We start from the raw sequence: 40,603 nt of genomic DNA on the forward strand, positions 1-40,603 counted from the left end.
GCCCGGTCCCATTCCGAACCCGGAAGCTAAGCCTGCCAGCGCCGATGGTACTGCACTCGACAGGGTGTGGGAGAGTAGGACACCGCCGGAACATCTTTCACCGAAGGCCCTCGACAAGTGTCGAGGGCCTTCGGCATTTCCCCCACACGACAACACGTCACGACAATCTCTCGGGGAAGTGGCAGAGTACGTGGAGCGCGGGTACCGACAATGGATGACGGTGGCAGATTTCCGTCGACGCGCGACAACGGAGGTACGAATGGTCGTCACCGCGACGCAGGCTGACCGGATGCCGATCGATCGCGGCGCCTCGACGCGGTCCCGGTGGTGGCAGCCGCGATTGCCCGCAACGGCCGGATACTTGGCTGGTCTGGTCATTGTCTCAGCGGTCTTCTCGGTGCTGAGTGACTCCGCTCAGACCAGGATGGTTCGCGACGCCAGCACCAACCTGCACAACCTACTGAACGGCCGGGTCGGGACGCTGCTGTCCAGTGCGTTCGTGATCGGAGATGTCACGGCGGCGTGGGTCATCATCCCTCTGCTGGCCTGTCTGCTCGCGCTTGCCGAATTGCGCTTCGGCGCCTTGCGCTTGGTGCGCGTCTTCCTAGCCGGCCACATCGGGGCCACGCTGCTCGTCGCGGCAGGCTTGTGGGTGGCGGTGGAAGCCGGGTGGGTGCCCGCGAGTATCGGCTCGGTCGAAGATGTCGGCGTCAGCTACGGGGCGATGGCGTTGGTCGGTGCATTGGTCGCGGCTGTGCCGCGCCGCTGGCGCATCCTCTGGGCGACTGTGTGGTTCACCGTCGCCGCGGAGGGGGTGCTGATCGGTCAGACCTTCACTCACGTCGGTCATCTGGTGGCGTTCACCATCGGGTCGGTCGTCGGATTCGTCATGATCCGCCGGGTATCGACGGCGGTGCGCCGGCTCACCCGGGGCGAATCCGTGTTGTTTGTGGTGAGCGCGGTTCTCGCGGCCATTCTGCTGATGGGCTGACGGAAGTCGCGGTCGGGCACTCGCCTACAGTGCTTGGGTGCGCCTAGTGATTGCTCGCTGTCAGGTCGACTACGTAGGGCGACTCACCGCCCATCTTCCGATGGCCCGTCGGTTGTTGCTGATGAAAGCGGACGGCTCGGTCCTCGTTCACTCCGACGGCGGCTCGTACAAGCCGTTGAACTGGATGAGCCCGCCGTGCCGACTCGAGGAGCGCAATGGTGACGCGCAGCTACCGGACGGAGCGAAGGCGCTCTGGGTCGTCACCAACAAGGCGGGGGAAGAACTCCGCATCACCGTGGAGGACATCGAGCATGACTCCTCGCACGAACTGGGGATCGACCCCGGCCTGGTGAAAGACGGGGTGGAGGCTCATCTTCAAGAACTTCTCGCCGAGCACGTGCAGACTCTCGGTGCGGGCTACACGTTGATTCGGCGCGAGTACATGACTGCGATCGGCCCGGTGGACCTGCTGTGCCGGGACGCGCAGGGCGGTACGGTCGCGGTGGAAATCAAGCGCCGTGGCGAGATCGACGGCGTCGAACAGCTCACCCGCTACCTGGAACTGCTCAACCGAGACCCGCTGTTGACTCCCGTCGCGGGGGTCTTCGCCGCCCAGCAGATCAAGCCGCAGGCGCGCACACTGGCTGAGGATCGTGGCATCCGTTGCCTCACACTCGATTACGACGCTCTGCGGGGCACGGAGAGCAACGAATTCCGCCTCTTCTGAATAAACGGGTTTCGCTCCTGTCTGTCAAGTCTGGGTGTGCGGAAGGCTCCTTGCTTACGGCGTCGACGAGGTCGAGGTGGATCGTGACGCTGCCGGGTGATTTGGTGCGTGCCCGGGTTCCCTCGCGCGCGAGGTGGACCATTAGCGGGGGCGTAATAGGCTGGTCGCATGCCTCGTCGGAAGCCGCGTCCGGATCGCCATGCCGATCGGTCGCAGTTGAGCAGCACACCGATCGGGGGCCTCTTCGGGCGGACCGAGCCGGGGCCGGGCGGCGAGACATATGTGGTCCGCGCCATCCCCGGCGCCCGCGCGATCAAGATCTATCGGTGCCCCGGCTGCGATCACGAGATCGCGCCCGGCGTCGCGCACATCGTGGCCTGGCCTTCCGATGGTGGCGAGGACGACCGCAGGCATTGGCACCGTGGCTGCTGGACTGGTCGACAGACACGCGGGATCACCCGGCGCTGGTCCTGACCGGCCGTTGAATATCGTTCTGGTCGTGCAGGTCCGGAAAATTAGGAAGGCCGCCCCGGGCGGGGCGGCCTTCGGTGAATTCGGTTCAGATACTGCTAGTCGCCGGGGGCGTGACGTCAGTTGCTGATGTCGGCGTTCTCGCGCTCTTCCGCTTCGAACTCGTCATCCTCGGTGCTGACCTCGGGGATCGCCTTCTGCCGCGAGCCGGTGACCGACTTGGTGCCGCCGCCGATCGACTTGCGCTGATCCGGGACGCCATCGAGCAGTTCGCTTTCCCGGTTGACCGCGGCGAGCATCGCGGGCACCGAGTCGAGCTGACCGCGGATACCCAGCAGCTGGGCGAGCACGCGACCGCGCAGCACGCGCATCTCCTCGGCCAGTTCTTTCGCGTGCGCGATCTTGCGCTCAGAGGTCTGCGTCGCAGAGGTGATGAGGCGGTTGGCCTCGTCGGTCGCGTCCTTGATCCGCTGTGCGGCCTCGGCGCGGCTGGTGGCTTCCAGCTCTTCCATGGCACGGGTGAGCTTGGTGCGGCGCTCGGCCATGGTGGCCTCGAAGTCCTGCTGGGTGGCCTTGCGCTTGGCGTCGGCTTCCTTGCCGATGCGGTCGGCCTCGGCCTGGGCGGCCTCGATGATCTTGGCGGACTCGGTGCGTGCGTTCGCGAGGGTCTGCTCGAATTCGATTTCGAGCGCTTCGCGCTTCTCCTTGGTCTCGGCCAGCAGCGACTCGTACTTGCCACGCATTTCGGTGGCCTGCTGCTCGGCGATCGACACCATCTCTGCTGCCTCGGCCTGCGCCAGGGCACGTACTTCGGACGCCTCGTCGGAGGCGAGCCGCAGCATACGAGAAATGCGGTCGGACATCCCTTCCGCGGTGGTCGGCGGCACCGAGAGTCGGTCGACCTCCTTGCGGAGCTCGTCGATCTCGTCCCGCGCGTCTTCCAACTGGCTTGCGAGGTTACGTGCTTGTGCTGCAGCGGCATCGCGGTCGGTGGCGGTGACTCTCAATTCCGCGTCGAAGCGGTCGAAGTAGTTACGCACCTCGTCTTGCGCATAACCCTTGCGCACAACGGTGAAGGGCAGTGCAACGAAGCGATTGCGATCGGACTCGGGTGACGACATGGCACACAAACTACAGCCTTAGTCCACCCGATGGTGACTCGACTGCGAATGTCATTCCAACGAGTTTTCCCGACTTGACGTCGATACTAGTGCGTAACATGCGCGCTCGGCTCGACCAACTCGATCAGCACACCACCAGCATCCTTCGGGTGGATAAAATTGATGCGGGAATCGGCTGTTCCCCGCCGTGGAGCCTCGTACAGCAAACGCAACCCCTTGGCGCGCAGGTAGGCGCAGACCGCGTCGATGTCGGTCACGCGGTAGGCCAGTTGTTGTAGCCCCGGCCCGCTACGGTCGATGAACTTCGCGATGGTGGATTCCGCGTCGAGCGGGGCCAGCAACTGGATGGCGGTGGCTCGGTCCGGTGCACCGGGCAGCGAAAGCATCGCCTCATGGATCCCCTGGGCCTCGTTGATCTCGCGATGCGTTTCGATCATGCCGAGGTGTTCGGCGTACCAGGCCGCAGCGATATCCAGATCGGGCACCGCGATGCCGACGTGGTCGACCGCGGTCACGTAGTCCGCGGGGATGAAAGAAGACTGGTCCATACCGTTGCTCACACCTCGAACGTAGCGCTACCTGGCCGGAGTGGTGGGGGCTGTACCCGCTACCGTTGAGTACATCACCGGTCGCAGCGCGCGTGCGAAGGCTGCGCAGGTGTCGCAGGTCCGATCTACGAATGCGAGGCTCGTCGTGACCACTTCCGTGATCGTCTCCGGTGCACGTACCCCGGTCGGTCGGCTGCTCGGCGGTCTGAAGGACTTCAGCGGATCCGCCCTGGGCGGATTGGCCATCAAGGCGGCGCTGGCAAAGGGCGGCGTCGCACCCGAGCAGGTCGATTACGTGACCATGGGACAGGTACTGACCGCGGGTGCGGGACAGATCCCGGCACGCCAGGCGGCCGCGGCGGCGGGCATCCCGATGGATGTGCCCGCGCTGACCGTCAACAAGGTGTGCCTGTCGGGCATCAACGCGATCGCCCTCGCCGACCAGTTGATCCGGGCCGGCGAGTACGAGATCGTCGTCGCCGGCGGCCAGGAGTCGATGAGCCAGGCGCCGCATCTGCTCGACAAGAGCAGAGAGGGCTTCAAGTACGGCGATGTGACGCTGCGCGACCACATGGCTTTCGACGGTCTGCACGACATTTTCACCGACCAGCCGATGGGTGCGCTCACCGAGCAGCGCAACGCGACCGACCGAATCAGCCGGGAAGACCAGGACGCGTTCGCGGCGGCCTCGCACCAGCGTGCGGCGGCGGCGTGGAAAAACGGTGTCTTCGACGACGAGGTGGTCCCGGTCGCGGTGCCGCAGCGCAAGGGGGATCCGGTGCTGGTGACCACCGACGAGGGCATTCGGGCCGACACCACTCCCGAGTCGCTGGCCAAGCTGCGCCCCGCGTTCCGCGCGGACGGCACGATCACCGCGGGCACCGCCTCGCAGATCTCCGACGGCGCCGCCGCGGTCGTGGTGATGAGTAAGGCGAAGGCCGAATCGCTCGGCCTGAGTTGGCTCGCCGAGATCGGCGCCGCGGGTGTAGTGGCCGGCCCGGATTCGACGTTGCAGGATCAGCCCGCCAATGCGATCGCCAAAGCCTGCGCGCGCGAGGGTATCGCGCCCGCCGACTTGGATCTGGTGGAGATCAACGAGGCGTTCGCGGCGGTCGGTATCGCCTCCACGCGCAAGCTGGGAATCGACCCGGCGAAGGTGAACGTCAACGGGGGCGCCATCGCCATCGGCCACCCGCTGGGTATGTCCGGTGCGCGCATCCTGCTGCACCTGGCTCTGGAACTGAAGCGACGCGGCGGCGGCGTCGGCGCGGCCGCGCTGTGCGGTGGCGGTGGTCAGGGTGACGCGCTGATCGTCCGCGTCTGACCGTGGGCAGCCGGCATCCCCTGCCGCCCGCTCAACTGCTTGAACTGCAGACACCCCACCCGATGCCCGCCCATTGACGCAACCACATCGGCCCCACACACGTTTCCGGGCGTAGCTGTTCAGGGCACTACGCGCTCCGCCGTGGGTGGGGAAATTCGCTGTGTGTAGTGGTTGTGGTCACTACAACTACGACGGATCGACCCCGCACATCATCATCAGCTCGTGGTCACCCCCTTTTTCGTGTCAGCGAGACCAAGCATTGCTTGAAGGCACTGCCGAACCCCCACTCATCCCCTCCAGCTCAACCCCCACTTCCGAGCGAAGCGAGACCGAGCATTGCTCGGACGCGAGCCACACAGGGGCCGCGAACACGCAGCGCCGCAGGCGCTGCCAAACAAACACTGTGATCCGTTCAACTACGACGGTGCGTAGTGCGTCCGGCAGAATGGTGCGCATGGGCAATGTCTTCGACCTGAGCACGGTCGCCAAGCGGTTCCGTTTCGTCGCCGTGCTCGAGGCGATCTCCTGGGTCTTCCTGATCGTCGGCATGGTGTTCAAACGGCTTCCGGAGCCGGTGCTGTGGCCGGTGAAGGTGTTCGGCATGACGCACGGGATCATTTTCGTGCTGTTCGTGATCGCCGCGATCGTCGCGGCACGCGAGCTGGGCTGGAGTGCCAAGACCACCGTTCTCGCGCTGCTGTCCAGCATTCCACCGTTCTTCACGGCGCTCTTCGAGGTCTGGGCGGTACGCACCGGCCAGTTGGGCGAGCTGAGTGCCGCCACGCCCGTCGACTCCGGAGCACCCGCGTCCGTCACGTCGTGACAAACTGGAACCTGTGACTCGACCAGCCGCACGCCGTCCTTCGCCCGCAGCCGCCGCCGCTATGTCCGGCGCGGTGGATTTGTCCAGTCTGAAGCAGCCCGCCGGGGGTGCCGGCGGTGCGGCAGCCGGCGATTACGCGGTGAACGAGGTCGATTTCGAGACGAAGGTGTTGCGCCGCTCGACGCAGGTTCCGGTGGTCGTCGTGCTGTACTCGCAGCGCAGCCCCGGCAGCATCGAGTTGGTCCGGACGCTGGAACGTCTGGTCGCCGCCGACGGCGGCGCCTGGGAGCTGGCAACCGTCGAGGCCGAGGCCAATATGCGGATCGCGCAGGCGCTGCGGGTGCAGGGCATCCCCACGGTGATCGCGATCGCCGGCGGCCAGCCGCTGGCCGACTTCGAGGGCGCCCAGCCGGAGCCGCAGGTGCGGCAGTGGTTGAAGGCCGTTGTCGACGCGGTCGCGGGCAAGCTCGAGGGCGGCGCGGCGGAGCCGCAGCCCGCCGAGGACCCACGCTTCACGGCGGCCGAGGACGCACTGGAGCAGGGTGATTTCGCGGGCGCCGAGGCGGCATACGAAGCCATTCTTGCCGCCGAGCCGACGAACGAAGAAGCCAAAGGCGCGCTGCGTCAGCTCCGGTTTCTCGCCCGCGCGCAGCAGATTCCGGACTCCGCTGTCGCCACCGCGGATGCCGACTCGACCAACGTCGAGGCCGCGCTCGACGCCGCCGACCTCGAACTGTTCCAGCAGCGACCCGAAGCGGCGTTCGACCGGCTGATCGGTGTCATCAAGCGCACCGCGGGCGACGAACGCACCACGGCGCGCACTCGGCTGCTCGAGCTGTTCGAGCTGTTCGATCAGGCGGAACCGTTCGTCGTTGCCGCGCGCCGCAAGCTGGCCGCCGCACTGTACTGAGTTCGACTGGAGTCCGACGCTGATCGGCGCGGTGCCCTACTGCGTCGGCACGCTCTCGTCGGGGTGAGTGGTTCGCTCGGGTCAGGCGGGACGCAGCCAGACCGCGCTGTTCGGTGCGAGTGTCACCAGGGCCGACGCCGGACGATCGTGCCATGGGTCGTCGGTGGCCACGACCGCACCGAGGTTGCCGAGACCGGATCCGCCGTAGGGGACCGCGTCGGTGTTCAGGATCTCGATCCAGCGGCCCGGCTGCGGAAGGCCGACCCGATAGGTTCCGTGCAGCACGCCGGAGAAGTTGTAGACGCACGCGACCACGGAACCGTCCGAGCCGTAGCGCAGGAACGCCAGGACATTGTTCGCGCGATCGTCCGCCTCGATCCAGGCGTAACCGCCCGGCGCGGTGTCCTGGCTCCACAGCGCGGGATAGGCGCGGTAGACCGCGTTGAGGTCGGTCACCAGCGCCGCGATGCCTTGGTGCAGGGGGTTGTCCAGTTCGTGCCAGTCCAGCCCTCGATCGTGTGACCATTCGCGAAACTGGCCGAAGTCCTGGCCCATGAACAGCAGTTGCTTGCCGGGATGGGCCCACATGTAGGCCAGCAGCGCCCGCACCCCACCGGCCTTGGCGAAATCGTCCCCGGGCATCCTGGTCCACAGCGTGCCTTTGCCGTGCACGACCTCGTCGTGGCTGATCGGCAGGACGTAGTTCTCGCTCCAGGCGTACACCAGCGAGAAGGTGATCTCGTTGTGGTGCCAGCTGCGGTGAATCGGGTCGCGGCCGAGGAACCCGAGGGTGTCGTGCATCCACCCCATGTTCCACTTCATGGTGAAGCCGAGCCCGCCGACGTCGGTGCCGCGTGTGACCCCGGGCCAGGTGGTGGACTCCTCGGCGATGGTCACCACGCCGGGGTGGTGGCGGTGCACGGCGTCGTTCAGGTCCTGCAAGAAGTCGACTGCCTCGAGGTTTTCGCGGCCGCCTCGCGCGTTGGGTTCCCACTCGCCCTCGCCGCGTGAGTAATCCAGGTAGAGCATGGAAGCGACCGCGTCGACCCGCAGGCCATCGATATGGAACTCCTCGATCCAGTAGCGCGCGTTGGCAACGAGGAAGTTGCGCACTTCGGGTCTGCCGTAGTCGAAAACGTAAGTGCCCCAGTCCAATTGCTCACCACGGCGTGGATCGGCATGCTCGTAGAGCGGGGTGCCGTCGAAACGAGCCAGCGCCCATTCGTCCCGTGGAAAATGCGCCGGAACCCAGTCCAGCAGCACGCTGATGTCCGCCGCGTGCATACGATCGATGAAGGCGCGGAAGTCGTCCGGGGAGCCGAAACGTGCCGTCGGCGCATAATACGACGTGACCTGATAGCCCCAGGAACCGCCGAACGGATGCTCGGCGATGGGGAGCAGTTCGATGTGGGTGAAACCGGCGGCCTGCACGTATTCGGCCAGCTGGTCGGCCATTTCGCGATAGCAGAGGCTGGGCCGCCAGGAGCCGAGATGTACCTCGTAGACGCTCATCGGCGCACGGGTCGGATCGGTGGCCGCGCGCCGGTCCAGCCAGGCGTGGTCGTGCCAGACGTAGTGGCTCTCGCTGACCACCGACGCCGTCGCCGGGGGCAGTTCGGTCGCGAAGGCCAGCGGGTCGGCATGGTCGACGGCACGCCCGTCGGCACCGTGCACGCGGTACTTGTATGTGGCGCCGGGGCCGACGCCGGGGACGAAGACTTCCCAGACGCCGGATGATCCGAGCACGCGCATCGGCGCGGTGTTGCCGCTCCAGCCGTCGAAATCGCCGATCACGGTGACGCCACGCGCATTCGGCGCCCATACCGCGAACGACGTGCCCTCGACCTCGCCGTCGAGCGTGGTGTAGCGACGCGGGTGCGCGCCGAGTACCTCCCACAGTCGTTCGTGGCGGCCCTCGCCGAGCAGATGGAGGTCGAGTTCACCCACGGTGGGTAGGAAGCGGTATCCGTCCGCGCCGAGTACGGTCTGGCCGCCCGGATAGGTGGTGACTATCCGGTAGTCCATCAGATCCGGGTACGGCACCACCGCTGCGAACACGCCGTGCCCCAGCGACTGCAACGGATGGTCGACCCCGCCGATACGCACGGCCACCGCTTCGGCGTGCGGGCGCAGCACCCGGACGGCGGTGCCGTCGTGATGTGGGTGTGCGCCCAGCACGGTGTGCGGGTCGGTATGAACGCCCGCGGCCAGCAGCAGCAGATCGCGCCGCTTCATCGCAGCGTCCTACGAAAGGCCAGTTCGGTGCGGGCCTGTTGCGAAACCGGAGGCAAGGTGAGAATGTGCGCGACCGCGCGGGCGGGATCGAGCCGCACATAATTCGTCTGGGCCCAATGGTATTCCTCGCCGCTGACCTCGTCGTACACCACCGGATGGTCGTGCCACTCACGGCCGATGGCGGGCAGGTCGAGCGAGAGCATGCCCCATTCGGCGCCGAACGGGTTCAGATTCACCACGACCAGCACGGCGTCGCCGCCGGCCGGGTCGACCTTGGAGTACGCGAGCAGCGCGTCGTTGTCCACGTGATGGAAGTGCAGGCAACGCAACTGTTGCAGGGCGGGGTGCGCGCGACGGATCTCGTTGAGCCGGGTAATCCACGGCTCCAGCGACTCTCCCCGCGTGAGCGCCTCGGCGAACGCACGCGGGCGCAGCTCATATTTCTCCGAGTCGAGATATTCTTCGCTGCCCGGTCGCACCGCTTGGTGCTCGAACAGCTCGAACCCGGAGTAGACGCCCCAGCTCGGCGCCAGGGTGGCGGCAAGCGCCGCACGCAGGGCGAACATCCCGGGTCCACCGTGCTGGAGGCTCTCGTGCAAGATGTCCGGGGTGTTGACGAAGAGATTCGGGCGGGCTTCGTCGGCCTTCGCGGCCAGCTCGTTGCCGAACTCGGTCAATTCCCACTTCGCCACGCGCCAGGTGAAATACGTATAGGACTGGCTGAATCCGCGACGGGCCAGCCCATAGAGCCGAGCCGGGCGGGTGAACGCCTCGGACAGGAAGATCACGTCGGGATCGGTGCGGCGCACGGTGGTGATCAGCCACTCCCAGAAGTCGGCCGGCTTGGTGTGCGGGTTGTCGACCCGGAAGATCTTGACGCCGAGATCGATCCAGTGCCGGACGACGCGCAGCACCTCGGCGTAGAGGCCGTCGGGGTCATTGTCGAAGTTGACCGGGTAGATGTCCTGGTATTTCTTCGGCGGGTTCTCGGCGTAGGCGATGGTGTCGTCCGGGAGGGTAGTGAACCACGCGGGGTGCGCTCGCACCCATGGATGGTCGGGCGCGCACTGCAGCGCGAGGTCGAGTGCCACTTCGAGGCCGAGCCGCGCTGCCGCCGAGACGAACTCGACGAAATCGGACTCGGTGCCGAGATCGGGGTGCACGGCGTCGTGACCGCCACGTTCCGAGCCGATCGCCCACGGCGAGCCGACGTCGCCCGGCTCGGCGGTGATCGCGTTGTTGCGGCCCTTGCGATTCACCTCGCCGATCGGGTGGATGGGCGGCAGATACACCACGTCGAATCCCATGGCGGCGATCCGGGGCAGTTCCTTGGCCGCGGTCGCGAAGGTGCCATGGATCGGCGTGCCGGTGGCGTCGCGGCCGCCGGTCGAGCGTGGAAAGAACTCGTACCACGACCCGCACAGCGCGCGGTGTCGCTCGACCTGCACGGTGTGCTGCGGGCCGCGCGTGACCAGGTCGCGCAGCGGAGTGGTCCGGAGGATCTCGGCGATCTCGTCGGTGAAGGCCGGAGCTACACGCGCGGGCAGCTGCTCGGCACTGCGCAGGGCTGCCGCGACCGCGCGCAGCCGCTCGAACTGCTTCTTCGGCACTGCCTGTGCCGCACGGTCGAACAGCCGGGCGCCCAGTTCCAGATCATTGGCCAGGTCGGCGGCACTTTGCCCGACGGCCAGCTTGGCTTCCACCGACGAACGCCACGTGGTGAGCGGGTCGCTCCAGCCTTCGATGCGGTAGGTCCAGGCGCCGGGGACATTCGGCGTAAATGTCGCGTTGAATACGTCGGGCTCGTGGTCCGGCACCATCCTGACCCGGACCGGTCTGGATCCGCCGGGCGCACGGACGACCAGCGTGGCTGCCACGGCATCGTGGCCCTCTCGCCACACCACGGTGCGCACCGGGAAAACCTCACCGATCACGGCCTTGGCAGGCCGACCGCCTGCGATGGACGGGGCAGTGTCATCGATAGCGATGCGGCCGGTCACGGGACCAACCTACCGGCAGGCGGGCGCACGGACCGGATCAGTGCGTAGACCAGGCGGATTACCGCACGGTTCGAATATGCCCCGCGCACTACCCGGCCGCGATGTCCGGGAGTGCGACAGCCGTGCCGGTGCGGCCGGCCTCGGCGCGCGGGACACCCATTCGACGTGGAAGACAGACCCGTATCTCAGCGTGCGTCGATGGCGAGCCCGAGGCCGAGGGCGACCAGGATCGCGCCGAGCGCGCGTTCGAGCCGCTGCCGGACGCCGGTCCTGCGCAGCCAGGCGCCCGCGCGGTCGGCGGCCAGGACGACGCCGACGCACCACGAGGTGTCGACGACGAGCTGGATGAGCGCAAGGATCACGACCGTCGGGAGCACCGGTCCGCTGGACGGAAGGAACTGCGGCAGGATGGTCAACCCGAAGACCGCCGCTTTCGGGTTGGCGGCGATCGACACCAGCGACGCGCGGAAGGCGGCGCGGGGTGTCCGTCCGGACGGCAACATCTTCGTCATCGTGCTACCGAACTCGTCGTCCTTTCGCGCACTCCGCCACGACTGGATGCCGAGCCAGATCAACACCAGTGCTCCGACGACGTGCACCGCGGCATACATGACTCGGTTGGCGATGAGCAGCACCGAAAGCCCGGCCCCGCCCGCGAGCGTCCAGCCGAGCACGCCGATCTCGTTGCCCACCACCGCCGCCAGTCCCGCTGTGCGGCCGTCACGAACGGAGCGCTGAAGAAAAAGGGCGGTTGCCGGACCGGGGAGCGCCGCAAGAATCAGACAGGCCAGAAGGAATTGCGGAAGAACGTGAACCCAGTGCGGCATCAGCTGATGCTGCCAGTTCTGTCCGGTACTTGCCAAAGATTTTCTGGCGTCTCGGGTGGGGCCGAAGTGACCCGCTGATCTATCGGACGTCGTGCTGGTGTTACGGGTCGGGGATCGGTCACCCGGCGGCGAGTTCGGTAGGGTTCGCCGGGTGAAGGCATTGCGTCGTTTCACCGTCCGTGCCCATCTGCCCGAGCGTGTGGCGGCCCTGGGTGAACTCGCTACGAATCTGCGCTGGTCGTGGCATCCGCCGACGCAGGACCTGTTCGCCGAGCTGGATCCGCGGCGGTGGCGGGACATGGGCCACGACCCGGTCCGGATGCTGGGTGAGGTGTCCGCTTCCCGGCTGGATGAGCTGGCCGCCGACGCCGACTTCGTCCGCCGCGTCGACGCCGCTGCCGCGGACCTGCGCGCCTACCTGGCGGCGCCGGGCTGGTTCCAGCGCCGCACGGGGGAGGGGGACGTTCGCGGGATCGCCTACTTCTCGATGGAGTTCGGCGTCACCGAGGTGCTACCGAACTACTCGGGTGGTCTCGGCATTCTGGCGGGCGACCACCTCAAAGCCGCCTCCGATCTGGGGCTGCCGCTGATCGGTGTCGGATTGCTGTACCGCTCCGGTTATTTTCGCCAGACGCTGTCCGCGGACGGATGGCAGACCGAGCGCTACCCGGCGTTGGACCCGCAGGGCCTTCCGCTGCGTGCGCTCACCTCCGACGGTTCGCCGGTGCTCATCCACGTGGCCGTGCCCGACAACAGGGTGCTGCGGGCCCGGGTATGGATCGCGCAGGTCGGCCGGGTTCCGCTGCTGTTGCTCGACTCGGATATCGCCGAGAATGATCCGGAACTGCGCGCGGTCACCGACCGGCTCTACGGCGGAGATCAGGAGCATCGGATTCGGCAGGAGATCCTGGCGGGTGTCGGTGGTGTGCGCGCGGTCCGCGCGTACACGGCGGCGGCCGGACTGCCCGATCCCGACGTCTTTCATATGAACGAAGGTCACGCCGGTTTCCTCGGTGTCGAGCGGATCCGTGAATTCGTCTCTGCGGGCGAGGATTTCGATTCCGCGCTGGCCGCGGTTCGGGCGGGCACCGTGTTCACCACCCACACCCCGGTACCCGCCGGCATCGATCGGTTCCCGATGCCGATGGTGCGCCGCTATTTCGGCGGTGCACACGGCGAATCCGAATCCGCGCTGCTGCCCGGCCTCTCCGTGGACCGGATCGTGGCGCTCGGTCGCGAGGCCGATCCCTCCGTCTTCAATATGGCGCACATGGGGCTGCGTCTCGCGCAGCGAGCCAACGGTGTCTCGACATTGCACGGCGAGGTGAGCCGGGCCATGTTCGCCTCGCTGTGGCCGGGATTCGACGCCGCCGAGGTGCCGATCGGGTCGGTCACAAACGGCGTGCACGCCCCGACGTGGGCCGCGCGCGAATGGGTCGACAAAGCACGCGAGCACATCGGCACGGAGTTGATCGAGGAAGGGCGCGGGTGGGAACGGCTGCGCGATATCGACCTGGGTGAGCTGTGGTCGACGCGGAATATGTTGCGCGCCGACCTGGTTGCCGAAGTTCGCCGCCGGGTGCGCGCGTCCTGGCTGGAGCGCGGCGCCGCGGAGGCCGAACTCGGCTGGGTGAACAGTGTTTTCGATCCGGACGTACTGACCGTCGGATTCGCGCGCCGGGTGCCGACCTACAAGCGCCTGACCCTCATGCTGCGTGATCCGCAGCGGCTGCGGGCGCGGCTGCTGGATCCGCAGCGCCCGATGCAGCTGGTCGTCGCGGGCAAGAGTCACCCCGCCGATGACGGCGGCAAGGCACTCATCCAACAGGTCGTTCGCTTCGCCGACGATCCCGAGGTGCGGCACCGGATCGTGTTCCTGCCCGACTACGACATGTCGATGGCCCGCTCGCTGTACTGGGGTTGCGACGTCTGGCTGAACAATCCGCTGCGCCCGCTGGAGGCGTGCGGTACCTCCGGCATGAAGTCCGCGCTCAACGGCGGTCTCAACCTGTCGATCCGGGATGGCTGGTGGGACGAGATGTACGACGGTGAGAACGGCTGGGCCATCCCGACCGCCGATGGCGTTCGGGATGAGCAACGCCGCGACGACCTGGAGGCCGCCGCGCTCTACGACCTGTTCGAGCGCGCCGTGGCACCGCGCTTCTACGATCGTGACCCGTCCGGGATGCCGGTGCGCTGGGTCGAGATGGTCCGCCATACCCTGCAGACCTTGGGTCCGAAAGTACTGGCCTCCCGGATGGTCCGCGACTACGCGGTGGAGTACTACGCGCCGGCCGCCGCAGCCCATCGGCGCGCGACCGGCGCTGATTTCGCCGGCGCACGCGCCATCGCCGAGTATCGCCGCCGGGCGGAGGCGGCGTGGCCGTCGGTCAAGGTGATCCAGGTGGACAGCGCGGGCCTGCCGGATACGCCGGTGCTCGGGGCGCGGCTGTCGCTGACCGCGCGGATCGAACTCGGCGGCTTGGGTGTCTCGGATGTCTCCGTGCAGGCGGTGCTCGGCCGGGTGTCCGCGGACGATGAGTTGTCCGATGTCAGCACGATCCCGATGACGCACAGCGGTTCCGATGCCGGTGTCGAACTGTTCACCGTCGACACTCCGGTTCCGCTGTCCGGCGCCGTCGGCTACACGGTGCGTATCCTCCCGCACAACGACCTGCTGGCCTGCGACGCCGAACTCGGTCTGGTGTCCGCGCCGCACGCGTAGTTTCCGCCTCCCCAGCACTTCGGCATCGTGCGGCACGGGGCCGGGCTTGTGCGGTCTCCATCCCGGGCATGGCCCCCGGAGAGTCTCGGGTCGGTGAAACGTCGGCTACCGTGCCCTGGCACCCTCGTATCGTTTTCGACTGGAGATAGCCATGGCCACCGATGTTCTGAACCGGACCCGAGGACGCCTCGACGGGTACTTCGGCGTCCGATCGACCGGGTCGACCATCAGGCGTGAACTCATGGCGGGGACGGTCACATTTCTGGCTATGTCCTATGTGCTGGCGGTGAACCCCGCGGTACTCGGCGACCAGGGCGCGCTGGGTGACAAGGGCATTCCCATGCAGGCAGTATTCACCGCGACGGCTGTCGCCGCGGTGTTCGGCAGTCTGGTCATGGGCTTGTGGGCGAACTACCCGATCGCGCTCGCACCGGGTATGGGACTCAACGCGTTCTTCGCGTATTCGGTGGTGCTCGGCATGGGGATTCCGTGGCAGGTGGCGTTGTCGGGCACCTTCCTGTCAGGTCTCGTCTTCTTCGTTCTCGCGGTCACGAAGGTTCGCGAACGCATCCTCGACGCCATCCCGATGCAGTTGAAGCTGGCCGTCGGGGCGGGCATCGGGTTGTTCGTCGCATTCCTCGGTCTGAAGAACGCGGGCATCGTCGTGAACAGCGATGCGACGCTGGTCGCGCTCGGTGACTTCACCAAGGGCACGACATTGCTCGCGCTGTTCGGACTAGTGGTGACCGTGATATTCCTCGTGCGGGGCTGGCACGGAGCGGTGCTCTACGGCATCGTGCTGACCGCGCTCGTCGGCATCGTCAGCGGCCTGGTCGAGCTGCCCACGGGGGTGGTCTCCGCGCCCAAAGGGCTCGAGCACACCTTCGGCCAGGCGATCATCCACCTGCCGGACGCGTTCACCGGTCAGCTGGCTGTCGTGGTGCTGACCATGCTGTTCGTCGATTTCTTCGACGCCTCCGGCACGTTGATCGGTGTCGCGAACCAAGCCGGGCTGCTGGACAAGAAGGGCAAGTTGCCGCGTGCGGCGAGTGCGCTGGCGGCGGATTCGGTGGGCACTATGGCGGGCGCCGTCGTCGGCACGTCGACCACCACCGCGTACGTCGAATCGACGGCGGGCGTCTCGGCGGGCGGGCGCACCGGCCTGACCGCGGTCACCACTGCGGGCTGGTTTCTGGTCGCGATGTTCTGCTACCCGGTCTTCGCGGTGGTGGCGGGCTCCGGCGAGGTGACCGCTCCCGCGTTGATCGTGGTAGGCATCCTGATGGCTCGCGCGCTCGGTCAGATCGACTGGAATCGGCTGGAGTATTCGGTCCCCGCGTTCGTCACCATCGTGATGATGCCGCTGACCTATTCCATCGCCAACGGGCTCGCCATGGGCATGCTCCTCTACCCGGTCGTCATGGTGGCCAGGGGGCGGATCAAGGATGTGCACCCGGCCATGTGGGCACTGATGCTGGTTTTCCTCGCCTATTTCTTCGTCCTCGCGGAGTGACGCGCCAGCGCGCCTGAACCATCTCGCCGTCTCGTACGTGGAATATGACGAGAGAATCGGAAATTCTCTCGCTCGTCGATAAATCGGACCGCAGTCTGATTTGTCGCGACGTGATGACCGTGTCAGGGAACTCGACTTCGCAGGGATGAGGACCACCATGACGACGAAATCCATATCGGAACACGCTACGAACGACAAACTGGATGACATCTCGACCGATACCGGACTCTTGCTCCTGCGCGTCGTCTTCGGCGGTCTGCTTGCCGCGCACGGCTCGCAAAAACTTTTCGGGTGGTTCAGCGGGCCGGGCTGGCGAGCCAACGCCGATGGCTTCCAGGAGATGGGCTACAACCCGGGGAAGCTGTTCGGGACGATCGCGGGCTTGAGCGAGTGCACCGGTGGTGTGCTGCTGCTGCTCGGTCTGCTGACGCCACTGGCGTCCGCGATCGTGATCGGCACGATGATCAACGCGATGAACGCGTCGTGGAGTGGGGGGCTGCTGACCGGCAAGGGTTATGAGTCCGCGCTGCTGTTCGCGGTGGCTGCCGCAGCGATCGCGTTCACCGGCCCGGGCAAGTTCTCGTTGGACGCGGGAAACCCGTGGCAGCGTCAGGGATTCGTCTGGGGTGTCGGTGCGGTTGCCCTCGCGGTGGTGGCAGGCGTGCTCGCCCTGATCTTGAAGTGGGTGCTCTGAGTCGGTGGCACCGCCAGGTCCCGGCGGCCTGCGATCGCCGGAGTGACCCCACCGCAGGCTCGGCCTCTTCACAGCGACCGAGCCTGCGGCTTTTCGACCGGTGTCCGAACTCGACGGCTCAGGCCCCGGCCTCACCGAGCAGACTGCCACTCGGCTCCGACATGTCAAGCGTCGCCGTCATCCCGACACCCCGGTGCGGGATGCACGTCGACCCAGGTGAGCTGGAGTAACCTCGGCGATGCCTCGGTCTCCCTCGAGGAGTGCCACGGCCACTTCGGCCCCGGCCTGCACCGGGGCCGAAGTGCTGTGGCCGGGTTGTGCGCCGGGCGAACCTACGCGGCGCAGAACTCGTTGCCTTCCGGGTCTTGCATGATCCACCAGTGCCCAGCGGGTCCTTTGTCGATCTCGCGGACGCGGGTCGCTCCCAGCCCTTCCAGTCGGGCGACGAGGGCATCGAGGTCGCCGTGCTCGCGGTGTACATCGAGGTGCAGTCGGTTCTTGCCCGACTTGTCCTCGGGGACATCCTGGAAGAGTAGTCGTCTCCCATGGCCGACACCGCTGGTCTGGTCGAACGGATCGTCGGGATGACGGATCGCGGCGTAGCCACGGAAGGTCTTGCGGCCGTTGTGCTCGACGACCGCATCCTCGCCGAGCCGGCCGGCAGCCAATAGTTGCTCGATGAGAGCGCTGGGGTCTTCCAGCTCGTACTCCAAGGCGGCGACCCAGAAGTCGGCGAGAGTGGCGGCGTTTCTGCTGTCGATGACCAGCTTCCAGTTCAATGCCATCCGAAATCCTTCCGGGCTTGTTGTCCTGCCGGTGGTCGTCTCGACCGTGTCACTTCACCTACCGGGGCGAGCTGATGCTCCGCGACCATGATTACAGCGACCACCGACATGTCGGGCTTGATGCGAGCAGAATCGCGAACCCCGCTTCGGCGCGCGGTTATGGCGATCCGGAGGCGCCGCGTATAATGCCGCTGACCGTTGCAACCGGAACGGCGCGGGCCTGGAATATTGTCCCGGTCGACGCGGTGGCTGAACAGGTAGGTGATGGGGGCGTGGCGCCGACGCTCGAGTGTGTGGCCCCCGCGCCTCATGCAGGGGTAGGCGCGGGGACCGCCGATACATTCGATGTGGGAATTGGGGCGCCACCGAAGTATCAGGAATCAATCTACTTCCGTATGGAAATTTCTTCCGTCGGTGTGTTCGGTTTCACAGTGCGGCAGCCGTGAGCCGTCGGAGTGCTTCGACAACGACATCCGGGTCGGTGGTTTCCCAGTAGGGCGGCAGCGACGCGCGGAGATATCCACCGTAACGGGCGGTGGCGAGGCGTGAATCGAGAATGGCGACGACACCACGATCGTCCACGCTGCGCAGCAGGCGTCCGGTGCCTTGCGCGAGCAGCAGCGCCGCGTGATTGGCCGCCACGGTCATGAACCCGTTTCCGCCGCGCAGCTCGACCGCGCGCTGACGGGCCGCGAGCAGCGGGTCGTCCGGGCGAGGGAACGGGATGCGGTCGAGGATGACCAGGCTCAGCGAAGGGCCGGGCACGTCGACACCCTGCCACAGCGACAGTGTGCCGAACAGCGACGTCTCTGGATCGTCGGCGAATTTGGCGACCAGCGCGCCGGTCGCGTCGTCACCCTGGCACAGCACGGGGGTGTCCAGTCGCTCGCGCAGCGCATCGGCGGCGGCCCGCGCGGCGCGCATCGAGGAGAACAAGCCGAGCGTGCGCCCGCCCGCTGCCCCGATCAGCCGCTCGATCTCGTCCAGGTAGGCGGGCGCGAGCCCGTCACGCCCCGGCGCGGGCAGGTGTTTGGCGACGTAGAGGATGCCGGACTTGGCGTGGTCGAACGGTGAGCCGACGTCGAGCGAACTCCAGCGGACGGTGTCGGCGTCCGACGGCGCTTCGGCGCCGTTCGCGGTGGCCGCGTCGGTGCGGTTGCCCGACTGGGCGGGCAGGCCCCAGGTGGTCGCGAGTCCGTCGAACGAGCCGCCGATCTGCAAGGTGGCCGAGGTCAGCACGACCGTGGCGGTCCCGAAGAGTCGGCCGCGCAGCAGCCCGCCCACCGACAGCGGCGCCATGCGCAGCGAGCGGCGCACCACACCGCGCGTCTCGTCGGCTGCCAGCCAGATGACATCGCGACGAGTGGCAGGGTCGGGCTCGTCGAACGCGGTCAGGGCCCGGACCGCGCCGTCGTGTATTTCGTCGATCGCGGATAGTGCCAGATTTCGGGCCGCCGCGTTCTCGGGATCGCCCTGCGCGGTGGCGCCACCCTGGGGAGCGAGCGCGGTGCGCGCGTTCCACGCGGCGTCGCGAATCAGGGCCAGCACCGGCGCCACCCCGCCGGGCAGGGTGTCCCATCGGGCGGCGGGCAGGTTGTCCAGTATGTCGTGCCACGCCTCCGCGGCGCCTTCCAGGCGGTCCACCTCTTGCTCGTCGACAAGCTTGGCGCAGCGGCGAGCGGCCGCGCTGATCGCGGCAGCGGCGAGCTCGGCGGTGGCGACGCCGGTGACCCGGTCGACCAGCTCGTGTGCCTCATCGATGACCACCACATCGTGCTCGGGGAGCACCTGGATGCCGCTGATCGCATCGATCGCGAGCAGCGCGTGATTGGTCACGACGACGTCGGACTGCGCCGACTCGGCCCTGGCGCGCTCGGCGAAACAGTCCTGACCGAACGGGCAGCGCGACTTGCCGAGGCATTCCCGTGACGACACGCTGACCTGCCGCCATGCGCGATCACTTACTCCCGGGGCAAGCTCGTCCCGGTCACCGGTCTGGGTGTCGGATGCCCATTCGTTGAGCCGCTGCACCTCGCGTCCGAGGCGCGAGATCGCGAACGCGTCGAACAGCTCTGCTTCGGCGGGCTCGTCCGGGATCGCACTGTTGATCTTGTTCAAGCATAGATAGTTGTTGCGTCCCTTGAGGATCGCGTACTGCGGCGTCCGCCCGAGGGGCTTGCTCAGCGCCTGGGCGAGCCGAGGTAGATCCCGGTCCACCAGTTGGCGTTGCAACGCGATCGTCGCCGTCGACACGACCACTGTGCGTCCGGTGCGGACCGCGTGACGCAAACTCGGCACCAGGTACGCCAGCGACTTGCCGGTGCCCGTCCCGGCCTGCACGGCGAGATGTTCCTTAGTGTCGATCGCATGGTCCACCGCCGCGGCCATGGTCAGCTGTCCGACCCGCTCCTTGCCGCCGAGCGCCTGCACGGCGGTAGCCAAAAGGTCGGAGACGGGCGGCAGTTCGGGCACGCGAGCAGCCTACTTGGTGCCCCCGACACGGCAGGGCGGTCGGCGAGACCGGACGGTCCTATCCGTTGATGCCTCCTTCGAGATCGATGCCCGCGGTGCGCATCCGATCGAGTGCGGCGCGGGTGGTGTCCGGCGCGACCCCGGCGGTGAGATCGAGCAGGACCCGGGTCTCGAAGCCCTCGATCCGCGCATCGAGGGCGGTGGCCCGCACGCAGTGGTCGGTGGCGATGCCGACGATGTCGACGGCGCGGATGCCGTGGTTGTGCAGCCAGTCGGCGAGCCCGGTGCCGTCCTCGGCGGCGCCCTCGAACCCGGAGTAGGCCGCGCAATACGCGCCTTTGGCGAAGATCTGTTGGATGGGCCCGGTGGTCAGCGCGGGGTGGAACTCGGCGCCGCGCGTACCGACCCGGCAGTGCGGCGGCCAGGTGTCGAGGTAGTCGGGTTCGTCGGAGAAGTGCGCACCGGGGTCGATGTGGTAGTCGCGCGTCGCGACGACCGCGCTGTACTCCGTGGCGGCGAGGTGTTCGCTGATCCGTGCGGCCACCGCGGCGCCGCCGGTGACGGCGAGCGACCCGCCCTCGCAGAAATCGTTCTGGACGTCGACGATGATCAGGGCTCGGGTCATGGTGACCTCCCGCAGGTGAACTGTATGGCCCTTCTCGATTCTGCCGCCAGGTCGAACGACCGGTTCGCGCGACGCGCGGTGAATCCGGTGCCGCTCGGGATCTGGCGCCGCATCGCCGTTCGTCGGCGCGGACGTCAGGCGAAAGTGGTCGCGATCGCGGGCTCGCCCGCCGAGAGTTTCAGGCCCTCCCACGGCAGGCTGATCAGACCACTCGCGACCAGGTCGCGGCTGTCGGCCAGGGTGGGCAGCCCGGTCACCTGCTCGCCGCCGCGGATCAACGGAACGAGCAGCTCGCGCGATTCGAGGCCGTTCACCGCCGGTTCCGGTCCGGCCGCCGGGTACACGATCTCCTCGACGATCGTGCCGGTGCCGCGGGCCAGCCGAATCGCCTTCTTCGTGCCACCGCGGGACTGCTTGTGCGTGCTGCGCTTGGCGACCGCCACCCCCTCCACTTCGACCAGTTTGTAGACCATTCCCGCCGTCGGCGCGCCCGACCCGGTGACCAGCGCGGTGCCCACCCCGTAGACATCGACCGGTTCGGCGCGCAGCGCGGCGATCGCGTACTCGTCGAGATCGCCGGAGACCACGATGCGGGTCATGGTGGCGCCCAACGCGTCCAGTTGATCGCGCACCTGCCTGGCCAGCACGCCGAGATCGCCGGAGTCGATCCGCACGCCGCCCAACTCCGGGCCCGCCACCTCGATCGCGGTGGCCACGCCCTTGGTGATGTCGAAGGTGTCCACCAGCAGTGTCGTCCCGATCCCCAGCGCCTCGACCTGGCTGCGGAACGCGGCGGCCTCATGTGCGCCATCGGCGCCGCTGTGCAGCAAGGTGAAGGCGTGCGCGCTGGTGCCCGCGCCGGGGACCCCGTAGCGGCGTACCGCCTCGAGATTCGAGGTGGCGTCGAAACCGGCCAGGTACGCGGCCCTGGCGCTGGCGGGCGCGGCGAGCTCATGGGTGCGCCGCGAGCCCATCTCGATCATTCTGCGACCACCGGCCGCACTCACCATGCGCGCCGCCGCGGAGGCGATGGCGCTGTCGTGGTTGAGGATGGACAGGATCAATGTCTCCAGGACCACGCATTCGGCGAAACTGCCGCGCACCGAGACGATCGGGGAGCCGGGAAAGTAGAGTTCGCCTTCCGCATAGCCATCGATGTCACCGGTGAATCGGTACTCGTGCAACCAGTCGAGCGTCCGTCGATCCGAGAACGACGCGATGACGGCCAACTCGGCTTCGCCGAAACGGTACTGCCGCACTGCGTCCAACAGCCGGCCGATGCCCCCGACCACACCGTAACGCCGCCCGTTTGGCAAACGTCTAGCAAATACCTCGAAGGTGCACCGTCGATGTGCTGAACCGTCGCCGAGCGCCGCGGCGAGCATGGTCAGTTCGTACTGGTCGGTCAGCAGCGCTGTGCTGGTGACGCCGTCGTGCAGGTCCACGTCGCCACTGTAGACACGACGGTCGGATCGCAGTGGCGGGCATCGAGCTGGTGAATCGTGGAATGCGTGAATCAAGGCTGTGTGGGTGTTGTTTATTCGGAGTCGAGTCGTACCCTTGACCTTATGGCCTTGTGCAACATAGTCCGAGGTGACGTCGTCGTGGGCGCTGCGAGCGTGACGTTGTCGGCGGCACAGGCGAGCCCGGAGGCGATCGAATACACCGAGATACTGGAGGCGGAGGACCGCCCCTGGGTGACCGTTGTGTGGGACGACCCCGTCAACCTCATGCACTATGTCGCCTACATTTTCCAAAAGCTGTTCGGCTACAGCAAAGCCAAGGCGACCGAGTTGATGCTGAAGGTGCACAACGAGGGCAAGGCGGTTGTCTCCTCGGGTTCGCGCGACAAGATGGAACACGATGTCCAGCGTCTGCACGCCGCGGGACTCTGGGCCACCATGCAGCGGGATGGCTGACCGGGACGACTACCCTGACGCCGTGCGTAAGTGGAGCAGGAAGAACTCGCTGAGCGGTCTCAAACTGCGGTCCGAAATGGACGCACGGGAGGCCAACGTGCTGCGGTCCTTGGTCGGCGCGGTCACCGGGCTGTTGACCGAACGTGCCGCGTCCGCCCCCGAAGACGATCTCACCGCGCTGACCGGTCTGCGCTCGGGCAACACATCGCCGCCGGATGATCCGCGGTTACGCAGACTCCTGCCCGACTTCCACCGCAGCGAGCCGGGGTCGCCGGACGCCGACCGCGCCGATCTCAACAGCGCGTTGCGCGGCTTGCACGAGCCGGACATCATCGACGCCAAACTGGCGGCGGGGTCGGTCGTGTTGGACACCGTGCCGACCTCCGGCGGCAGGATCGCGCTCACCCCGGAGCAGGCCGACGCATGGCTGGCCGCGCTCACCGACGTACGACTCGCGCTCGGCACGGTGCTGGACATCGACGCCGACACGCCCGACCACCTGGACCCGGACGACCCGCGTGCTCCGCACCTGGACGTCTATCACTGGCTGACCTGGATGCAGGACTCGCTGCTGCAAGCGCTGGCGCCCTGATCCGCAACGACAATCGCCGGCGCGGGCACGTTCCGCGGCGCCTGCGCGACAGTGAGGAGCGGTCATCGTGAATGCCGTGGCTGGGCAACGTAATTCGCTGACCGACGTACCAGGGCTGTTGGTCGGCCACCACCATGCGCTCGACCCCGCGGCCACGCTCGGCGCCGGCGCGGCGACCGGATGCACGGTCGTGCGCGCACCGGGCGGGGCGGTCGCGGCGGTCGACGTGCGCGGCGGCGGCCCCGGCACGCGGGAGACCGACCTGCTCGATCCGCGCAACACCGTCCGTCAGGTCGACGCGATCGTGCTGACCGGAGGTAGCGCCTACGGCCTCGCTGCCGCCGACGGAGTGATGCGCTGGCTGGAGGAGCACGGCGCCGGCATCGCGATGGACCCGGCCGACGCGAGCCGGGTGGTGCCGATCGTCCCCGCCGCGGTGATCTTCGATCTTCCGGTCGGCGCGTGGGACATTCGGCCCACCGCCGAGTTCGGGTATCAGGCGGCAGCGGCTGCCGGGGAGGACTTCGCGCGCGGGTCGGTCGGCGCGGGCGTCGGCGCACGCGCGGGATCGATCAAAGGCGGTGTGGGCACGGCGAGTGTCGTGCTTGCCGAGGGCGCCGCGGCCGGGATCACCGTCGCGGCATTGATCGTGGCCAATCCGGTTGGTTCGGTCTTCGATCCGCGCACGGGGTTGCCCTGGGGAAGCGGCACCGACGGTCCCGACTATTTCGGACTGCGCCCGCCGACCCCCGAGCAGGTGGCGGCGGCCGGCGCGCTCCCGGTGAAAGGCACGGTGCTCAACACCACCATCGGTGTCGTGGCCACGGACGCGGCGCTCGACCCCGCGGGGTGCCAGCGGATGGCTGCCACCGCCCACGACGGCTTGGCCAGGGCGATCCGCCCCGCGCATTCCCCACTCGACGGCGACACGCTCTTCGCGCTCGCCACCGGGACGGCCGAGTCGGCCGCCACCGTCGCGCTCCCGCCCGCCTTCCCTCCGGACCTGCTTGTGCTCGACGAGGTCTGCACGGCGGCCGCGGTCTGTGTCGAACGCGCCATCGTCGACGCGATCCGCTCGGCCCACGCGGTCGCGGGCATCCCGGCCTATCACGACCTGTTCCCGGGCTGACCCGGTCGCACCTCTCGGCGCTCGAAACCCGAGTGGCCGCGCCTGAATGCCGGAACCGGGGACCGGCCTCGGGTGCCCGGGGAATAGCCGAATATTCTGGCTCGTTGTCGACTGCGTCGGGTCGGCGTTGCGGAAGGGTGATCGAGAAGTGCTGGTGATCAGAGTCGACCTCGTGGAGGCGATGGTGGCGCACGCACGGGCCGATCATCCGGACGAGGCGTGCGGCATCATCGCCGGCCCGGAGAACTCGGACCGTCCGGAGCGCTTCATCGCCATGGTGAACGCGGAGCGCTCGCCCACCTTCTACCGCTTCGACTCCGGTGAGCAGTTGAAGGTATGGCGCGAGATGGACGACGCCGACGAGACCCCGGTGGTGATCTACCACTCGCACACCGCGACAGAGGCGTACCCGAGCCGGACCGACGTGTCCTACGCATCCGAGCCCTTCGCGCACTACGTGCTGATCTCGACTCGCGATCCCGAGCAGCACGAGTTGCGCAGCTACCGGATCGTCGACGGCGAGGTCACCGAGGAGCCGGTGCAGATCGTCGACACGTACCAGAACCAGACCGCTGCCTTTTCCTGAACCGAGGAGTCCCCATGTCGATAACCGTCTCCATCCCGACCATCATGCGTGGTCTCACCGGGGGTGAGAAGCGCGTACAGGCCGAGGGCGCCACGCTGGCCGCGCTGATCGACGATCTCGAGGCCAATCATCCCGGCCTCGCCGAGCGCCTGCTCAAGGACGGGAAGCTGAATCGCTACGTGAATATCTACGTCGACGACGAGGACGTGCGCTTCGCCGGCGGTCTGTCGGCCGAGGTGCCGAAGGAGGCCAGCGTCACCATCCTCCCCGCCGTCGCGGGAGGCTGACCGTTCCCGTGGCGCGCTACGAATCGCTGATCGCGACCCTCGGCAATACCCCTCTGGTGGGCCTGCGCACGCTGTCCCCGCAGTGGGACGGTGACGATCACGTGCGTCTGTGGGCGAAGCTGGAGGACCGCAACCCCACCGGCTCGATCAAGGATCGCCCGGCACTGCGCATGATCGAGCAAGCGGAGGCCGATGGTCTACTCCGACCCGGCTGTACGATCCTGGAGCCCACCAGCGGCAACACCGGCATTTCGCTGGCCATGGCGGCCAAGCTCAAGGGTTACCGCCTGGTCTGTGTGATGCCGGAGAACACCTCGGTGGAGCGGCGACAACTGCTGACCATGTTCGGGGCGCGGATCATCGATTCACCGGCCGCGGGTGGCTCCAATCAGGCGGTCGCGCAGGCCAAGCAGATTGCCGCGGAGAACCCGGACTGGGTGATGCTCTATCAGTACGGCAACCCCGCGAACGCGCTCGCGCACTACGAGACCACCGGCCCCGAGATTCTGGCGGATCTGCCGGAGATCACCCATTTCGTCGCGGGGCTCGGTACCACCGGCACGCTGATGGGTACCGGCCGTTTCCTGCGCGAGAAGGTGCCTGCCATCGAGATCGTCGCCGCCGAGCCGCGGTACGGCGAGCTGGTCTATGGGCTGCGCAACATCGATGAGGGCTTCATCCCTGAGCTGTACGACGAGACCGTGTTGACCTCCCGTTTCTCGGTCGGCCCGTACGACGCGGTCAAACGTACCCGCGAACTCGTGCTCGAAGAGGGCATCTTCGCGGGCATCTCCACCGGCGCCATCCTGCATGCCGCGCTGGGTGTCGCCCGCAAGGCGGCGAAAGCGGGTACCCGCGCCGACATTGCGTTCGTGGTCGCGGACGGTGGCTGGAAGTACCTGTCGACCGGCGCATACGACGGCACCCTGGAAGAGGCGGAAGAACGACTCGACGGCCAACTCTGGGCCTGATTTCCAGACCTGCCGGTACCCTCGGAGCAGCGGAGTCGCGCCCCCGCTTGACCAGGAGGTGTCGGTGACCGGAAGTGCGGGACTCGGGCCGCCGTCCGATCCGAACCGAATCGCGGCGCTCAAACGGCTCTGGCTGCGGGCCGGGGGATTGATCGTCGGATTCGTCGGGCTGCTCTACAGCATCGAGGGGGTCGAGACCGTCACCGGCCATGATCTGGACTCCGCGGGTATCGAGCCGCGCCGGGCCGATGGACTGTCCGGCATCCTGTTCGCCCCGGTGCTGCACGGCGGCTGGGACCACCTGATCGGCAATACGCTGCCGGTGCTGGTGCTCGGCTTTCTCGCATTGCTGGCCGGCATCGGCCGCGGCCTGGCCGCGACCGCGATCGTCTGGATCGTGGCGGGCGCCGGCACCTGGCTCACCGGCGCGGCGGGCTCGACGCATCTGGGCGCCTCGTCGCTGGTTTTCGGTTGGCTGACTTTTCTCCTCTCGCGCGGCTGGTTCGGACGTAACCTCGGGCAGATCGCGCTCGGTGTCGTCGTGCTGGTCCTCTATGGTTCGCTGCTGTGGGGAGTTCTGCCTGGGCAGCCCGGAATCTCTTGGCAGGGCCATCTTTTCGGGGCGGTGGGTGGACTGTTCGCCGGCTGGGTACTCTCTGGTGATGAACGTCGACGTCGCCGTGCAGATCGGGCCGGAGTCAGTGTGTGACCGCGGTGCGCGTTCGGCCCACCAGGAAACGCGGGGGACGCTTTCTTGAGCGGGAATTCAGCGTGGCAGCATGAGGGAATGCGCCTTACCGTGCTCGGGTGCTCGGGCAGTGTGTCCGGACCGGACTCGCCAGCGTCGGGCTATTTGCTGACCGGCCCCGACATGACGCCGACGGTCATCGACTTCGGCCCGGGCGTGCTCGGCGCGCTGCAGCGCTTTGCCGATCCCGGTGAGGTGGATATCTTCCTGACCCATCTGCATGCGGACCATTGCCTGGATCTGCCCGGTCTCTTGGTCTGGCGGCGGTATCACCCGACACCGCCGGAGGGAAAAGCGACCGTGTACGGCCCGTCGGACACCTCGCTGCGGATCGGAAACGCCTCCGCCGAGGTCGGTGGCGAATGCGACGACTGGTCCGACGTGATCGACATGCGGCCGTGGGCCGCGGGGGAGGCCATTGGATTCGGGCCCGGCCACACCGTGACGCCGCGCCGGATGTTCCACCCGCCGGAGTCCTACGGTCTACGGATCGAGACCGCGGGCGGGCGAACTTTCGTCTACACCGGCGACACCGCACTGTGCCCGGAGGTCTTCGAACTCGCGCGGGGCGCCGACATCCTGATGGCCGAGGCCTCGTGGACCCACGACCCAGCCAATCGACCACCCGGTATTCACCTTTCGGGCACCGAGGCGGGCCAACTCGCCGCCGAGGCCGAGGTGCAGGAATTGCTGCTCACCCACATCCCGCCGTGGACCTCACGAGAGGATGTCATCGCCGAAGCCAAGGCCCAGTTCTCCGGCCCTGTCCACGCGGTCGCACCAGGCGAAACGTTCGATCTCTGACCAACCCGCCCCATATCTCCCGCGCCGATGCCTGCTGTCGGCACGACGAGCGCGAGCGGATTCACCAGTGCCTTCGACCTGACCGATCGTGCGCTCGCATTGGTTCTGCGCAATGACGCCTTCCCGACACAAAGGTCCAGCAACCGCGCATAGCAACCGCGAGGCTGGGACCCAGCCACCTCCGCGCGAGTCTAACGAGCGCCGTTCGCGGCCCGTCTCGCGTCCTAGTGGTCGCAGCGCATACGACGAAGTCGCGAGTCGCGACCACTCGGACGCGAGACACACAGGGGCCGCGAACACGCCGCGCCGCGGGCGCGGCACATTCAACCCAGTAGGCTGTCGCCGTGTCGAGACGAGCCGATGGCAGGGCGGACGATGAACTCCGCGACGTACGGATCACCCGTGGATTCACCACGCATCCAGCCGGTTCGGTGCTGGTCGAGTTCGGCCAGACGCGGGTGATGTGCACTGCCAGCGTCACCGAGGGCGTGCCCCCGTGGCGCCGCGATTCCGGGCTCGGCTGGCTGACCGCGGAATACGCGATGCTGCCCGCCGCGACGCATACCCGCAGCGGCCGCGAGTCGGTGAAGGGCAAGGTCGGCGGGCGGACCCAGGAGATCAGCCGCCTGGTCGGCCGGTCGCTGCGCGCGTGTATCGACTTGGCGGCCATCGGTGAGAACACGATCGCTGTCGACTGCGACGTATTGCAGGCCGATGGCGGAACCAGAACAGCCGCCATCACCGGCGCGTATGTCGCGCTGGCCGACGCGGTGACCTATCTCGGTGCTGCGGGTGGCTTGGCCGACCCGCAGCCGATCTCCTGTGCGATCGCCGCGGTGAGTGTCGGCGTTGTCGACGGCCGGGTGCGCTTGGACCTGCCTTATGAGGAGGATTCGCGGGCGGAGGTCGACATGAATGTGGTCGCCACAGACACCGGCACTCTGGTCGAGATCCAAGGTACCGGCGAGGGCGCCACGTTCCCGCGTTCGACGCTGGACAAGTTGCTCGACTCCGCGCTCGCGGGTTGCGAGCAGTTGTTCGTCGTACAGCGAGAGGCGCTGGCGCTGCCGTATCCGGGTGTGCTCCCGGAGCCTTCCGAGCCGAAGAAGAAGTGATGACCCGCATTCTGGTCGCCAGCCGCAATGCCAAGAAGTTGAACGAGTTGCGCCGCATTTTGCACGATGCCGGTGTCGCCGGTATCGAGATCGTCGGGCTGGATGACGTTCCCGCTTACGACGAGGCGCCCGAGACCGGGGCGACGTTCGAGGAGAACGCGCTCGCCAAGGCCGCGGATGGCGCCGCGGCCACCGGATTGGCCTGTGTCGCTGATGATTCCGGCCTCGAGGTGGACGCGCTGAACGGAATGCCGGGTGTGCTGTCGGCGCGCTGGTCGGGCCGGCACGGCGAGGACGCCGCGAACAACGCGCTACTGCTGGCGCAGCTCGGCGACGTTCCGGAGCAGCGGCGCGGCGCGCGGTTCGTCTCGGCGTGCGCGCTGGTGGTGCCGGGCGGTGCGGTCACTGTGGTGCGCGGCGAATGGCCGGGTTCGATCGGTCGGAAGCCGGTGGGCGATGGCGGTTTCGGCTACGACCCGCTGTTCATCCCGAATGGTGGCGACGTCACCGCGGCGCAGTTGACGTCCGCGGAGAAGGACGCGGCATCGCATCGCGGGCGGGCGCTGGCGCAGTTGCTACCGGTGCTGGCCGGGCTCGCCGAGGCCTGACGCGGAGCCGATCAGACGCCGAAGTCCTGCTTGACCTTCCTCGCATTGACGTGTTCGACGAAGAACGACAGCAGCGGGATCGTACCCGCGAGCAGGGTGCCGACGGTGCGTAGCACCGGCCAGCGGACCTTGACCGCGAGGTCGGCGGTGACCAGCAGGTAGACGAAATACACCCAGCCGTGCACTACGGCGATCCAGCTGGGGGTGTGCACGCCGAAGCCGTACTTGGCGATCATTTCGCCGGTGAGCAGCAGCAGCCAGAGACCGGTGATCCAGGCCAGGGCGCGGTAGCGCAGCAGGGCCGAGGCGATCTTGCCGGTGTTCGGCGTGGGCGCGGGTGCCTGTGTGGGCGTGACGGCGGTCTCGGTGGAATTCTCGCTGGTGGTCAACCGGCGCTCCTCTCGCGTGTGTGCAGGCCCGCTGCGCGGACCTGCTTATCGATGTCGTTGGCGTGCAGCGTCGCGAGGTAGCGGTTGTACTCGGCGAGCACGGGGTCTTCGTCCTGAACGGCCTTGGGGCGCTCGGGCAGGAGACCCGCCGGGATCTCCCTCGGTGTCACGGGTTTCGTGGCACGCCTGCGTTCGGCAGGCTCGTGCTCGACGGTGTCCGCAGTGTCGGGGGGCTCGTCGGTGTGTTCGGTCTCGCGTTCGAGCCGGACGAACCGGAAGTAGGCGAAGACGGCGAACCCCGCGAACAGCGGCCACTGCAGCGCATATCCGAGGTTCTGGCCGGTGCCGCTGGAGGACTCGAACCGTTCCCACTGCCACCAGGCCAGCGCCAGGCACGCCAGCGCGACCACGATCACCAGCACGATGAGGGCCGGGCGATTGTGTGTCGAGCGGGGGTGCGGAGCGGACACGGCTACTACGGTACCCGTTCTACTACGTGGCCCGTAGAGCCAGGTGGGGTCCTGGTTCGCGGTGGTGATCGTGGTCATCGCCGCGCGAAACCCGAGTGCTGGCCGTCAGCGCGGCGGTCCGATCGGCTGCGGGGATCTCGGCCGCGGCGCAGCCCGGTTCGCTGTCTGCGCCGGACCGCCGCGGCGGCGGCGAATCCGCTGGCGGGCGGGCCGTCGACGAGGTGGTGCCGACGGTCGGCGGCCCGCCCGCGGTGGGCGGGCCGGTCGGCCCGGGACGTGCCGGTTCAGAACTGGTAGGTGACGCCGGTCAGCCGTTCGGATTCAGCCCACAACTTCGTCCACAGGTCTTCGTTCTTCGAGAGCCGGCTCGACGGCGACGCCTTGACCGGGCCTCGAGTTCCGAACAGCCAGGTCGGTCCCCAATACACCTCGGGGTCGGCGTCGGGCATGGTCGCGGCGAACAGGGACGACTGCGCGGCCTTCGCGGGGGAGTGCCCGACCAGGCTGACGAACGGCTTGGCGATCCAGTCGAGCGGCGTCTCGGTGCGAGCGAAGAGGTCGGTGGCCGAGACCCCGGGGTGCACGCCGTAGGAGCGTTTGACCGAACCGGCCCGGGTCAACCTGCGCTGGAGTTCCCGAGCGAACATGAGATTGCAGAGTTTGGACTGTGCATAGGCGAGGCTGCGCCGATAGCGCCGATGTTCGTAGTCGAGATCGTCGATCACGAGCTTCGGAGTCTGCTTGTGCGCGACGCTCGACAGCGTCACCACCCGGTCGGTGATCCGGTCCAGCAGCAGCCCGGTCAGCGCGAAGTGGCCGAGATGGTTGACGCCCCACTGGGTTTCGAAACCGTCCTCGGTCCGGGAGAAGGGGATGTTCATCAGGCCGGCGTTGTTGATCAGCACATCGAATTCGCCGCTGTCGTCGGCGAATCGGCGGACCGACGCCAGGTCGGCCAGGTCGAGTTCGGCCACCTGTACGTCGCCGTCGATCCCGCCGGCCACCTCTTTCGCCTTGGCCGTGTTGCGGCAAGCCATGATGACGGTGGCACCGTTCGCCGCGAGGACTTCGCTGGTGACGGTGCCCAGACCGCCGTTCGCCCCGGTGATGACGAAGGTGCGTCCGGTCTGGTCCGGGATTTCGGTAGGTTTCCACGCCATGAGCCCAACCTTACTTTGGAGTAAGTTCTTAGGGAAGCCTCCAGGGTGCGTCGGCATGATTGTCTCAGACGAGTTTGTCGATGTCGCCTATGGCGACGCGAGCGTCGCGGTCACGATCCGGCGACACGAACATCGCTGGGAGATGTGGATGTGCGGCTCGCCGACAGGATGGCTGGATCCGAAAATCGCCGCCCGGTACCGCGGAATCCAGCTCTTGCGCGCCATTACTCGCGCACGTATATTCGTAGACGAATAGGAGGTGCCCGTGGCCAAGAAACGCAAAGTCGACAACCTGCTCGCACTCGCGGTGCTCTCCACGATCGTCGAGCGGCCGATGCATCGGTATGAGATCGCGCAGACTCTGTGCGAGCGCGGCAAAGACCGGGACATGGCCATCAAATGGGGCTCGCTCTACACCGTCGTACAGAACATGGCGAAGGCCGGATTTCTCGAGGTCGTCGGCAGCGAGCGCGACGGCGCGCGGCCGGAGCGGGTGATCTATCGAATCACCGACGCGGGCCGCGTCGAGATGGCCGACTGGACCAGGGAATTGTTGACCACTCCGGAACCGGAACACCACCGGTTCGTCGCGGGCTTGTCCATTCTCGCGGTGCTGCCGCCTGCCGAGGTGATCGAGCTGCTCGGTGCGCGTCTGGACGCGTTGGGGCGCATCCTCGAGGTCGCGCGCCGGGAGCTCGGCGATCTCACCGGCACGCTGCCGCGGCTGTTCCTCGTCGAATCCGAATTCGGGCTGGCGATGCTGGAAGCCGAAGCGGCATGGACGCGTTCGCTGCGCGACGAGTTGATCGAAGGCAGCTTCGACGGACTCGCGCAATGGCGGGACTGGCACGACCGTGGCATGCGGCCGTCCGAAGTCACCGCATCGATCGAGAGGGGGGTGGCCGAGAACTAGCCGAGATCGGACCCGGCGGGGTGCGGCAACACCGCCGCCGGACCCGATCGAACAGTCTCGAACCGCGCCCGCGAACGCGCACCCGGCTACAAGGCTGGCAACCACAGGATAACCGGGTGGGTGGCGCGCGAGTCGGTTCGGGGAACCGAAATCCGTATCGCACGAACCTGGAGACACCCATGTCCACAACCCGTACCGCCCTCGTGATCGGCGGCGGCATCGCCGGGCCCGTCGTGGCGACCGCCCTGCGCAAGGCAGGCATCGAAGCCTGCGTCTACGAGGCGTATCCCGGCCCGTCCTATGGCATCGGCAGCGGGCTCGCGCTGGCGCCGAACGGTGTCGCGGCCCTCGACATCATCGGCGCCGGCGATCCCGTCCGCGATGTCGCGGTGCCGATCGCAGGCATGAGCATGTCCATCGGAGACAAGCTCCTACGGATGCCCGGCTTGTCCGATGTGCCGCCCCTGCAGGTGGTCGATCGCAGCGAACTGCACCGAACATTGCACCGGCACGCAGTCGCCGCGGGCGTCCCTTTCGAGTACGGCAAGCGCTTGTTCGACGTCCGTGAGGAGGCATCGGGCATCACCGCCCGATTCACCGACGGCAGCACGGCCACCGCCGACGTGCTCATCGGCGCCGACGGTATCCATTCGACCGTGCGTGGGTTGATCGACCCGAACGCGCCGGGCCCGGACTACACCGGCATGCTCGGCTTCGGCGCGATCACCGAGTACGACGCCGCCCTCGCACCCGACACCATGACCTTCGCTTTCGGCAAGCAGGCGTACTACCTCTACTGGCCGGTCGGAGACGGGCGGGTGGCGTGGGGCGCGAACCTGCCCCACAAGGAATATCTTTCGCTCACCGCGGCGCGGGCTGTTCCGAAAGCACACTGGCTCGACGTCCTGCGCGGGACCTACCGAGACGACACTCCCGGCGGTGAACTGGCCCGGCGCACCACGGAGGAGCAGCTGGAGGTGGTCGGGGCGCTGCACATCATGCCCCCGGTGCCGCACTGGTACCGCGGGCGCATGGTGCTGGTAGGCGACGCGGTGCATGCGCCGTCGAACAGTTCCGGCCAAGGTGCGTCGCTGGCGATCGAGAGCTGCGTGCAGCTGGCCCGGTGCCTGCGCGATCTGCCGACTGCCGAGGCATTCGCCGTCTACCAGCGGTTGCGGCGCGGCCGGGTGGAAGGGATCGCGGCGCGCGCCGCGAAGGTCAACCACAGCAAAACGCTGGGTCCGGTGGCGCGCAAGGCGATGCAACTGCTCGTGCCGCTCATGGCGAAGACGGTCATGAACCCCGAGAAGACGATGGGTCCCGAGCAGCGCTACCGGATCGACTGGGACGCGCGGGCCGACAGCGAACTCGCCATAGCGTAGAAGGTGCTCTTGCTGGTTCGGTGAAAAACCGGCCGGCTGCCGACGCTGTCTCCGTCATACGCGGAGGCGGCGTCGGCCCCTGCTAACGCTGTGCGGCGAGGTCGCGCAGGATACGCGCGGTCTGCTCGTTCGCGGGGAGGAACGCTTCCAATTGCAGCTCGGCGAGCGTGATGTCGACCGCGGTGGCGAACGAGGTGAGCGTGGTGATCAAACTCAACTCGCCGTCGGCACTGCGCAGACGTAGCGGCACTGCGAAGCCGAGATGGTCCGGGCCCGGATCGGTCTGCGACAGATAGCCTTCCAACTCGGCGATCAGCTCGTCCATCGCCGGATCCGGGCTGCGCGCGACCTTCCCGCGCAGTGCCTCGGTCACGTGCCTGCCCCATTCCGGCAGGTTGAGCACTCGGGCTGCCAAGCCGGCGGGGTGCAACGCGAGCCGCAGCACATTGACCGGAGGTTCGAGCAACCATGGCGCCGCGCCTTCGGTGAGTACGTCGAAGGCGGTATTGGCGGCGAGCAGAACCCCGTGCGGTCGGGTGATCAGTGCCGGATAGGGCAGGTGACCGTCCAGGATCGTCGTGAGCGCTTCCAGCGCCGGCGCCAGTTCCGCGGCGCCGGGATCGGATTCGGGAAAGAGCGGAGCATAGCCGGCGGAGAGCAGCAGTCCATTGCGCTCGCGCAGGGACAATCCGAGCGACTCGGCCAGGCGCACCACCATGGTGCGTCCCGGGCGCGACCGTCCCTGCTCCAGAAAGCTGAGGTGGCGTTGGGTGGTATCGGCGCGGATCGCGAGGTCGAGTTGGCTGACCCGCCGCAACGTTCGCCAATATCGCAGCTGCCGGGCGAACCCGGGCTCGGTCGCCGTCGTCATCTGATCAGTATTGATCGACGCCTATCGCTGTGCCATTCCCCGCAGGGAATCGCACAGTGCCGTCGGGCCCGGCGACACTCTGCCGCATGAGCAGACAATTCTCTGAGCGGGAACTGGCGCACTTCACCGAGCGGTACATCGCGATGTGGAACGAGCCCGACACCCAGGCGCGCCACCAGCAGGTCGAGCAGCTGTGGGCGGTGAACGGCGCACAGGTGCTGGTAGACGCGCCGCAGGCGATGCGAGAGGCGCTGGCCGTGCTGTCCTTCCCGATCCCGACGGTCGAAATTCGCGGCCATGACGCGCTGAACCGTCGCGTCGATCGCGCGTACGAGATGTTCGTCGCCCCCGGCGAGTACCTCTTCGTGCCGGGCGGGCAGGCGGTTGAGCTGTCCGCGAACCTGATCGGTCTCACCTGGCTGATGGTGACCGCGGCCGACCGGACGGTCGCGGGCGGCGGATACGACGTCATCGCGCTCGACGACGAGGGCCTGATCCGGTGGGACCACCAGTACATCGGGGTCGCATGAACGCCGTGGCCTACCACTTGGAGCCGTCGCGCGGCGCGGCCGGTTTGACCATCGCAGCGCAGCCGATGCCCGAGCCGGGGCCGCATCAGGTCGTGATCCGGGTGCGGGCCGCGGCACTGAACCGACGCGACCTGATGCTGCTGGACGGTAGCTATCCGTTGCCCGCCATGCCTGGTGTCGTGCCGTTGTCGGATGGCGTGGGCACGGTGATCGCAGTGGGGCACAGTGTGACTCGCGCAGTGGTGGGTGATCGGGTGACCGCGACGTACTTCCCACGGTGGATCGACGGCCCGCAGCGACGGTCACATGTCGTCGAACAGTACGGCGCCACCCGGCATGGCATGCTCGCCACCTACGCAGTGCTGGAGGAGGATTCGGTGGTGCACGTACCCGAGCACCTCACCGACGCCGAGGCGGCGACGCTGACCTGCGCGGGTGTGGTGGCCTGGGCGGCGCTCACCACACCGTTGCCGGTCCTGCCCGGGGAGAGCGTGCTGACGGTCGGGAGCGGAGCCGTCGCGCTGTTCGGTGTGCAACACGCGAAAATACTGGGGGCCGAGGTTATTTCGATCACTTCCGACCTGGGCAAGGCCGAGCGGCTGAGCGAGCTCGGAGCCGATGCGGTGATCGACCGGAGTCGGACGCCGGACTGGGAGCGCGCGGTGCTCGACCACACCGACGGTCACGGGGTAGAACACGTCCTGGAAGCAGTGGGGATGGCGACGTTGGGACAATCCGTGCACTCGGCCGCCTACAACGCGCGGATCACTGTGGTCGGCGCGATGCCCGCTCCGGGCGTGCCGACGGGTAACCCTTTCGGGACGTCGTACCTGTCCATTCGCAAGATCGCGGTCGGCAGCCGAGCCGATTTCGAGGCGATGAACCGATCGATCGCCGAGCACCGCGTGCGGCCGGTCATCGACCGAATCTTCCCGTTCGACCGAGCCGAGCGGGCCTATCATCACCTGCGCACCGGCGATCCGTTCGGCAAGGTGGTTATCGAGGTGTCGTAGGAATCAGGGGCAGGTGCGGAGTTCTCGGACCATCACGTCTTTTTCGGCTGAGGTAACCCAGAGCCGGTAGGCGGCCTTCACCTGGATTTGCCTGGTCAGGTAGGCGCAGCGGTAGCCACGGCTCGGGGGGAGCCAGGAGGCTGCGTCGGAGTCGCTCTTGGATTGGTTGGTCGGTCCGTCCACCGCCTGCAGATTGAGCGGATCGTTGGCCAGGTCGCGACGACGCTCGGGCGAAAGCTCCTGTGCACCTTTCTGCCAGGCATCCGAGAGAGCGACGATGTGATCGATCTGCACGTCGTCGGAGGACTTGGGGCCGCGCTTGAAGTGGATGATCTTGCCGGTGTAGAGGTCGTTCAGTGTGCCGGTCGATACGGTGCAGTCGCCCGTCTTGAAGGTCACGTCGGTCATGTCGCGCACGAGCATGTCGTTGCGGGTGTCGCAGCCGTTGTCGCCACCGGGTACGGCGACATTGTCGGACCAGGCCGGGCCGAATTGCTCACGGCTGTAGCCGGTTTTCGCCGCGCGATCGGCGACCCGCAAGGTCTCGAGCAGGGCGAGCGCATCGCGGCTCGGGATCGGTGCGGGGGCGTCGCCGCATACGCGTCCGGCGCCGCACTTCGTTGCGGTGGAGGCGGTGCAACCGGTGGAGAACGAGGCCAGTCCGACGAATGTCGCGACCACGAGGCCTATCAATGCCGACCGCCGTGCTGTGAACTTCATCGAACTTCCTAACGCCAACGCCCATCTGAACTGTAACCGGCGTCAAGGTATCCGGTGGGCGGTTCGGCGGGATCCAGCGGCGCGTATGAGATTCGGCACAGCCGAACGGTATTCGCCCGCACGTCACGGCGATGGACAGCGCGATGTAAGGCGGGAGCGCCCCCGAGCCGACGTGCCGGCGCCGGCTCGGGGGCGGTTCATCACGAGAGAGATGGCTGGCGCGACTGGGCGGACGGGTGTCCAGTCCGGGGCCGCACGGTACGACACCACGGGGCTGATGAGGGGGAGGTCCCGAGCTTGTCGGATCGCGCCTGTGCTCAGCTCGCTCGTGATCGGGGGTGAAGTGGAATTCGGTCGATGTCGGCGATCCGTAATCGGGTGCCCACCAGTTGCTGTCGGACCGATTTCCTCCATGGCCGACGGCGCCATTCGCTACGTATCAAGACAGTGGATAGCGGCCGGAACCTTGGCGAGGATGTTCCTTCGGTCCTGAAGGTTTCTCAGCTGATCGTCAGTGTCGAGTGCTCATCGACTGTCGCCATGTCTGCGTCCCCGTTGTCGCGGACGCTCGTGTGACGAGCATCACTCGAATGTTCGGTCACAGCCGCCGGGATCGTGTGTCTAACCAGGCATAAGAAGGCACATCGATACCTGGAGGACCGCATCATGCCTACCGTCGACGTTCTCGACTCCTACATCAGCTACCGCGACACCGGTGCGGGAAAGGTGCCGGTGGTGTTCCTGCACGGCAATCCGACGTCGTCGTATCTGTGGCGCAACGTGATACCCCACGTCGCGGAGCGAACCAGGGTGCTGGCGCCCGATCTGATCGGGATGGGTGAGTCGGGCAAGCCCGATATCGGTTATCGCTTCACCGATCACGCCGCGTACCTGGATGCCTGGTTCGACGCACTCGGCTTGGACCAGGTGATCCTGGTCGGTCACGACTGGGGCGGCGCGCTCGGCATGGACTGGGCCGCACGGCATCCTGGCCGGGTGCGTGGCATCGCCTTGATCGAGACTTTCCTGCGACCGATGCGTTGGGACGAGTTGCCCGCACTCGGCGCAGAGCTGTTCCGCAGATTCCGGTCGCCCGAGGGCGAACGAATGGTGTTGGAGGACAACACCTTTATCGAGTTCAATCTGCCGCGAGGGGTGGCCGACCTCGCGGCCGAGGATCACGACGTATATCGGGCGCCGTACCCGACCGCGGAATCCCGCAGGCCGATGCTGGTGTGGCCGAGAGAGTTTCCACTCGACGGCGAGCCCGCCGACGTGGTCGCCATCGTGCGAAACTACGGCGCCTGGGCAGCCGCGACCCCCGAGGTCCCCAAACTGGTGATGGCACTGGAGAACGGTGTCGGCCTCGGATCGCCGGAGGCGATCGAGTGGGCCGCGACCACCTTCGCGAGCGTCGAGGTCGCGCCGATCGGTCCGGCCGGGCATCACGCGCCTGAGGACCGGCCGGAAGAGATCGGCCGGGCGGTCGCGGACTGGCTGGGCAGGCGCGCCTTGATCGCGGAGTCCGCCGCATCATCCTGACCGGGACCGGCCTGTCTTGCGCGCCCGGCCCGTGGGCCGAATGATGGCCGGATGGGCACGGAGTACGACCTGGTCGCCGACGAGGAGAAAGCGATGGTCGCCCGCGCGATCGCCGGTGACCGGGACGCCGTCGCTCACCTGGTGCGGCTACTGCAGGACCCGCTCTATCGGCTGGCTCTGCGCATGGTGTGGCGACCCGCGGAGGCCGAGGACGCGACGCAGGAGATCCTCGTGCGTGTCCTCGGCCACCTGCACAGCTGGCGTGCCGAGGCGAAGGTGCTCACCTGGGCCTATCGGATCGGCGTCCATTACCTGCTGAACCTGAAGCGGCAGACCCCGCAGGAGGCTGTTCAACTCAGCCTGGAGGCCTACCGAGAGGGGCTGGCCGACGGACTGGCGGACGCGGACTACCGTGGGCCGGAGGCAGCCCTGCTGACCACCGAGGTGCGCCTCACCTGCAGCCAGGCCATGCTGCAATGTCTGGTTCGCGACGAACGGATCGCCTTCGTGCTCGGCGAGGTGTTCGAGCTGAGTTCCGCCGAGGCCGCCTGGATTCTCGACATCACTCCTGGCGCCTACCGAAAGCGGTTGCAGCGGGCCAAGAAACGGCTCGGCAACTTCCTGAACGCGACGTGCGGCCTCGTCGATCCGACGGCGTTGTGCCGATGCGCACGTCGGGTGAACACGGCAGTCGCGCTCGGCCGTGTCGACCCGCGCACGCCGACATTCGCCCGGCACGCGGTGAGCGCGGGCGGTCGCACTGCCGCCGCCGAGCAGCAGATGATCCACCTGCACGACGCTGCGTCGGTCTTGCGTGCGCATCCGGATTACGCGGCGCCGCGCGCGAAGCTGGAAGCGATCGCCGGGTTGCTCGACTCGGGTCGTTTCCCGCTGCTGGAGTAGCGGGCCGGCTATCGAGCGGTCGCGTGCGTCGCACGCAGCAGGCTGCCGTCGCCTATCCCGCGGGCGGTCCGCCGCGCGACGACTACCCATGCACCGACCAGTAGGGCATACAGGCCGACCGCCGCGCTGGCGAACAGGTACGCGCCGGTGTGTTGGTAGAGCACGGTACTGCCGGTGACACAGGTCCCGAGCGGGAAGGTGAAGCCCCACCAGGTCATGCCGAATTTCAGCTCGCCGGCCCGAGCGGTGCGCAGCGTGACCGCCGCCGCGAGTGCGAGCCACAGCATGGCGAAACCCCAGGCGCCGACGCCGAAGAGGACCGAGAACACCATCAGTCCCACGGCGTAGCGGTCGGGCAGCGCCGCCGGCGCGACGGTGGCGAGCAGTCCCGCGGCGGTGACCGATTGCCCCAGCGGGCCGAGCACGATCCACAGGGTCGGCACCAGGTTTGCCGCCGGGGCGCCATAGTGCACCAGTCGCGACCAGACCATCGTGATGATGACCGATGCGGCGATCAGGCTGAGGCCGAACATGGCCACACAGGCCAGGGTCATCGTCAGGCGCAATTGCCCGGCGGGGGTGTGCGGAATCAACAGTGCGCCCATGGCCGCCGAAACCATCGGTGGCACTACCGGCATGAGCCAGCCGCCGAAGGCGGCGTCCGGTGCGACGCGGTGCCGAGTGATCATCCGGTAGGGGACGGCGAACGCGGTCAGCACGCCGAGCGCGCTACCCGCCGACCACAGGATCCAGTCGACCGCGACGGCCGCGGGCGTCCCGATCACGTCGCTGCCGAGCAGTAGGGTGGCGCCGCCGACGCTCAGCAGCGCCATCGGCGGCGCACCCAGGAACTGCGACATCACCGGGTGGTCGCGATGCTCGCGCGCGGTCTCGGGAAAACGCACTCGGTGCACCGCCCAGGCCGCGCTCAGCCCCGCCAGCAGCAGCACCGACAGCGCCCACACCGTGGTCGCCGCGGCGCGCAGGCCGGGGAACTGCGCAGGAAGGGTGGCCGCCGCGTTCGCGACGATGGCGGTGCCCATCACGGCGGCGAACCAGTTCGGTCCTAGACGAGTGATTCCTAACGTTAGTGGTCGTAGGCGGTGAGTGATCGGCTGGTGGGGGCGTTGGTGGCGAGGTTGTGCCAGATTGCGGCGGCC

Annotated in this window: 41 protein-coding genes and 1 rRNA gene; 27 read left to right on the forward strand and 15 right to left on the reverse strand. The window is 67.5% G+C overall.

All coding sequences use genetic code 11. The features are described from left to right. The 4 genes from rrf to AB0B25_RS27690 form a co-directional block, all read left to right on the forward strand. A 5S ribosomal RNA gene (gene rrf, locus AB0B25_RS27675) occupies positions 1 to 91 on the forward strand; the annotation flags it as partial. Positions 92 to 214: 123 nt separating this feature from the next. Continuing rightward, positions 215 to 991 carry a rhomboid-like protein gene (locus AB0B25_RS27680; protein WP_357185369.1) on the forward strand — a complete coding sequence of 259 codons (777 nt, stop codon included), beginning with the start codon at positions 215 to 217 and terminating at the stop codon, positions 989 to 991. A gap of 37 nt (positions 992 to 1,028) precedes the next feature. Then, the gene (gene nucS, locus AB0B25_RS27685) at positions 1,029 to 1,718 is read left to right on the forward strand and encodes an endonuclease NucS (RefSeq protein ID WP_357185372.1); all 690 of its coding nucleotides are present in this window, start codon (positions 1,029 to 1,031) and stop codon (positions 1,716 to 1,718) included. Positions 1,719 to 1,886: 168 nt separating this feature from the next. Next, a complete protein-coding gene (locus AB0B25_RS27690) occupies positions 1,887 to 2,192 on the forward strand; it encodes an ATP/GTP-binding protein (RefSeq protein WP_357185375.1) in 306 nt (101 codons plus the stop codon). Between the two features lie 116 nt (positions 2,193 to 2,308). Here the strand turns inward: AB0B25_RS27690 and AB0B25_RS27695 are convergent, their stop codons facing one another. Both AB0B25_RS27695 and mce read right to left on the reverse strand, forming a co-directional pair. Next, positions 2,309 to 3,310 carry a hypothetical protein gene (locus AB0B25_RS27695; protein WP_357185378.1) on the reverse strand — a complete coding sequence of 334 codons (1,002 nt, stop codon included), beginning with the start codon at positions 3,308 to 3,310 and terminating at the stop codon, positions 2,309 to 2,311. An 86-nt stretch (positions 3,311 to 3,396) separates the two neighbouring features. After that, positions 3,397 to 3,858 carry a methylmalonyl-CoA epimerase gene (mce, locus tag AB0B25_RS27700; RefSeq protein WP_357185466.1) on the reverse strand — a complete coding sequence of 154 codons (462 nt, stop codon included), beginning with the start codon at positions 3,856 to 3,858 and terminating at the stop codon, positions 3,397 to 3,399. Positions 3,859 to 4,003: 145 nt separating this feature from the next. Here mce and AB0B25_RS27705 point away from each other — a divergent pair, with 145 nt between their 5' ends. The 3 genes from AB0B25_RS27705 to AB0B25_RS27715 all read left to right on the forward strand — a co-directional run bounded on the left by AB0B25_RS27705 (position 4,004) and on the right by AB0B25_RS27715 (position 6,915). Continuing rightward, positions 4,004 to 5,182, forward strand: a complete 1,179-nt coding sequence (locus AB0B25_RS27705; protein ID WP_357185381.1) for an acetyl-CoA C-acetyltransferase — start codon at positions 4,004 to 4,006, stop codon at positions 5,180 to 5,182. Positions 5,183 to 5,627: 445 nt separating this feature from the next. Further along, the gene (locus tag AB0B25_RS27710) at positions 5,628 to 6,005 is read left to right on the forward strand and encodes a DUF3817 domain-containing protein (protein WP_357185469.1); all 378 of its coding nucleotides are present in this window, start codon (positions 5,628 to 5,630) and stop codon (positions 6,003 to 6,005) included. A 61-nt stretch (positions 6,006 to 6,066) separates the two neighbouring features. Beyond that, on the forward strand, positions 6,067 to 6,915 hold the full coding sequence (locus AB0B25_RS27715; RefSeq protein WP_357185472.1) for a tetratricopeptide repeat protein: 849 nt from the start codon (positions 6,067 to 6,069) through the stop codon (positions 6,913 to 6,915). Between the two features lie 81 nt (positions 6,916 to 6,996). On the opposite strand, the gene glgB is transcribed toward AB0B25_RS27715, so the two are convergent. From glgB to AB0B25_RS27730, 3 genes are all read right to left on the reverse strand, one after another. Continuing rightward, complete coding sequence (gene glgB / locus AB0B25_RS27720) at positions 6,997 to 9,150, reverse strand: 1,4-alpha-glucan branching protein GlgB (protein WP_357185384.1); 2,154 nt, start codon at positions 9,148 to 9,150, stop codon at positions 6,997 to 6,999. Then, positions 9,147 to 11,150 (reverse strand): maltotransferase domain-containing protein, encoded by a 2,004-nt coding sequence (locus AB0B25_RS27725; protein WP_357185387.1) that lies wholly within the window; start codon positions 11,148 to 11,150, stop codon positions 9,147 to 9,149. Before AB0B25_RS27725 ends, glgB begins: the two co-directional genes overlap by 4 nt. A 185-nt stretch (positions 11,151 to 11,335) precedes the next feature. Continuing rightward, positions 11,336 to 11,977, reverse strand: coding sequence for a LysE family translocator (locus AB0B25_RS27730; RefSeq protein WP_357185390.1), 642 nt, complete (start codon positions 11,975 to 11,977; stop codon positions 11,336 to 11,338). Between the two features lie 151 nt (positions 11,978 to 12,128). Here AB0B25_RS27730 and glgP point away from each other — a divergent pair, with 151 nt between their 5' ends. The 3 genes from glgP (at position 12,129) to AB0B25_RS27745 (ending at position 16,909) form a co-directional block, all read left to right on the forward strand. After that, positions 12,129 to 14,702, forward strand: coding sequence for an alpha-glucan family phosphorylase (gene glgP / locus AB0B25_RS27735; protein ID WP_357185393.1), 2,574 nt, complete (start codon positions 12,129 to 12,131; stop codon positions 14,700 to 14,702). 151 nt (positions 14,703 to 14,853) lie between these two features. After that, positions 14,854 to 16,215 carry an NCS2 family permease gene (locus AB0B25_RS27740; protein WP_357185396.1) on the forward strand — a complete coding sequence of 454 codons (1,362 nt, stop codon included), beginning with the start codon at positions 14,854 to 14,856 and terminating at the stop codon, positions 16,213 to 16,215. Positions 16,216 to 16,372: 157 nt separating this feature from the next. Beyond that, on the forward strand, positions 16,373 to 16,909 hold the full coding sequence (locus tag AB0B25_RS27745) for a DoxX family protein (RefSeq protein WP_357185399.1): 537 nt from the start codon (positions 16,373 to 16,375) through the stop codon (positions 16,907 to 16,909). 332 nt (positions 16,910 to 17,241) lie between these two features. Here the strand turns inward: AB0B25_RS27745 and AB0B25_RS27750 are convergent, their stop codons facing one another. Further along, a complete protein-coding gene (locus tag AB0B25_RS27750) occupies positions 17,242 to 17,694 on the reverse strand; it encodes a VOC family protein (protein WP_357185402.1) in 453 nt (150 codons plus the stop codon). Between the two features lie 74 nt (positions 17,695 to 17,768). Here AB0B25_RS27750 and AB0B25_RS27755 point away from each other — a divergent pair, with 74 nt between their 5' ends. After that, entirely contained in the window at positions 17,769 to 18,140 is a 372-nt protein-coding gene (locus AB0B25_RS27755) for a hypothetical protein (RefSeq protein ID WP_357185405.1), read from the forward strand. Here the strand turns inward: AB0B25_RS27755 and AB0B25_RS27760 are convergent. The 3 genes from AB0B25_RS27760 to AB0B25_RS27770 form a co-directional block, all read right to left on the reverse strand. Continuing rightward, positions 18,121 to 20,166, reverse strand: coding sequence for an ATP-dependent DNA helicase (locus AB0B25_RS27760; protein WP_357185408.1), 2,046 nt, complete (start codon positions 20,164 to 20,166; stop codon positions 18,121 to 18,123). The genes AB0B25_RS27755 and AB0B25_RS27760 overlap by 20 nt on opposite strands. Positions 20,167 to 20,224: 58 nt before the next feature. Continuing rightward, on the reverse strand, positions 20,225 to 20,791 hold the full coding sequence (locus AB0B25_RS27765; protein ID WP_357185410.1) for an isochorismatase family protein: 567 nt from the start codon (positions 20,789 to 20,791) through the stop codon (positions 20,225 to 20,227). Positions 20,792 to 20,925: 134 nt separating this feature from the next. Further along, on the reverse strand, positions 20,926 to 22,236 hold the full coding sequence (locus AB0B25_RS27770) for a nicotinate phosphoribosyltransferase (protein ID WP_357185413.1): 1,311 nt from the start codon (positions 22,234 to 22,236) through the stop codon (positions 20,926 to 20,928). Positions 22,237 to 22,359: 123 nt separating this feature from the next. Here AB0B25_RS27770 and clpS point away from each other — a divergent pair, with 123 nt between their 5' ends. The 10 genes from clpS to rdgB all read left to right on the forward strand — a co-directional run bounded on the left by clpS (position 22,360) and on the right by rdgB (position 29,550). After that, a complete protein-coding gene (gene clpS, locus AB0B25_RS27775; RefSeq protein WP_357078780.1) occupies positions 22,360 to 22,710 on the forward strand; it encodes an ATP-dependent Clp protease adapter ClpS in 351 nt (116 codons plus the stop codon). A gap of 22 nt (positions 22,711 to 22,732) precedes the next feature. Next, on the forward strand, positions 22,733 to 23,302 hold the full coding sequence (locus AB0B25_RS27780) for a DUF2017 domain-containing protein (protein WP_357185475.1): 570 nt from the start codon (positions 22,733 to 22,735) through the stop codon (positions 23,300 to 23,302). 67 nt (positions 23,303 to 23,369) lie between these two features. Then, positions 23,370 to 24,431: a P1 family peptidase gene (locus tag AB0B25_RS27785; protein WP_357185416.1), complete on the forward strand. Its 1,062-nt coding sequence runs from the start codon at positions 23,370 to 23,372 to the stop codon at positions 24,429 to 24,431. 148 nt (positions 24,432 to 24,579) lie between these two features. Continuing rightward, complete coding sequence (locus AB0B25_RS27790) at positions 24,580 to 25,017, forward strand: M67 family metallopeptidase (RefSeq protein ID WP_357185419.1); 438 nt, start codon at positions 24,580 to 24,582, stop codon at positions 25,015 to 25,017. 14 nt (positions 25,018 to 25,031) lie between these two features. Then, a complete protein-coding gene (locus AB0B25_RS27795) occupies positions 25,032 to 25,304 on the forward strand; it encodes a MoaD/ThiS family protein (protein ID WP_357185422.1) in 273 nt (90 codons plus the stop codon). A gap of 8 nt (positions 25,305 to 25,312) precedes the next feature. After that, positions 25,313 to 26,275 carry a cysteine synthase gene (locus tag AB0B25_RS27800; RefSeq protein WP_357185425.1) on the forward strand — a complete coding sequence of 321 codons (963 nt, stop codon included), beginning with the start codon at positions 25,313 to 25,315 and terminating at the stop codon, positions 26,273 to 26,275. Positions 26,276 to 26,339: 64 nt separating this feature from the next. Beyond that, positions 26,340 to 26,984 carry a rhomboid family intramembrane serine protease gene (locus AB0B25_RS27805; RefSeq protein WP_357185428.1) on the forward strand — a complete coding sequence of 215 codons (645 nt, stop codon included), beginning with the start codon at positions 26,340 to 26,342 and terminating at the stop codon, positions 26,982 to 26,984. A 78-nt stretch (positions 26,985 to 27,062) separates the two neighbouring features. Beyond that, the gene (locus AB0B25_RS27810) at positions 27,063 to 27,827 is read left to right on the forward strand and encodes a cyclic nucleotide-degrading phosphodiesterase (RefSeq protein ID WP_357185431.1); all 765 of its coding nucleotides are present in this window, start codon (positions 27,063 to 27,065) and stop codon (positions 27,825 to 27,827) included. Positions 27,828 to 28,171: 344 nt separating this feature from the next. Further along, a complete protein-coding gene (gene rph / locus AB0B25_RS27815; protein WP_357185433.1) occupies positions 28,172 to 28,942 on the forward strand; it encodes a ribonuclease PH in 771 nt (256 codons plus the stop codon). Beyond that, positions 28,942 to 29,550 (forward strand): RdgB/HAM1 family non-canonical purine NTP pyrophosphatase, encoded by a 609-nt coding sequence (rdgB, locus tag AB0B25_RS27820; protein WP_357185436.1) that lies wholly within the window; start codon positions 28,942 to 28,944, stop codon positions 29,548 to 29,550. The genes rph and rdgB overlap by 1 nt, the downstream gene beginning before the upstream one ends. An 11-nt stretch (positions 29,551 to 29,561) precedes the next feature. On the opposite strand, the gene AB0B25_RS27825 is transcribed toward rdgB, so the two are convergent. The 3 genes from AB0B25_RS27825 to AB0B25_RS27835 all read right to left on the reverse strand — a co-directional run bounded on the left by AB0B25_RS27825 (position 29,562) and on the right by AB0B25_RS27835 (position 31,569). After that, entirely contained in the window at positions 29,562 to 29,861 is a 300-nt protein-coding gene (locus tag AB0B25_RS27825) for a DUF3817 domain-containing protein (protein ID WP_357185478.1), read from the reverse strand. 74 nt (positions 29,862 to 29,935) lie between these two features. After that, positions 29,936 to 30,409, reverse strand: a complete 474-nt coding sequence (locus AB0B25_RS27830) for a transcriptional regulator (protein ID WP_357185439.1) — start codon at positions 30,407 to 30,409, stop codon at positions 29,936 to 29,938. Between the two features lie 284 nt (positions 30,410 to 30,693). After that, positions 30,694 to 31,569 (reverse strand): oxidoreductase, encoded by an 876-nt coding sequence (locus tag AB0B25_RS27835; RefSeq protein WP_357185442.1) that lies wholly within the window; start codon positions 31,567 to 31,569, stop codon positions 30,694 to 30,696. A gap of 265 nt (positions 31,570 to 31,834) precedes the next feature. On the opposite strand from AB0B25_RS27835, the gene AB0B25_RS27840 reads away from it, so the two are divergent. Beyond that, positions 31,835 to 32,482, forward strand: coding sequence for a PadR family transcriptional regulator (locus AB0B25_RS27840; RefSeq protein WP_357185444.1), 648 nt, complete (start codon positions 31,835 to 31,837; stop codon positions 32,480 to 32,482). Positions 32,483 to 32,661: 179 nt separating this feature from the next. Beyond that, positions 32,662 to 33,864 (forward strand): FAD-dependent monooxygenase, encoded by a 1,203-nt coding sequence (locus tag AB0B25_RS27845; RefSeq protein WP_357185447.1) that lies wholly within the window; start codon positions 32,662 to 32,664, stop codon positions 33,862 to 33,864. A gap of 82 nt (positions 33,865 to 33,946) precedes the next feature. Here the strand turns inward: AB0B25_RS27845 and AB0B25_RS27850 are convergent, their stop codons facing one another. Then, positions 33,947 to 34,735 (reverse strand): helix-turn-helix transcriptional regulator, encoded by a 789-nt coding sequence (locus AB0B25_RS27850; RefSeq protein WP_357185450.1) that lies wholly within the window; start codon positions 34,733 to 34,735, stop codon positions 33,947 to 33,949. Positions 34,736 to 34,821: 86 nt separating this feature from the next. Here AB0B25_RS27850 and AB0B25_RS27855 point away from each other — a divergent pair, with 86 nt between their 5' ends. Both AB0B25_RS27855 and AB0B25_RS27860 read left to right on the forward strand, forming a co-directional pair. Next, positions 34,822 to 35,265: a hypothetical protein gene (locus AB0B25_RS27855; protein WP_357185453.1), complete on the forward strand. Its 444-nt coding sequence runs from the start codon at positions 34,822 to 34,824 to the stop codon at positions 35,263 to 35,265. Further along, the gene (locus AB0B25_RS27860) at positions 35,262 to 36,278 is read left to right on the forward strand and encodes an NAD(P)-dependent alcohol dehydrogenase (RefSeq protein ID WP_357185455.1); all 1,017 of its coding nucleotides are present in this window, start codon (positions 35,262 to 35,264) and stop codon (positions 36,276 to 36,278) included. The genes AB0B25_RS27855 and AB0B25_RS27860 overlap by 4 nt, the downstream gene beginning before the upstream one ends. A 3-nt stretch (positions 36,279 to 36,281) precedes the next feature. Here AB0B25_RS27860 and AB0B25_RS27865 read toward each other — a convergent pair whose 3' ends face one another. Next, positions 36,282 to 36,998: an HNH endonuclease family protein gene (locus tag AB0B25_RS27865; RefSeq protein ID WP_357185458.1), complete on the reverse strand. Its 717-nt coding sequence runs from the start codon at positions 36,996 to 36,998 to the stop codon at positions 36,282 to 36,284. Positions 36,999 to 37,664: 666 nt separating this feature from the next. Here AB0B25_RS27865 and AB0B25_RS27870 point away from each other — a divergent pair. Both AB0B25_RS27870 and AB0B25_RS27875 read left to right on the forward strand, forming a co-directional pair. Next, the gene (locus tag AB0B25_RS27870) at positions 37,665 to 38,540 is read left to right on the forward strand and encodes a haloalkane dehalogenase (protein ID WP_357185460.1); all 876 of its coding nucleotides are present in this window, start codon (positions 37,665 to 37,667) and stop codon (positions 38,538 to 38,540) included. A 51-nt stretch (positions 38,541 to 38,591) separates the two neighbouring features. After that, positions 38,592 to 39,443, forward strand: a complete 852-nt coding sequence (locus AB0B25_RS27875) for an RNA polymerase sigma factor (protein ID WP_357185463.1) — start codon at positions 38,592 to 38,594, stop codon at positions 39,441 to 39,443. Between the two features lie 8 nt (positions 39,444 to 39,451). On the opposite strand, the gene AB0B25_RS27880 is transcribed toward AB0B25_RS27875, so the two are convergent. Continuing rightward, the gene (locus AB0B25_RS27880) at positions 39,452 to 40,555 is read right to left on the reverse strand and encodes a TDT family transporter (RefSeq protein WP_357185480.1); all 1,104 of its coding nucleotides are present in this window, start codon (positions 40,553 to 40,555) and stop codon (positions 39,452 to 39,454) included. Positions 40,556 to 40,603 lie beyond the last annotated feature (48 nt).

Origin of the sequence: Nocardia sp. NPDC049190, assembly GCF_040648115.1 — a bacterium.
Classification (GTDB): Bacteria; Actinomycetota; Actinomycetes; order Mycobacteriales; family Mycobacteriaceae; genus Nocardia.

Coding starts and splice junctions, on each gene's coding strand:
- AB0B25_RS27680 (WP_357185369.1), top strand. CDS start 215: ATGACGGTGGCAGATTTCCGTCGACGCGCGACAACGGAGGTACGAATG.
- AB0B25_RS27690 (WP_357185375.1), top strand. CDS start 1,887: ATGCCTCGTCGGAAGCCGCGTCCGGATCGCCATGCCGATCGGTCGCAG.
- AB0B25_RS27695 (WP_357185378.1), bottom strand. CDS start 3,310: ATGTCGTCACCCGAGTCCGATCGCAATCGCTTCGTTGCACTGCCCTTC.
- mce (WP_357185466.1), bottom strand. CDS start 3,858: ATGGACCAGTCTTCTTTCATCCCCGCGGACTACGTGACCGCGGTCGAC.
- AB0B25_RS27710 (WP_357185469.1), top strand. CDS start 5,628: ATGGTGCGCATGGGCAATGTCTTCGACCTGAGCACGGTCGCCAAGCGG.
- AB0B25_RS27715 (WP_357185472.1), top strand. CDS start 6,067: ATGTCCGGCGCGGTGGATTTGTCCAGTCTGAAGCAGCCCGCCGGGGGT.
- glgB (WP_357185384.1), bottom strand. CDS start 9,150: ATGAAGCGGCGCGATCTGCTGCTGCTGGCCGCGGGCGTTCATACCGAC.
- AB0B25_RS27730 (WP_357185390.1), bottom strand. CDS start 11,977: ATGCCGCACTGGGTTCACGTTCTTCCGCAATTCCTTCTGGCCTGTCTG.
- AB0B25_RS27740 (WP_357185396.1), top strand. CDS start 14,854: ATGGCCACCGATGTTCTGAACCGGACCCGAGGACGCCTCGACGGGTAC.
- AB0B25_RS27745 (WP_357185399.1), top strand. CDS start 16,373: ATGACGACGAAATCCATATCGGAACACGCTACGAACGACAAACTGGAT.
- AB0B25_RS27750 (WP_357185402.1), bottom strand. CDS start 17,694: ATGGCATTGAACTGGAAGCTGGTCATCGACAGCAGAAACGCCGCCACT.
- AB0B25_RS27755 (WP_357185405.1), top strand. CDS start 17,769: ATGCTCCGCGACCATGATTACAGCGACCACCGACATGTCGGGCTTGAT.
- AB0B25_RS27765 (WP_357185410.1), bottom strand. CDS start 20,791: ATGACCCGAGCCCTGATCATCGTCGACGTCCAGAACGATTTCTGCGAG.
- clpS (WP_357078780.1), top strand. CDS start 22,360: ATGGCCTTGTGCAACATAGTCCGAGGTGACGTCGTCGTGGGCGCTGCG.
- AB0B25_RS27795 (WP_357185422.1), top strand. CDS start 25,032: ATGTCGATAACCGTCTCCATCCCGACCATCATGCGTGGTCTCACCGGG.
- AB0B25_RS27810 (WP_357185431.1), top strand. CDS start 27,063: ATGCGCCTTACCGTGCTCGGGTGCTCGGGCAGTGTGTCCGGACCGGAC.
- rdgB (WP_357185436.1), top strand. CDS start 28,942: ATGACCCGCATTCTGGTCGCCAGCCGCAATGCCAAGAAGTTGAACGAG.
- AB0B25_RS27835 (WP_357185442.1), bottom strand. CDS start 31,569: ATGGCGTGGAAACCTACCGAAATCCCGGACCAGACCGGACGCACCTTC.
- AB0B25_RS27845 (WP_357185447.1), top strand. CDS start 32,662: ATGTCCACAACCCGTACCGCCCTCGTGATCGGCGGCGGCATCGCCGGG.
- AB0B25_RS27850 (WP_357185450.1), bottom strand. CDS start 34,735: ATGACGACGGCGACCGAGCCCGGGTTCGCCCGGCAGCTGCGATATTGG.
- AB0B25_RS27855 (WP_357185453.1), top strand. CDS start 34,822: ATGAGCAGACAATTCTCTGAGCGGGAACTGGCGCACTTCACCGAGCGG.
- AB0B25_RS27860 (WP_357185455.1), top strand. CDS start 35,262: ATGAACGCCGTGGCCTACCACTTGGAGCCGTCGCGCGGCGCGGCCGGT.
- AB0B25_RS27865 (WP_357185458.1), bottom strand. CDS start 36,998: ATGAAGTTCACAGCACGGCGGTCGGCATTGATAGGCCTCGTGGTCGCG.
- AB0B25_RS27870 (WP_357185460.1), top strand. CDS start 37,665: ATGCCTACCGTCGACGTTCTCGACTCCTACATCAGCTACCGCGACACC.
- AB0B25_RS27875 (WP_357185463.1), top strand. CDS start 38,592: ATGGGCACGGAGTACGACCTGGTCGCCGACGAGGAGAAAGCGATGGTC.